General features: G+C 41.0%; 50 protein-coding genes and 1 tRNA gene (1 of these 51 only partly in view). 23 read left to right on the top strand and 28 right to left on the bottom strand.

What is annotated here, in order from left to right:
- Both DYI81_RS07805 and DYI81_RS07800 read left to right on the top strand, forming a co-directional pair.
- On the top strand, window positions 1–937 hold the 3' portion of the coding sequence (locus DYI81_RS07805) for an acyl-CoA dehydrogenase C-terminal domain-containing protein (protein WP_106986271.1). Its footprint begins 866 nt before the window's first position; 937 of the gene's 1,803 nt are visible here — the last part of the coding sequence; its start codon lies beyond the left edge, outside the window; its stop codon occupies window positions 935–937.
- Between the two features lie 170 nt (window positions 938–1,107).
- Window positions 1,108–2,889 carry an acyl-CoA dehydrogenase C-terminal domain-containing protein gene (locus DYI81_RS07800; RefSeq protein ID WP_106986272.1) on the top strand — a complete coding sequence of 594 codons (1,782 nt, stop codon included), beginning with the start codon at window positions 1,108–1,110 and terminating at the stop codon, window positions 2,887–2,889.
- A gap of 47 nt (window positions 2,890–2,936) precedes the next feature.
- Here the strand turns inward: DYI81_RS07800 and DYI81_RS07795 are convergent, their stop codons facing one another.
- On the bottom strand, window positions 2,937–3,569 hold the full coding sequence (locus DYI81_RS07795) for an FMN-binding negative transcriptional regulator (protein ID WP_117007212.1): 633 nt from the start codon (window positions 3,567–3,569) through the stop codon (window positions 2,937–2,939).
- A gap of 150 nt (window positions 3,570–3,719) precedes the next feature.
- On the opposite strand from DYI81_RS07795, the gene DYI81_RS07790 reads away from it, so the two are divergent.
- On the top strand, window positions 3,720–4,217 hold the full coding sequence (locus DYI81_RS07790) for a phosphate-starvation-inducible PsiE family protein (RefSeq protein ID WP_106984644.1): 498 nt from the start codon (window positions 3,720–3,722) through the stop codon (window positions 4,215–4,217).
- 94 nt (window positions 4,218–4,311) lie between these two features.
- On the opposite strand, the gene DYI81_RS07785 is transcribed toward DYI81_RS07790, so the two are convergent.
- Window positions 4,312–4,803, bottom strand: coding sequence for an RcnB family protein (locus tag DYI81_RS07785; protein WP_227865854.1), 492 nt, complete (start codon window positions 4,801–4,803; stop codon window positions 4,312–4,314).
- Window positions 4,804–4,974: 171 nt separating this feature from the next.
- Between DYI81_RS07785 and DYI81_RS07780 the strand changes: the two genes are divergently transcribed.
- The gene (locus tag DYI81_RS07780; protein ID WP_117007211.1) at window positions 4,975–5,433 is read left to right on the top strand and encodes a hypothetical protein; all 459 of its coding nucleotides are present in this window, start codon (window positions 4,975–4,977) and stop codon (window positions 5,431–5,433) included.
- A gap of 87 nt (window positions 5,434–5,520) precedes the next feature.
- Here the strand turns inward: DYI81_RS07780 and DYI81_RS07775 are convergent, their stop codons facing one another.
- Both DYI81_RS07775 and znuD read right to left on the bottom strand, forming a co-directional pair.
- Window positions 5,521–6,987 carry a phospholipase D family protein gene (locus DYI81_RS07775; RefSeq protein ID WP_117007210.1) on the bottom strand — a complete coding sequence of 489 codons (1,467 nt, stop codon included), beginning with the start codon at window positions 6,985–6,987 and terminating at the stop codon, window positions 5,521–5,523.
- A gap of 115 nt (window positions 6,988–7,102) precedes the next feature.
- Window positions 7,103–9,214 carry a zinc piracy TonB-dependent receptor ZnuD gene (gene znuD / locus DYI81_RS07770; RefSeq protein ID WP_117007209.1) on the bottom strand — a complete coding sequence of 704 codons (2,112 nt, stop codon included), beginning with the start codon at window positions 9,212–9,214 and terminating at the stop codon, window positions 7,103–7,105.
- 145 nt (window positions 9,215–9,359) lie between these two features.
- Here znuD and DYI81_RS07765 point away from each other — a divergent pair, with 145 nt between their 5' ends.
- The 4 genes from DYI81_RS07765 to DYI81_RS07750 all read left to right on the top strand — a co-directional run bounded on the left by DYI81_RS07765 (window position 9,360) and on the right by DYI81_RS07750 (window position 13,633).
- Entirely contained in the window at window positions 9,360–10,139 is a 780-nt protein-coding gene (locus DYI81_RS07765) for a DUF4184 family protein (protein WP_106984640.1), read from the top strand.
- A gap of 160 nt (window positions 10,140–10,299) precedes the next feature.
- Window positions 10,300–12,084, top strand: coding sequence for an aspartate--tRNA ligase (gene aspS / locus DYI81_RS07760; protein ID WP_106984639.1), 1,785 nt, complete (start codon window positions 10,300–10,302; stop codon window positions 12,082–12,084).
- A 335-nt stretch (window positions 12,085–12,419) separates the two neighbouring features.
- Window positions 12,420–13,295 carry a lysophospholipid acyltransferase family protein gene (locus DYI81_RS07755; RefSeq protein WP_117007208.1) on the top strand — a complete coding sequence of 292 codons (876 nt, stop codon included), beginning with the start codon at window positions 12,420–12,422 and terminating at the stop codon, window positions 13,293–13,295.
- Between the two features lie 119 nt (window positions 13,296–13,414).
- Window positions 13,415–13,633, top strand: coding sequence for a hypothetical protein (locus tag DYI81_RS07750; protein ID WP_106984637.1), 219 nt, complete (start codon window positions 13,415–13,417; stop codon window positions 13,631–13,633).
- 150 nt (window positions 13,634–13,783) lie between these two features.
- Here the strand turns inward: DYI81_RS07750 and DYI81_RS07745 are convergent, their stop codons facing one another.
- The 4 genes from DYI81_RS07745 to DYI81_RS07730 all read right to left on the bottom strand — a co-directional run bounded on the left by DYI81_RS07745 (window position 13,784) and on the right by DYI81_RS07730 (window position 17,651).
- Window positions 13,784–14,806 carry a glycosyltransferase gene (locus DYI81_RS07745; protein WP_117007207.1) on the bottom strand — a complete coding sequence of 341 codons (1,023 nt, stop codon included), beginning with the start codon at window positions 14,804–14,806 and terminating at the stop codon, window positions 13,784–13,786.
- A 67-nt stretch (window positions 14,807–14,873) separates the two neighbouring features.
- Entirely contained in the window at window positions 14,874–15,983 is a 1,110-nt protein-coding gene (gene glf / locus DYI81_RS07740) for a UDP-galactopyranose mutase (protein ID WP_117007206.1), read from the bottom strand.
- The gene (locus DYI81_RS07735; RefSeq protein ID WP_117007205.1) at window positions 15,980–16,819 is read right to left on the bottom strand and encodes a DUF707 domain-containing protein; all 840 of its coding nucleotides are present in this window, start codon (window positions 16,817–16,819) and stop codon (window positions 15,980–15,982) included. Before DYI81_RS07735 ends, glf begins: the two co-directional genes overlap by 4 nt.
- A 70-nt stretch (window positions 16,820–16,889) precedes the next feature.
- Window positions 16,890–17,651, bottom strand: coding sequence for a glycosyltransferase family 25 protein (locus DYI81_RS07730; RefSeq protein WP_117007204.1), 762 nt, complete (start codon window positions 17,649–17,651; stop codon window positions 16,890–16,892).
- Window positions 17,652–17,730: 79 nt separating this feature from the next.
- Here DYI81_RS07730 and DYI81_RS07725 point away from each other — a divergent pair, with 79 nt between their 5' ends.
- The gene (locus tag DYI81_RS07725; protein ID WP_117007233.1) at window positions 17,731–18,615 is read left to right on the top strand and encodes a hypothetical protein; all 885 of its coding nucleotides are present in this window, start codon (window positions 17,731–17,733) and stop codon (window positions 18,613–18,615) included.
- Window positions 18,616–18,619: 4 nt separating this feature from the next.
- Here the strand turns inward: DYI81_RS07725 and DYI81_RS07720 are convergent, their stop codons facing one another.
- The 9 genes from DYI81_RS07720 to DYI81_RS07680 all read right to left on the bottom strand — a co-directional run bounded on the left by DYI81_RS07720 (window position 18,620) and on the right by DYI81_RS07680 (window position 29,239).
- Window positions 18,620–19,657: a glycosyltransferase gene (locus DYI81_RS07720; RefSeq protein WP_117007203.1), complete on the bottom strand. Its 1,038-nt coding sequence runs from the start codon at window positions 19,655–19,657 to the stop codon at window positions 18,620–18,622.
- Complete coding sequence (locus DYI81_RS07715; protein WP_106984633.1) at window positions 19,654–20,427, bottom strand: glycosyltransferase family 2 protein; 774 nt, start codon at window positions 20,425–20,427, stop codon at window positions 19,654–19,656. The genes DYI81_RS07720 and DYI81_RS07715 overlap by 4 nt, the downstream gene beginning before the upstream one ends.
- Window positions 20,424–21,179, bottom strand: coding sequence for a polysaccharide deacetylase family protein (locus tag DYI81_RS07710; RefSeq protein WP_117007202.1), 756 nt, complete (start codon window positions 21,177–21,179; stop codon window positions 20,424–20,426). The genes DYI81_RS07715 and DYI81_RS07710 overlap by 4 nt, the downstream gene beginning before the upstream one ends.
- Window positions 21,179–22,207, bottom strand: coding sequence for a glycosyltransferase (locus DYI81_RS07705; RefSeq protein WP_106984631.1), 1,029 nt, complete (start codon window positions 22,205–22,207; stop codon window positions 21,179–21,181). Before DYI81_RS07705 ends, DYI81_RS07710 begins: the two co-directional genes overlap by 1 nt.
- A gap of 158 nt (window positions 22,208–22,365) precedes the next feature.
- Window positions 22,366–23,253, bottom strand: coding sequence for an ELM1/GtrOC1 family putative glycosyltransferase (locus DYI81_RS07700; RefSeq protein WP_117007201.1), 888 nt, complete (start codon window positions 23,251–23,253; stop codon window positions 22,366–22,368).
- A gap of 41 nt (window positions 23,254–23,294) precedes the next feature.
- Window positions 23,295–24,092 (bottom strand): GT-D fold domain-containing glycosyltransferase, encoded by a 798-nt coding sequence (locus DYI81_RS07695; RefSeq protein ID WP_171356328.1) that lies wholly within the window; start codon window positions 24,090–24,092, stop codon window positions 23,295–23,297.
- Window positions 24,093–24,168: 76 nt separating this feature from the next.
- A complete protein-coding gene (locus DYI81_RS07690) occupies window positions 24,169–25,095 on the bottom strand; it encodes a branched-chain amino acid transaminase (RefSeq protein ID WP_117007199.1) in 927 nt (308 codons plus the stop codon).
- 18 nt (window positions 25,096–25,113) lie between these two features.
- The gene (glnE, locus tag DYI81_RS07685) at window positions 25,114–27,873 is read right to left on the bottom strand and encodes a bifunctional [glutamate--ammonia ligase]-adenylyl-L-tyrosine phosphorylase/[glutamate--ammonia-ligase] adenylyltransferase (protein ID WP_117007198.1); all 2,760 of its coding nucleotides are present in this window, start codon (window positions 27,871–27,873) and stop codon (window positions 25,114–25,116) included.
- A gap of 85 nt (window positions 27,874–27,958) precedes the next feature.
- A complete protein-coding gene (locus DYI81_RS07680; protein ID WP_117007197.1) occupies window positions 27,959–29,239 on the bottom strand; it encodes a HAMP domain-containing sensor histidine kinase in 1,281 nt (426 codons plus the stop codon).
- 1,045 nt (window positions 29,240–30,284) lie between these two features.
- Here DYI81_RS07680 and DYI81_RS07675 point away from each other — a divergent pair.
- Window positions 30,285–32,519, top strand: coding sequence for an NADP-dependent isocitrate dehydrogenase (locus DYI81_RS07675; RefSeq protein WP_106984627.1), 2,235 nt, complete (start codon window positions 30,285–30,287; stop codon window positions 32,517–32,519).
- Between the two features lie 81 nt (window positions 32,520–32,600).
- Here the strand turns inward: DYI81_RS07675 and DYI81_RS07670 are convergent, their stop codons facing one another.
- Together DYI81_RS07670 and DYI81_RS07665 are read right to left on the bottom strand one after the other, a co-directional pair.
- Window positions 32,601–33,068 (bottom strand): DUF3147 family protein, encoded by a 468-nt coding sequence (locus DYI81_RS07670; protein ID WP_240627373.1) that lies wholly within the window; start codon window positions 33,066–33,068, stop codon window positions 32,601–32,603.
- Between the two features lie 50 nt (window positions 33,069–33,118).
- Window positions 33,119–33,205, bottom strand: a tRNA-Leu gene (locus DYI81_RS07665).
- A gap of 173 nt (window positions 33,206–33,378) precedes the next feature.
- Between DYI81_RS07665 and queA the strand changes: the two genes are divergently transcribed.
- The 8 genes from queA (at window position 33,379) to secF (ending at window position 41,574) form a co-directional block, all read left to right on the top strand.
- Window positions 33,379–34,419, top strand: a complete 1,041-nt coding sequence (gene queA, locus DYI81_RS07660) for a tRNA preQ1(34) S-adenosylmethionine ribosyltransferase-isomerase QueA (protein WP_106984626.1) — start codon at window positions 33,379–33,381, stop codon at window positions 34,417–34,419.
- Window positions 34,420–34,430: 11 nt separating this feature from the next.
- Window positions 34,431–35,459, top strand: coding sequence for a hypothetical protein (locus DYI81_RS07655; protein WP_106984625.1), 1,029 nt, complete (start codon window positions 34,431–34,433; stop codon window positions 35,457–35,459).
- Between the two features lie 23 nt (window positions 35,460–35,482).
- Window positions 35,483–36,049 (top strand): LemA family protein, encoded by a 567-nt coding sequence (locus tag DYI81_RS07650; protein ID WP_106984624.1) that lies wholly within the window; start codon window positions 35,483–35,485, stop codon window positions 36,047–36,049.
- A 50-nt stretch (window positions 36,050–36,099) separates the two neighbouring features.
- A complete protein-coding gene (locus DYI81_RS07645) occupies window positions 36,100–36,957 on the top strand; it encodes a DUF4303 domain-containing protein (protein ID WP_117007196.1) in 858 nt (285 codons plus the stop codon).
- 117 nt (window positions 36,958–37,074) lie between these two features.
- The gene (gene tgt / locus DYI81_RS07640) at window positions 37,075–38,205 is read left to right on the top strand and encodes a tRNA guanosine(34) transglycosylase Tgt (protein WP_117007195.1); all 1,131 of its coding nucleotides are present in this window, start codon (window positions 37,075–37,077) and stop codon (window positions 38,203–38,205) included.
- Between the two features lie 104 nt (window positions 38,206–38,309).
- Window positions 38,310–38,639 (top strand): preprotein translocase subunit YajC, encoded by a 330-nt coding sequence (gene yajC, locus DYI81_RS07635; RefSeq protein WP_106984621.1) that lies wholly within the window; start codon window positions 38,310–38,312, stop codon window positions 38,637–38,639.
- A 54-nt stretch (window positions 38,640–38,693) separates the two neighbouring features.
- Entirely contained in the window at window positions 38,694–40,592 is a 1,899-nt protein-coding gene (secD, locus tag DYI81_RS07630) for a protein translocase subunit SecD (protein ID WP_106984620.1), read from the top strand.
- Window positions 40,593–40,599: 7 nt separating this feature from the next.
- Window positions 40,600–41,574: a protein translocase subunit SecF gene (secF, locus tag DYI81_RS07625; RefSeq protein WP_171356329.1), complete on the top strand. Its 975-nt coding sequence runs from the start codon at window positions 40,600–40,602 to the stop codon at window positions 41,572–41,574.
- 110 nt (window positions 41,575–41,684) lie between these two features.
- Here the strand turns inward: secF and DYI81_RS07620 are convergent, their stop codons facing one another.
- From DYI81_RS07620 to cysM, 5 genes are all read right to left on the bottom strand, one after another.
- Entirely contained in the window at window positions 41,685–42,296 is a 612-nt protein-coding gene (locus DYI81_RS07620; protein ID WP_106984618.1) for a hypothetical protein, read from the bottom strand.
- 168 nt (window positions 42,297–42,464) lie between these two features.
- Entirely contained in the window at window positions 42,465–44,771 is a 2,307-nt protein-coding gene (locus tag DYI81_RS07615; protein WP_106984617.1) for a bifunctional (p)ppGpp synthetase/guanosine-3',5'-bis(diphosphate) 3'-pyrophosphohydrolase, read from the bottom strand.
- Between the two features lie 17 nt (window positions 44,772–44,788).
- On the bottom strand, window positions 44,789–46,204 hold the full coding sequence (gene rlmD / locus DYI81_RS07610) for a 23S rRNA (uracil(1939)-C(5))-methyltransferase RlmD (protein WP_117007194.1): 1,416 nt from the start codon (window positions 46,202–46,204) through the stop codon (window positions 44,789–44,791).
- Between the two features lie 6 nt (window positions 46,205–46,210).
- Window positions 46,211–47,029, bottom strand: a complete 819-nt coding sequence (locus DYI81_RS07605; RefSeq protein WP_117007193.1) for a 3'-5' exonuclease — start codon at window positions 47,027–47,029, stop codon at window positions 46,211–46,213.
- 21 nt (window positions 47,030–47,050) lie between these two features.
- The gene (gene cysM / locus DYI81_RS07600) at window positions 47,051–47,971 is read right to left on the bottom strand and encodes a cysteine synthase CysM (RefSeq protein WP_117007192.1); all 921 of its coding nucleotides are present in this window, start codon (window positions 47,969–47,971) and stop codon (window positions 47,051–47,053) included.
- Between the two features lie 153 nt (window positions 47,972–48,124).
- On the opposite strand from cysM, the gene DYI81_RS07595 reads away from it, so the two are divergent.
- The 5 genes from DYI81_RS07595 (at window position 48,125) to rsfS (ending at window position 54,051) form a co-directional block, all read left to right on the top strand.
- On the top strand, window positions 48,125–50,938 hold the full coding sequence (locus DYI81_RS07595; RefSeq protein ID WP_106984613.1) for an ATP-binding protein: 2,814 nt from the start codon (window positions 48,125–48,127) through the stop codon (window positions 50,936–50,938).
- 104 nt (window positions 50,939–51,042) lie between these two features.
- Complete coding sequence (locus DYI81_RS07590; RefSeq protein WP_106984612.1) at window positions 51,043–51,831, top strand: crotonase/enoyl-CoA hydratase family protein; 789 nt, start codon at window positions 51,043–51,045, stop codon at window positions 51,829–51,831.
- A 34-nt stretch (window positions 51,832–51,865) separates the two neighbouring features.
- Window positions 51,866–52,735, top strand: a complete 870-nt coding sequence (locus DYI81_RS07585; RefSeq protein ID WP_117007191.1) for an NAD(P)-dependent oxidoreductase — start codon at window positions 51,866–51,868, stop codon at window positions 52,733–52,735.
- Between the two features lie 46 nt (window positions 52,736–52,781).
- Window positions 52,782–53,570 carry a TIM barrel protein gene (locus tag DYI81_RS07580; protein WP_117007190.1) on the top strand — a complete coding sequence of 263 codons (789 nt, stop codon included), beginning with the start codon at window positions 52,782–52,784 and terminating at the stop codon, window positions 53,568–53,570.
- Between the two features lie 82 nt (window positions 53,571–53,652).
- The gene (gene rsfS, locus DYI81_RS07575; RefSeq protein ID WP_106984609.1) at window positions 53,653–54,051 is read left to right on the top strand and encodes a ribosome silencing factor; all 399 of its coding nucleotides are present in this window, start codon (window positions 53,653–53,655) and stop codon (window positions 54,049–54,051) included.
- A gap of 55 nt (window positions 54,052–54,106) precedes the next feature.
- On the opposite strand, the gene DYI81_RS07570 is transcribed toward rsfS, so the two are convergent.
- From DYI81_RS07570 to DYI81_RS07555, 4 genes are all read right to left on the bottom strand, one after another.
- Window positions 54,107–54,358: a hypothetical protein gene (locus DYI81_RS07570; RefSeq protein ID WP_106984608.1), complete on the bottom strand. Its 252-nt coding sequence runs from the start codon at window positions 54,356–54,358 to the stop codon at window positions 54,107–54,109.
- Between the two features lie 284 nt (window positions 54,359–54,642).
- Window positions 54,643–56,097, bottom strand: coding sequence for an NAD(P)(+) transhydrogenase (Re/Si-specific) subunit beta (locus DYI81_RS07565; protein WP_106984607.1), 1,455 nt, complete (start codon window positions 56,095–56,097; stop codon window positions 54,643–54,645).
- Between the two features lie 3 nt (window positions 56,098–56,100).
- Window positions 56,101–56,421, bottom strand: coding sequence for a proton-translocating transhydrogenase family protein (locus tag DYI81_RS07560; RefSeq protein WP_106984606.1), 321 nt, complete (start codon window positions 56,419–56,421; stop codon window positions 56,101–56,103).
- An 11-nt stretch (window positions 56,422–56,432) separates the two neighbouring features.
- A complete protein-coding gene (locus DYI81_RS07555) occupies window positions 56,433–57,560 on the bottom strand; it encodes a Re/Si-specific NAD(P)(+) transhydrogenase subunit alpha (RefSeq protein ID WP_106984605.1) in 1,128 nt (375 codons plus the stop codon).
- Between the last annotated feature and the right edge of the window lie 111 nt (window positions 57,561–57,671).

The following is a 57,671-nucleotide window of genomic DNA, read 5'->3' as shown; positions in this document are numbered from 1 at the left end:
GTTCACATTCATGAACACTGCACGTATTGGTACTGCTGTACAAGGTTTGTCTGCTTCTGAAGGCGCTTTCCAAGGTGCTTTAACTTATGCAAAAGACCGTCTAGCAATGCGTTCTTTAACTGGCCCTAAAGCACCAGAAAAAGAAGCAGATCCAATTATCGTTCACCCTGCTGTACGCAACATGCTATTCACGCAAAAAGCATTTGCAGAAGGCGGTCGTGCACTAGTTTACTTACTTGCTCAACACGCTGACGTGGTAGAAAAAGGCGCGACTGAAGAAGAACGTAAGTTCTCTGACAACATCTTGTCTCTTCTTACACCAATCGCTAAAGCATTCTTAACTGAAACAGGTTCTGAATCTGCGAAACACGGTGTTCAAGTCTTCGGTGGTCACGGTTTCATTTCAGAACACGGTATGGAGCAAATCGTACGTGATACACGTATCTCTTGCTTATACGAAGGTACAACTGAAATCCAAGCGATTGACTTGTTAGGCCGTAAAGTATTGGGTACTCAAGGTGCAATGTTGAAAGACTTCACTAAGATCATCCACAAATTTGCAGAAGCAAACAAAGACAATGCAGCAATGGCTGAGTTTGTTGCACCGCTTGCTACCCTAAACAAAGAATGGGGTGACTTAACAATGCAAATTGGTATGAAAGCAATGCAAAACCCTGACGAAGTGGGTGGCGCAGCAGTTGATTACCTATACTTCTCTGGCTACGTAACACTTGCTTTCCTATGGGCACGTATGGCACTTGTAGCACAAGAAGCACTTGCAGCAGGTACAACTGAAGTTGACTTCTACAACGCGAAAATCACAACAGCACGTTTCTACTTCAAGAAAATCTTGCCACGTGTTCGCGCACACGTAGACGTGATTGCTGGTGGTGTAGATCCACTCATGACTTTAGATGCTGAACACTTTGCATTCTAATTTCAGTGCACACTGAACAATAAAAAGAACAAAGGACGGTCATTGATTTGGCAGTCCTTTTTCTTTATAACTAATTCAAAAATTAAGCCTTTAGTCGTCTAACACTGCAAAAAATTATCGCTTAGACTGATTAAATCGTTACGAATCAAACAATAAACAGGTGACACACGATGCCAATTTATAACGCACCTCTTGCGGACATGAAATTCATCCTAAACGATGTATTTAAAGCAGAACAATTCTGGCAAGACAATGAAAATCTTGCACATGTAGATGCAGCAACGGCTGAAGCAATTTTAGAAGAAATGGCAAAATTTGCTCAAAACGTAACGCATCCTTTAAACCGTACAGGTGATGAAGAAGGTGCAACATATAATAACGGTAGCGTAACAACACCTGCTGGCTTTAAAGAAGCATTTAAACAATATGCTGAAGGTGGCTGGATTGGTCTGGGTGCAGACGAAGAATGGGGCGGTCAAGGCATGCCAAAAATGCTGACTGTTCTGTCTGACGAAATGCTTTTTGCGACGAATCCATCTTTCATGCTCTACCCGCTTCTTTCAGTTGGTGCAGGCATGGCATTAAACAGCTATGCATCACAAGAGCAAAAAGAAACTTACCTACCAAAAATGTATACAGGTGAATGGTCAGGCACAATGTGCTTAACTGAACCACATGCAGGTACAGACTTAGGTATTATTAAAACTAAAGCTGAACGCAATGAAGACGGCACCTACAACATCACAGGTACAAAAATTTTCATTACTGGCGGTGACCACGACCTTTCTGAAAACATCATTCACTTAGTCTTGGCAAAAACACCAGATGCACCTGCAGGTTCACGCGGTATTTCACTGTTTATCGTGCCGAAGTTCATCGTGAATGCTGACGGTTCTTTAGGTGAGCGCAATGCAGCAGGCCCAGGTTCAATCGAACACAAAATGGGGATCAAAGCATCTGCAACGTGTGTAATGAACTTTGACGGCGCGAAAGGTTACCTCGTGGGTAAAGAAAACGAAGGCCTTGCTGCGATGTTCGTGATGATGAACTACGAACGTTTATCTATGGGTATTCAAGGCCTCGGCGCTTCTGAATTTGCATACCAAAATGCTGCACAATATGCGACAGACCGTCTACAAGGCCGTAGCGCATCTGGCGTGCAATCCCCTGCTAAACCAGCGGACAGCATTTTAGTTCACGGTGATGTACGTCGTATGTTATTAAATGCACGTGCGAACAATGAAGCATCTCGTGCATTTGCAGTCTATGTTGGCCAGCAACTCGACATCACTAAATTCTCTACCGATGCAGAAGCTGTGAAAAAAGCCAATGACCGTGTTGCGCTTTTAACACCAATTGCAAAAGCATACCTAACAGACACAGCATTCAACGCCACTTTAGATGCACAAATGGTGTTTGGTGGACATGGCTTTATCCGTGAATGGGGCATGGAACAATGTATCCGTGACTTACGTATTGCCCAAATTTACGAAGGTACCAACGGCGTTCAGTCTCAAGATTTAATCGGCCGTAAAACCATTAAATGTGGCGGTGCATTCATTGCTGAATACATCCAAGAAATCCGTGATTTTGCCAATGACTTAAGCGCTGACCTTAACTTCATTAAAGATGCAACTTTAGATGCAGCGGCAGAAGTTGAGTCTGTAACACAATATGTACTTGAAGCAGCAAGTGAAAACGTAGAATTCTCGAACTCTGCAGCGGTGGATTATCTACATGCTGTAGGCCTACTCAGCTTCTCTTATATGTTTGCCCGCATTGCCAATGCAGCCAAAGATAAAGACGGCGAGTTCTATCAAAACAAACTGTCTCTTGCACTGTATTTCGTTCAACGCGTTTTACCTGAACTTGCTGTACGCATTCAAAAAGTAAAAGCAGGTTCTGAAGTAATTATGAACTTCTCTGAAGATTACTTTACTAATCAGGCTTAAGCCTCTTTAAGTTTGAAATAAAAAAAGCCTGAATATTCGGGCTTTTTTTATTTCTCTGATGGATGATACTGCCGCACTGACTGCGCTATTTCAGGATTCGAATTTTCCAATGCTTTCGCTACATTTATCGCATCTACAGCGCTACGGTTTTGACTCACTTTAAACTTACCCACAATTGAGTCTATTTCGATTTCAATCGCCACAATTTTCTCTAACTGTTCAGCAATAAAATCATTCGGTGCATCACCCATTTTCCATGGCACAGGTTGCGTCGCTTCATGAGTACAAGTTAAACGAGCCAAAATTCCACGTAAATATTTTTCATCTGCAATTTTACGTATCTTGCCTTTAACATGGACTACACGATAATTCCATGTCGGCACGACGCGGTGATGTTCTTGTTTTCCTTCGTACCAATTTGGCGAAATATATGCCTGATCTGCATGAAAAATAACATAAGCTGATCGCTCATGTTCCAGTAAGTTAAACAGCGGATTTGCTTTGGCAATATGTCCACGAAGCATGCCCTTTTTGCCAGCTGAACGATCCAGTTCCAGCGGAATATGATTGGCCTCAATTTCCCCTTCATGAACCACCATCACACTGGCTAATGGATGCGCTTCAATACAGTCAAATAGCTCCGTTAAATCTTCCTGCTGAAAATGAGTCGGTAAATACATTCTATTTTTCTCAGACGAAATATTACCCGAACAACATAACATTAAAATTCAGCCGATTTATTTAAAAAAAAATCTAATTTCGCTGTTTCATGTGCATGAAACTTGCTTGTTATTTAATGAAATTTAACACTTTATATAGGAGGATAAGCCATGAGCCACCGCGACCCACGAATTATAAAACTTGAATCCCTCCTCGATCGTTTAGGCAATCTTGCCGTAGAAAGCTTTCACTACATTGCTTTATTTATTATTGGCTGTATGGTGATTTGGTCTGCTGGACATACGGTTTTTGAAATACTCACCGTAAAAAAATTCGCGACTATTGACGATATTCTCTTGCTGTTTATTTACTTAGAACTGGGTGCAATGGTGGGGATATACTTTAAAACCAATCACATGCCCGTACGTTTTCTAATTTATATTGCCATTACAGCACTGACACGATTATTAATTGCTGACATCCAACACACGCACAAAGCCAGTATGGATTTGGTGATTATTACGGGGTCTATTTTAATTTTAGCCTTTGCCATTTTGGTCGTGCGCTATGCATCTTGGACATATCCATCGGTTATTCGTGATAAACACACCGAAAAACCACTACCTGAAGGCAAAACCCCACGCCCAGAAGATGATGAACTCGCATAGACTCTGATAGTGCCCGTCCTCACCTGAGCAAGCTTTAAAGCACTGCTTTAAAAGTGACGTGAAGTGAGGGTTCGGGATATCTGATAAAACCTGATCAATTCGATGCTAAGACATAACGACCATTTTCAAAGATCCAAAACATACCTGTTGGTGGTGCAGGCAAACCTAGTCGGTGCCAATCTGAAATCACACGATAAGTGGAACTCGAAATACTGGCCGTAGCAGGATCACCATTGACCCAACTATAACTTTGCGAATTTTGAATAATTGTTGTGGGTGCTTGGTACTGGATACTAATACCATTTTGAATTGGTGGACGGTGCTGTGGCGGACGCGGTTGATTTGGGTAAATGGGCGGACGATGCTGTGAATTGTTTGGATACTGCGGATAATGCTGAACATTAGGCTGTTGTGGATAGTTAGGACGGTGCCCCTGTTGCTGATAACCATTATGCGGTGGCATAGGTCTGTTTTGCTGCGCACTCGGAACACCCTGATAGTTTGCCCATTGATTTTCAGCAAAGGTCAACGGACTCGCACTGAGTAATCCAGCTGTTAGACTTAATGCAAATAATGCTGTTCTCACAAGATGCTCCTCCTCTATATGTGCATTCATTATAAAAGCATTTTTAGGAGAAAAAATGAACACTGCAGGGATTTTTTGCAATGCCGTAGATAAGCATGAATAAGATTGAATGAGCATTCATTACAGTGGAATATGCTAATATTCTTTTTATTTCGTTGTGGATCCAAAGCTGTGTCTGAATTAAGTTTTGACCGACTTTATCAATTCTTCTGTAAAGTTCCGAGTGTGCAACAAAACCATATTGACTCTTATGGTACAGATGGTAAAAGTGCATGGTGGTTTAAATTTCAAATTAATGTCGATCATCCCTTGGCATGGCAAACCGTACAAGAGCTTGGCCATGTGTTGAACTATATTTCTAAAAATGAACGCTTACCGACTCAGTTTTTACCGGTATCACCACCACCCTATATGAATGGTGAAGCTAAACAATTTTTAGCATGGGTCATTCAATGTAATCATGACGACTTTCCACCCGATGTGGTCTGTGACTGGCTTGAGGCACGCTTGCCACAACCTGTAGAAGATGAAACCAAGTGGAAAATCAAAACTGATTTGCATGAATTGGATAATATGACGGATAAGGATTTAGATACCTTAGTACCACCAAATCCAGAACCGAAGAATTAAAACTGATTAAATCCCTCCTAACCTCCCTTTAAAAAGGGAGGAAAGTCCCTCTTTTGAAAAGAGGGATTGAAGGAGATTAATACAATTCTAAAAAGTAGATAACCCGCTCCATTCCATAAAACGGTATAAGGCATATTTCAGTTTAGATTCATCAGCATATTGACGATATGGCACACTCATTTGACGGCCATCTAAATTTGACCATGCACGATTAAAATACTGATTGGCTTGTGTAAATACCTGAGCATCACGCCCACCAATAACATTTAAATCTGTTTCCAAATTATAGTTTTTTAAATTGCGCGCAGTGAAATTTGCCGAACCTAAAATCAATTGAGTCGTATACATATCACGTTTTAACAGCATTTTACTGTGGCACTGCTCGCCTTGGGTATTGCACCAACGCACATCAATACCCGCATTGTTCAGCTCAGCCGCCACTGGCCGGTTAGGAATACCATTTTTAGTACGGCCAAACGCATCTTTATTTGGATCTAAGAGTACTCGGATTTTTACACCGCGTTGATGTGCTGCAATTAACTGCTGAATAATCTGACGCTCAGATAAATAAAACATTGCGATGTCGATTTCTACGCCAGCCTTTTGACTACTTTTAATCGAGTCAAGTACCGCCTGATAAATCGCACCTTCAGTCAGCACTTGAACTTGCGGTAATGTTTTCGCCTCTTCAAATTCGCCCGTAATCACTGCCGGCAAATTGGCTTTCGACATTGCACCAACAGCTTGTTCTGTCTGCAGCACATCCAGTGCGGTTTTGCCTTGAACTAACAATGCCACATTTGAATGGCGTGAGCTTCCATCATGTGGATTCATGGAACTAACTAAGGCTTTCCAACCATCAACCGTGTCCACCACCATAGTTTTACGATGATTGGCTTTAAAATTTAGAAGCTCAAAGTAGCTACGCAAAGTGATTTTTTCATTGCCAAATGGATTCGGCAACCAGCCTGATTCCGTGTTATTTCCCATTCCCTGACAACATAAATACCAAATGCCAGACCACGTTGGATTAGATGCACGCAATGGACTTAAATCGGTTTCAATCACATCAATCCCAACTTGGCGCAAGTCATGGTATTGCTCAGAATACACACCACCGTAAACGGTATTGATTGGATCAGTGATTAACTTAATTTCGAGATTAGGATTGTATTTACGCTTCTCAATAAGAGCATTCGTCAATTGTTGCATAAGCGCTTGATGCTGTACTTTAGAATCGCCTACTTGCTGATTAAACAAGAACATATCAATCACAATCGTGCTTTGCGCCTGCTCAATCAATTGAAGCATTTGCTTGAAAATTTGCTGATCTACATGTTGCTGACCTGTTGTATCGAGATAAGTTTGATCAACCAAAAATTCCACATTTGCATGACGTAATTTACCCGTGTAATCCAGCCCTTCTGGTAAAGGCTTATACATGTGATATACAGCGGAAGATAAATAGCCTAGCGCCAATAACCCTACAACCAGCCCCACATATCGACGTGTAGACCAATTGAGTTTACGGTGGATTCGCTCAAAAATACGCATAATAAAAAACCTAGTCCAATATACTCAGACTAGGTATTATCCATTGATTTTTCAAGCGGATTTCTGTGATTGTATGCAATCAAAGAGCTATTGCGCACTCATGATTGCAACTCATTTAAAAGCCGAACTCTACGCCTACGCTAAAGTTACGGCCAACTTGTGGAATGGTCGATAAATACGATGCATGTGAATAAACTTGATCATCTAACAGGTTATTGGCTTTAAAATACACACGATAATCGTTGTCTTTGGCATATTGTCCTGCATACGATACGCCTAGGTTCACCATATTATAGCCTTGCGTCTCTTGCTCAAAGTCTGCAAATTTATCTTGCTTAAACACATGATAATACTCTGCTAAACCTGACCACTGATCCGTGAATTTTGCATCCACTTTAGTCCCTAAACGGCCTGAAGGTACGCGCGGTGCATTGGCGCCATCAATTTTACCTCGTACATAATCACCAAATAAGCTGACTTTATACAGATCACTCAGTTGATAACCTGTTTCCGCCTCTACACCATAAAATTTCGCTTTGTCTTGGGTATAGTCCACTAAGCGGAAGTTGTCGTATGTCGCCGTTGTTGCTGCATAAATATAGCTGTCATACCAGTTGTGATATACATGTACATGGTAGTCCAACTTATCAGCTTCGTAATGTAAGCCCAATTCAACATTATTCGACTTTTCTACACCCAGATTTTCATTGCCACGTTCATAGGTATTAGTTGCAAAGTGTTTGCCATTGGCATACAGCTCTTGCGCCAAAGGCAAACGTTCTTGATGTGATGCCACAAAGGATAGTTTATAGTCTGGTGCAAATTCCCAGTTGACTGCACCTGAGTACGAAATTGCATAATCGCTAAAGTCTTTTTGTGTCGAATCAATATCAATTTTTTGCTGATCGGCACGTAAACCCAGTTCCACGTGGAAATCACCAAACTGCTTATGCTCTAAACCAAATAAGCTCCACTTTTCTGTGGTACTCGGATTCATCAAGGATTCTTCGCCTGAAATATTCAGCTTTTGGCGGTTATATTGAGTACCAATAACCCCTTCCCAATCGGCAATCGGGTTATGTACCAACTCTAAGCGTGCATCATAGCCTTTACTTTTAAAGGTGGTTAATACTTCACTTTCTTCTAACTCATCATGCTTATAGTCGGTATAACTCGCATGTGCACGAAGCTTTTGAAATCCTGCAAATGGTTCAGACAATTCCGTACGTAAATCATAACGCTCAGATTTTAAGTCAACCCAAGGCCCACCGTGCTCTTCTTCATCGTGGTCATGCGTATGACCACCTGCACCATGTGCGTCACAGTCCAACGCATCACCATGCGGATGGCAGTTTTCATATTCATGACTATGCCCAGGCAAACCATACTGATCTTCACGATTACTATAAGACAGCCCGACAAAACCGCGATCATGAATCCATGATCCGCCAATATTTACGGTTTGGCCTTCGGCAAAAGTGTTATCAACACGGCGTTCTTTTACAAACTCAGTGTGGGTTTCATGCTGACCATTGCCCAAATCATGTTCATGGCTGTGCTCATGTACATAATCTGGCGCGATATAATTATTGGCTTTACGTTTTGAGCCTTCTACACGAATCGCAAATTGATCACCCAATGCAGCAGTGACCCCAGCACTCGCCAGCTTTTCATCACTACCTGAGTTATAGCGGAGACCAACTTGACCTTCGTAGCCTTTATCAGGCATTTGCGTTGGGATTTTTTGATCAGTGACATTCACTAAACCACCCACCGTGCCTGCGCTATACAGTAAAGTTGATGGGCCTCGAATGATTTCTACTTGTTTTGCCAAAATTGGATCAACCGTGACTGCATGATCTGGTGAAAGTGCAGAAACATCTGCGGTTTCAGAAGCATGCTGTAATACTTTTACACGTGGGCCATCTTGCCCGCGAATCACTGGACGGCTAGAGCCTGAACCGTATTGGTTTGAATACACACCAAGTTCATCAGCCAAAGCATCACCAATGGTTGTACCACGTTCAGCTAATTTTTTCTGACTGACAATATGATCAGCAACTGCAAAATCGGCAGCTGATTGTTCTAGGGGATGGGCTTGTACATGAATGGTATCGAGTTGTTGTACGGCCCCCTGCTTAGATTGGGTTAAAACTTCATCTGCAAATGCAAACGGTGCCATAGAGGCAAAAATAGATACGCTGATTAATTTCTTCTTGAATAGCATGCTGGCAGCTCAGGTAGATGGCTTTGTTTTGTTATATTATAACATTTCAATATTTTTTCAATAAAAAACATTTCTAAGCTGAGCTCTCAGCTATACTTTGACGCATTAGTCTTTTGATTTATTTTAAATAATTATATTTTAAATTATGCCCTTTACCATTTCGCATGCTGTCTTAGCACCGCCCCTCTCTAAATTAAGCGGTGGTCGTTTGCCCATTGCCGCCTTAGCCATTGGCTGTATGGTGCCGGATTTATTTCGCTTATTTACCAATGCCAATTATGATGGATCACATCAATGGTCGGGGCTCATTGTGCCTAATCTTCTCTTGGGCTTAATGTTTTGCTTGCTGTGGTATGCATTTTACCGACCGATGCTGTTTGCTTTTTTTGGTCTACATAAATCTCTCAATCTACACGGCCTCAATCAATGCTGTGGTTTTATTCTAAGCCTCATCATTGCCATTATTATCGGCACATCCACACACATCCTTTGGGATGGCCTAACCCATGTCGACTTTCGCACCTTTGCCTTTAAAAATATTTTACTGCAGCCTATTCAGCTCTTTGGTCACAGCTATCCGCTACACCGTGTTTTACAAATTGGCTTGTCTATATTAGCGCTACCTGTTTTAGCATGGATGATTTACCGCCATCACCTAAACCACCGTAGTAGCGTAATCGTCAATCGATGGACTAAAGTTTATGTCTACGCTCTAGGGCTACTGTCCTTGCTTGCAGGCTTTCTCAGCTATCTATATTTTGCAGAAAGCGTCTATTCTGATGCTTTTGTTCATGATCTCTATACTTATATTGGTAAATCGATTAATTATTTTTTTCGCGCATTTTTAGCTGTGTTTACCATCGGTAGCCTTATTTTTGTCATCCTTAAATCGACAACAAATATTTTTAAGCCCTCAGTTGAATAAGCACGATTTAAAATGATCAATGCAGGGAAATTTTACGGTTTTAAAGCTAAGCCCTTGTGACAAAATGGTCAAAAAGAGGCATAATCGCTGTTTCGAATAAAAGCGGTACGCTGTTTACGTATTCGCTGACCTTAACCCATATAGTTGGATTTCTAACGCTATGATGCGAACTCATTACTGCGGTTCTTTAACCGAAGCTCAAATTGACCAAACCGTAACATTATGCGGTTGGGTTCACCGTCGCCGTGACCACGGTGGTGTAATCTTCCTTGACATGCGTGACCGTGATGGTCTTGTTCAAGTGGTTATTGACCCAGATACTCCTGAAGCATTCGCAACTGCGGACAAATCACGTTCAGAATTTGTTTTAAAAATTACAGGTCGCGTACGTCGTCGTTACGAAGGCACTGAAAACGCAAATATTACCAGCGGTCAAATCGAAGTTCTTGGTAAAGAAATCGAAGTGCTTGCTGCTTCTGAAACACCGCCATTCCCATTGAATGACGAAAATACCAATATTTCTGAAGAAGTACGTTTGAAATACCGTTTCTTGGACATCCGTCGTCCAGAAATGTTAGATCGCTTACGTTTCCGTTCTAAATTAACCAACCTCATTCGTAACTACTTCGAAGACAATGGTTTCTTAGACGTTGAAACGCCTATTTTGACTCGTGCTACTCCTGAAGGTGCACGTGACTATTTAGTACCAAGTCGTGTTTCTAACGGTAGCTTCTACGCGCTTCCACAATCTCCACAATTGTTCAAACAGTTGTTGATGGTTGGCGGTATCGATCGTTACTACCAAATTGCTAAATGTTTCCGTGATGAAGACTTACGTGCTGACCGTCAGCCTGAATTCACACAAATCGACGTTGAAACATCGTTCATGAGTGACGATGACATCATGGATTTAATGGAACGTTTAACAGTTAAGATGTTCAAAGAACTTCTAAACGTTGAATTCGACAAATTCCCTCGCATGACTTATGCAGACGCAATGCGCGACTATGCATCTGACAAACCAGATATGCGTATTCCTTTGAAATTGGTTGACGTTGCAGACATGATGCAAGACGTTGAATTCAAAGTATTCGCAGGTCCTGCTAAAGATCCTAAAGGCCGTATTGTTGCGCTTCGCGTACCAGGTGCTGGCGCGCTTCCACGTAGCCAAATCGACGAATACACTAAATTCGTGGGTATCTACGGTGCGAAAGGTTTGGCTTACATCAAAGTCAACGATCTTGAAAAAGGTATCGAAGGTCTTCAATCTCCAATCGTTAAATTTATCGAGCCAATCGTACTTGATCTATTAAAACGCGTTGGTGCTGAAAATGGCGATATCGTATTCTTTGGTGCGGACAAAGCAAAAGTTGTAAATGATGCAATGGGCGCTTTACGTATTAAAGTCGGCCACGACATGAAGATGGCAACTTGCGAGTGGGCTCCACTTTGGGTTGTTGACTTCCCTATGTTCGAAGAAACTGATGACGGCAAATGGACGTCTGTTCACCACCCATTCACGCTTCCAAAATCAAGCGTTGAAGAAGTGAAGAACAACCCAGGTGCTGCATTGTCTGTTGCTTACGATATGGTATTGAACGGTACTGAAATTGGCGGCGGTTCACTTCGTATCTTCAACCTAGAAATGCAAAAAGCGATCTTTGAAGCGCTTGGCATTGGTGAAGAAGAAGCAGAAGAGAAATTCAGCTTCTTGCTTAACGCGTTGAAATTCGGTGCGCCTCCTCACGGCGGTTTAGCATTCGGTCTTGACCGTTTAGTGATGTTGATGACTGGTGCATCTTCAATCCGTGACGTGATTGCATTCCCGAAAACTAAAACTGCGGAATGTCCTCTAACTCAAGCACCTGCGCCAGTTGAAACAAATCAACTACGCGATCTTGGTATTCGTTTACGCGAAAAACCAAAAGCAGAAGAAGCTAAATAATTTTTTAAATCCTTCTTTTTCTCCCTTTGGAAGAAATGCCAAGAAGGAATGAAGAAACCCTGCCAAGTGCAGGGTTTTTTTTATTCAATATTATAAATTTAAGATCGACTCACACATCATAAAACCGAAAATTTGGTTTACTTTGCTAATTCTAAATGTACATCTCTACGTTATGATGCCAAGCCTAATCATGCAAAATTGAAACCCTCAATTTTTCATGAATCATTTTATTTTGTTTTAAAGCTTCTGATCATTTTCATTCTTGAATACAACCAGTCCTCTCTTAGCAAAATTATTTTCATCCGCTTGCTCTACTTTTTGAGATCGACGACCTGATGTATTTCATTTTTAAAATCATCTCTGCCCTGCCTTTAGGACTACTACAAACTCTAGCCACTGTCATTGCATTATTTCTTTATTATTCCAATTCATCCATCAAACGCATTACTGCAATTAATATTCAACTGGCCTATCCCGAATTATCTCCGACATTACAACAGCAGTTGACGAAAGAAAGTGTGCAAAGCCAATGCCTGACTTATATTGAATTTATTAAGTGCTGGGGCATGCCACCAAGCTATAGTCTAGGCTTAATCAAACACATCCATGGAGAGAGCGTTTTAACCGAAGCACTGGCGACTAAAAAAGGTGTCATTGTCGTCGTTCCGCACTTTGGCTGCTGGGAATTGCTCAACGCATGGTTAAATGTACATACCAAACCGATGATTATGTATAAACCCAATAAAAATAAAGGTATAAATCGCTATCTATTAGAGGCAAGAGAAAAATTTAACGCAACTTTAGTGCCTACAGATGAAACTGGTATACGTGCTATTTTTAAACATTTAAAGCAAGGTGGATTAACTGTAATTTTACCCGATCATTTACCCAAGCCTTCTGGTGGCATTTACGCTGATTTTTTTGGACAAAAGACCTTATCCATCACGCTCGTTTCTAAGCTGGCAGCCAAAACACAATGCAAGGTTATCGGCTTAAGCTGTATTCGCAATCCCGACTTGAAAAGTTTTGATATTCACTGTCAGTACCTACCTGAAGACATCAACGCTCATGATTTACAGCACTCTGTAACGAGCCTAAATCTTGCAATGCAGGAGATGATCAATCAAGCACCAGCACAGTATATTTGGTCCTATAAACGCTTTAGAAACTGTTTGGGTGATATCAATATGTACAATAAGAAAACCATGTAAATTCGATGCAAGTTTGGCGCTATTGTTTTGGCATAGTGTGGATTAGTTTTATTCAATTGAGATCAATTTTCAACAGTGGCATAATAGCAATCTCTTAGATTGTTGCTGTGTATCTCCCTATGGCTATGCGTCCTGAAGTTCGCCGTCGTGCAATTGTGTTAATTGTATTTTCAATCGTGCAATGGATTTTCATGCGCTACATCGTGGATAACCAATTATTTAATTTAACAACCTATAACCGTATTGTGATTTTTTGTGTCAGTAGTTTGGCTGGCGCTTTTGCTATTTTTGTCGCGCTGATCTATATGGTATTAAAGGGTAATGCGGATAAAGAATAATTATTGTTTTAGCTTATGCCCATCTAAGCCTAGATCATTCACATAAGCTTTTTTAAGCATTTCTTATTGAATAAGCCTTGAACACACATTCTATACATCAGCCCCTTCTGCAATGAGCCAAAGGGGCTATTTAGCGAAAATAATAAACTGTTAAGCGGCCTGTACTTTTTGATCCGATACACTTTTATATGCATCAATATATTTTTGCGCAACGTTATTAATATCAAAACGGGCTGATTCAGCTTTCACTTTTGAAAACTTTTCATTGAATTCATCATAGTTTAAATAAACTTGATTCAATGTTTGAGTCAGCTTTTCTGCATCATCTTCAATAATAAAATCATCACCTAATACTTCACGATGATTCGCCGTATCTAATGCAAAGACCATTTTTCCATAATAAATGCCTTCAATGAGTGCTAATGAAAAGCCCTCTAATCTTGAAGGTAAAATTTGCAAATCTGAGCTACAAATATAATCCCAAGGATTATTTACAAAGCCAACTAATTTAACTTTATCTGCTACATTTAATTTCTCAATTAAGTCTTTAAGTTCTTGCTCATAAATACCTTGTCCCAAAATATATAAGCGATAATCAAAATCGACCTGACTTAAAGCTGTAATGGCCAACTGCCAATTTTTATGTTCTTCTAGTCTTCCCACGCCAACAATATTAAAAACATCATTGTTTAGAATTTTTGTAGGATTTTGAAACTTAATACCATTTTCTATCAAAATATTTTTTTTCGCATTACAAAGTTTCAGTGTTTCTGGTGAAATACCCACGCAGATATCCGCATATTTCATACGCTTCTTAACAAACCAATTATGCTTCGTAAATACCAAAGGAATTTTTTTGGAGAGAAATATCTGACAATATTTCATAATTTCAAGCATCTTTGTATTATGACAATGAATCACATCAGGATTGATATTTTTTAAAATTTTGGCAATTTTATATAAATAGAAAATATTATGACGATTTTTATTAGTTTCAATATCAATAAAATTCACAGTATTTTCAATATAATTAGTAATTTTGTTACCTTGAAAATCGTAAAGATTAGCTAATAGAAATACCTCATTATTTTGGCTCATAGTATTACACAAATCTACGCAAACCTTTTCTGTACCCGCAAATTCAGTAAAATATAGAGTATGGACAATTTTCAACTTTTCACTCCTTAACAAATTTGGGCTAATCGGGTTATAAAAAAGTAAGATATTTTTAACTTATCAATTATTTACTAAAATTATTTAATAACTCTTCTGCAATATTCATTGCCTGACGAATTGTTACATCCATATCCATATAACTATATGTCCCCAACCTTCCAGCAAAAGTTACATTTTTTTCAGCTTGGGCCATAGCCAGATATCTATCTAAAATTTCTTTATCATTCGCCAATCTTACTGGATAATAAGGAATATCATTATCTCCACATTCAGAACTGTATTCTTTAAAATAAATTGTCTGATCATGTTTTTCCCAAGGCGAAAAATGTTTATGCTCAGAAATTCTTGTAAATGGCACCGACTCATCGCCATAATTAATCACAGCATTACCTTGATAGTCACCTTCAGCATAATTTTTTTCAAATCTCAAAGTTCTGTAACTTAACTTTCCTTCAGAGTAGTTAAACCATTGATCTAATTTACCAGTCCAAATTATATGATCATATTCAACAATCATAGCGCGCTGAAACTCACAATCCAATTCAACCTCAATTTTTGTATGATTCAATATAGATTTGAAAATCTCTGTATAGCCATGCTCTGGCATACCCTGATATTTATGTGAAAAATAATTATCATCATAATTAAAACGAACAGGCAGCCTTTTTAAAATACTTGCAGGCAACTGAGTCGGATGAATCCCCCACTGTTTTAATGTGTACCCTTTAAAAAATGCATCATATAAATCTGGACCTATAAATCTTAAAGCTTGTTCTTCAAAATTTTTCGGATTTTCAATATTCGAATCGCCAATTGATTCTATAAATGCTTTCGCCTCAATTGGCGAAAACGTTTTTTTATAAAATTGATTGATTGTGTGCAGATTAATGGGCAATGAGAAAACTTGACCGCCAACAATTGATTTCACACGATTAATAAATGGCTTAAAAGATCCATGCTGATTTACATAATTCCATACTTCTTCATCATCAGTATGAAAAATATGTGGGCCATAAACATGCTCCATAATTCCTGTTTTTACGTCACGCTCTGTGTAACAATTTCCGCCAATATGTCTACGCTGATCGATAATTTTAATTTGATGACCCTGTTCTGCAAGCTTACGTCCAATTACAGCCCCAGTAAAACCACATCCGACTATTAGTATATTCATTTTTTACACTCTAAATTTTCTAAAGCAAAGTTGATCTCTAATTTTTCTAATAGTCGCAAATCACATCCAGCCAAATATAATTGTTTAAATTCTACTTGCGCCGCATCAAGATATTTCCCACTCATATCAATACCACTTAAGCATCTCTCTTTTTGAACCAAATTATATTTCTTCGAAATAATCTTTAACTCTTCCAATGGACTAAGAACAGTATTCTTAGTAAACCATGATTTTTTCGAAAGATTTTTTTTACCCATTCCTGAACCAGCAGAACCCACAGGTCGCGTGTGAAATACTGCCACTTCATCAATCACTGCTATATTTGCTTGCTCACCGAGAATTTGTGGCCATAAAAAATCTAACCCCCATCCAGATTTATTTTCTGAAAAAGTATGAAAAATCTTATTAAATGTTGCTTTGTTAAAACAAGGAATCATTACTTCTACAAAGTTAGTTTTACGGTATTTAAAATTTTTATTTTTCAACAGAATCGCCCAAGAAAAATAACTCCTTTCATCAAGCGATGGTTGTGCAATATCAAATTGATATTCATGGAACAGCTCAAAAAATTTATTTAGACTTTGAACGTCGGTATCTATATCATCATCTGGAAGCCAAATTGCATCATATTCACGCCAAAAATCATTAGTTTGAAAGAAATCGTTCAGCCCCTCCCATTTAGATCCTTTATAAGAATGAAAATGGCGTAAATTTTCTAAATCAAATTTAGGCTCATTTCCAAAATAACTGATTACTACATCGTAATTTGCCTCTGATGATATCCATTTTTCATGTAAAGAATTATCACCACAGCGAACAACAATCAAATTTTTCATACCTAAACCAAGTCCCCCTCGTTTTACCGCTTAAATCAACTGAACACTAAATAATCTGTAATTTATTAACTTATAAAGGATATTTTTTATTAAAAAATTTAGCTATATTATAACGTAAACTTGAACCGTACTTACTGACGGATACATCGCTAAAATTTCCCCGCTCAGATTCAATTGTACTAAAATCTTGAACCGCTACATTCGATTCTAATATAGGATGATCCACAATAAATGCCATATAAATGCGTGAATTCGGATATAAGTCTGGAATATAACGCCAATCATCAGCCGCACGCAGCTTTTGATGATATTCAATTAATGCCTTCGCCATTGAACGATCGACAATATAAGAAACCGTATAACAAATTCGATGATAAAAATCTGCATTGACCTGTAATACAATCGCTTTATGTAATGTAAAGGGCTTTACTTCGCCTCGTACCTTACGACATTCTTTCATTTGAATGCCCCCGATACTAAATAAAAATTGAGGTGCTAGATTCGCTTGCTTTAATTCCTGTTCCAATAAAACTACATCAAAGTCATCAGGTAAAATTGCATCATCTTCAAGAATCAACGCAAATTCATCATCCGATTGCAAAAATACCTTTAATGCCTCCAAGTGAGACAACGTACATCCGACCATGCTCGGAGAAAGTGGTCTAGATCTCCCTTTAACACCTAATTCAAAATATTTTTTTGCAGACAGCTCCGCACCTTTAATTCCAATTTTAATCCAGTCATGCGCGTCATTTTTGAAATAGGGTTGACTGAATAGCTTTTTCAGACGAGGAGAGTTTTCTTCTTCAATACTTACTATAAATTTTTTCATAAAATGAACCACTTTTTTTCATCGCGTATCATACCTAATGTAGAATTAGATAAATAGTATTATGTCTTTACACAGCTTTATGATGCGCACAATTTTAAAAAAATGGTATAAATTTCAACAGAAGCAGCATGCTAAAAATTTTGATTCTCATTGGTACATGCGATTTGGCTGGCTGAATGCCCCGCTCAAGAGCCAACAGCAATTAAATGAACTTTTTGAAATCCACTCACCGCGCAAATTTACGTTTGCTGATTGTTTTTATGCGCAACATAATGACCGTCATTTCATTTTCTTTGAAGAAGTCGACGATATCCATCCTGTCGGTTTTTTATCAGTTCTGGAAATATTTAAAGACGGCGCTTATACCGAGCCACAAACCATTCTGAAACTGGACTATCACCTGTCTTATCCATGTATTTTTAAAATTGAAAATGACTGGTATATGATTCCAGAAACCAGCGCCAATAAAACTGTTGAGCTTTGGAAATGCACAGACTTCCCTTTAAGATGGGAAAAACATAGCAATTTGCTAGAAGGTATAGAGGCTGTAGATACGACGCCATTTTTACATAATGGCATGTGGTATTTATTTACCTCAACCCGTCGAAATTGCAAAAAATTTGGAGACCGTTTAGATCTTTTTATGACTAAAGATCTTTTAAATCCAAACTGGCAAGAGCATCCACAAAACCCTGTCTGTAAAGGCCTTCAACAATTCCGCATGGCTGGAAAACCATTTAGCTATGATGGCAAACTGGTGCGCCCAAGCCAAGATTCACTAAAACGTTACGGCGGCAATATTGAGCTTAAACATATTGTAGAACTCAGCCCAACCACTTACAAAGAAGAACTCTTAGAAGTGGTTCTACCAGATTGGAATCCACAAGATGATGGCTGTCATACCATCAATGCTGAAGGCGACTTTGTAGTACTCGATGCGATTCGCTTAACAGCTAAAAAGTAAATACTTATGCTGAGTGCAGCAAATCCTTGTAAATTTTCAGGGTTTGCTGTGTCATGGCTTCAACTGTGAGTTCTGCTTTTGCCTTTGCAAATAAAGGCGAAAATTCTTGATCGGCGACATTTGACAGCGCCTGCTGAATTGAGACATTTAACTGCTCAGCATTGCCAATCTCCGCCAAATATGGCGCAGGCAACCACTCAATCACACCATTCACTTTGGTCGATGCCATCGTTTTATCCGCTTGTAGCGCTTCCACCATGACCAATGGAAAACCTTCTCGGTCTGAGGACAACACCACAGTATCCGCTAGCTGGATTAAGTCACGTGCATCTGTACGAAAGCCAAGAAAGGCAACTTGAGACTGCATATTTTGCTGCTGAACTTGCGCCTCTAAAGACGTCCGTAAAGAACCATCCCCCACAATCCATAAGTTAGCATCAATCCCCTGCATTGCCTCAATCAACAAACTGATATTTTTAACTGGCTCCAAACGTCCAATGCACATCACCAGCTTTTTGGATCTATCCATGACCGGATACGCTGCATAAATATCGGCTTTTAGCTGGTCTTTCTGTTGTTCTGATAGCGCAGGCTGTGGATATACACCGTTATACACAATATGCGCTTTATGCGCGGGGATACCTTGTGTAAGCGCTTGGCTGACTGCAATGACCGCATCACCAGCAGCATAAATGGCTTTATTTTTTTTGGTGCCATGAACTGTCGTAACAAACTTGACTGGCTTAAGCCAGCCACGAATTTTAGTCATCAGCTCAGCAGCTTTACCCGCCTGCGCATGCACAATATCCGGCTGAATTTGATTAATCAGGCTTTTGAGTTGCCACAGCAAAAATATATTCCAGCGACTGCGAGCAAAATTCACCGGATGAAAATGAACCTTTTCATTGAATTTATCGGCATAACACGGATGCGCCAAAATATGCACTTCATGCTGTAGCGACATTTCATTGACTAAGTTGAAGCTATGCTGCTCCAAACCGCCTATACCGCCACTGGTTGCTAGAACTTGTACAATTTTCACGGTTGATCCTGTTTTTTCTTGGCTGCATTTTGATGCTGCTCAAAAAGCTTTGCCTCTTTTAAAAAGGCATAAAAAGCATTAATCATGCTGTTTACGAAACCGCGCCAGCCATTCAAGCAACTACGACGGATAAAGTAGGACTTTAAGAAAGTTACCGGCATGACCAAACTTAATTTTAACAAACTCGGCTTTTTGCCCTTTTGGAATTTTTCCGCTGCTTTTAAGTTTGAGTACTGATTATTTTTTTCTACTTTGACAAAAATACTCGATTCTCCGTAGTGATAAATATCGCCTTCCGCTTTGACACTTTGACCATCCACAATTACATTTTCGTGGACTTTATTTTCCAGGTCATATTGGCCTTTGCTTTTACGGAAAAAACGTACTTTGGCATGTTTTTTCGTATGCTTGCTGTTCGGCACCCCTAAGAACACATCATTAATCGGGGTAATCAGCGCATCAATTTGATTGGCTTGAATGGTCTGTTCAATTTCGGCTTTTAATTCTTTCGATAGAACTTCATCACCATCTAAATTCAGCACCCAGTCATTTTTGCATTGCGCCAAAGCCAAGCTTTTTTGCGCAGCATAACCCTGCCAGTCTTGATGTGAAATACGCGTATTGGCAAAAGACTGCGCAATTGCATAGGTATCATCGGTACTGCCAGAGTCTAAAATAATCACTTCTGAAAAATCTTGCACGCTCTGCAAGGTGTCCTGCAGCCAAGGACCGCAGTTTAAAGTTACGATATAAACACTGCATGGAATCATAATTTATAACGTCCTTTCGCTAAGGCAATACGCATTTGTAAGACATTCATTGCGCCATGTGTACTTACGCGCGGAATATTAAATTGGTTCGCCGTGCTGATGTGTTCCACTTTTTTACGTGTAGACACCGCATTTTTAAAGCCGATTTCTTTGGCCATTTGCTGATGCTTTTCATTAAAACGGCCAAATGGATACGCAAAGCTTGGACATTTACCAACAATTGCTTCCACATCTTTTTTAGATGCGTGCATTTCTGCAAATGCCTGTTCATCTGACAGTTTCAGCAAATTTACATGGTGCTGGGTATGTGCGCCAAATTCAATCACGCCTGAATCTGACATTTCTCGGATCTGCTCAGGGCTTAACTTTTCAATACCTTCAATTTGTGTAGCCAAATAAATTGTCGCTTTGGCCTTATATTTTTTTAGTAACGGATAGGCATATTCGTAGTTATCTAAAAAGCCATCATCAAAGGACAGTGCAAACACATCTTTTTGTCCTTCATACTGATCAATTTCAGAGACAAAGCAGAATTTGGCATTCTTACTGACTAAATACTGTAGCAACTGCTCGAACTTAGCAGGAGGCATATTCATACCCGAAGCCTCTGCATTTGGCGTGACTTGATGTAGCATCACCACACGCGGAATATGTGCAGTACGTAATGGTGGCAACCAAAAAGTGTAGTTACCCAATACATAGAGTACGGTGGCCAGTAGCACTAAGCCCGCCAACACATAAAGAATCCACATTAAGCATATACCTCGTGTGACCATTCATAAGCTTCAGACAACGGCTGATCAAAAGTAACTTCAATCATAAACTGGGTAATACGTTTTGCATTAAAACTACTACGGGTTTTATTCCAGCCTGCTTCTGCAATTTTCTTCGCTTCATCAGGATGTCCGGCATAGTGCTTAATTTTTGCCGCCAAATCATGTTGGTCATCAAAATAAACCACTTCTTGCTCTGTATAGAGCTGATCGAAGCCTGGAATACGCGGGCTAAATGTTAATAAGCCATTGCCTGTGAGCTGCACAATTCGGTCTGAACTGTATAAGGTCACGTCGTTTTTACGTGAATAATTGAGACCCATACGCGATTCTGACAGCACTTTATAATAGCCTTTGCCATATACGCCCGGTTGCTCAAAACAGCCATAATACTGATATTGAATACTGTTTTGAGTTAAGGTATCTGCCAAATCTTTTAAGAATTTCTCACGGACTGGTTCTTTATACACCACGCCACAGAAGATAAATTCTTTATCAATGCGCGTAGATTCAAATTGTTTTAATACTTCAACATTGCGATGACCGACGTTCGGCATATAAGCAGTTTTTAAATGTGGTTGCTTTAATTTTTTCAGGTATTCGCCACCTGTAGTACAGAAAATGGCATCTAAATATGGCGAAAACTCACGAACAAAACCTAACTTCTGCTCTAAGTACAGTGGATCGACATACCAAAAAGCAATTTTAGTTTGAGGAAATTGCTGTTTGATATCGCGTAGCACAGTCGGACTCATCAAGTCACTGTGACCCACCAATACGAGATCGGGCTCAATATTATTCACGATCTTTAAAATTTCTTTATTGGCCCAATTCGCACCGAGTTTTTTCGTTTTAAAAATCGTGCCCATACGCGCCATATCGCGGAAACTGAAATCATAAACAAAGTGTCCGTTTTCAATTAAACCAGCGGAAATTTTACGGTCAGTGCAATAAAAATGTGCACCCTGTTTATTAAATCCAAAATTCGCGATATGTAAGATTTTCATAAATCACTCAAAAACAATCTGCTATCTGCCTATTCGGCATATTCTAATATTCAGTTTAAAAGCATAGCATAAAGCGGTTTTGACAACAGTAGCTTAGTGATTGCTTTTCTACGCTAAGCCATTGAAATTCTGTATATGAACTATTTCTCGTTATTGTCCTATGCTAAAAGCTTCTGCGCGACGATCGAAGCTTCTTCAAAAGCAACAGCCTCAGTGAGCTCTTTAAGATTAAACCGTGCAGAAACAATTTTTTTATCTAACAAGGTATCTACAGATTTCACAATTCGATCCGCTTTTAATCGATCCATCGAAATCACACCAACTTTACACCCAGCAGTTAGCGCCTCATAAATCATGGAAACGCTATCTTCTGTAACCCAAACAGCCTCAGCTTTTTGCATTTCTTCAAAAATCCAGCCTAGCGGTGTCTGCTCTACAGGAAAAATGTGCAATTTAGACGCATAATCCTGCCGTTCCAATTCAGCCAAAAACTCGGCTGGTGTACGACGTGAAGTCGTTAAAATAATCTCGGCTTGTGCATTATGAGTTACGATATTTTGAATTGCATTTAATACTTTTTCAGCATTCCACTGATGACGTTTTGATGAACCGCCCAAAGCAATCAGAATACGGTTTTGCACATGACGCTGTTCATTCACTATCGGGTTTAATGCACCTTGACTAAGTATCACGTTGCCAGTTTCTGCAACGCCATCATGTGCAGGAATAATCACATGATTAAACCAGCTGAATGGGAAATTCGGCTTCATCAAAATAGCTGTTTTAGCTTGAGAATAAACCTTGCCAAGCAGCAGCACCCTGAGCTGCGTATGGCTGCCGACACCGATAATCAATGCCGGTTCCCGGGCAACTAAAGGATGCTGTTTTTTAAATACCGCGCTGACCAGCTGAACAAACGGCAAATCATGAATAGCGATTTCCTGAAAACTCAGCGCCGCATCGGTTTGGCGCTGCAGCGCATTAAACAAACCCAGCGCCTGAGACCGGTGGCCTGCTTTGCCGTCACTGATATATACAATATGCATCTATGCCTCAACTGAAATGCAGCAGCATCTGCTGATCATCTTTATGCTCGATTTAATTCCGCAGCAGCCTCATCATAAGAGCTGGTGATATGCCCAATATCCAAGGCCTGATAGCCTAAATCCGACAGCCTTTTCGCCAAGACCGTCCCGGTAGGGCCAAGCGCAATCAGCACCAGGCTGCCCGGCGCTGCGCTCTGGCGCACTTCAGACAGCAGCCGCGGCACATCCGCATATGCATTCACCGCTTTGGAATAAATCACTTGTCTGGATCGAGCATTATCAAACAGCGCATGTTCTAAATTCAAACGTGAGCCTTCTCCAGTAATCAGCATAATCTCACGCTGATTCCAAATGGCTTTCCAAGAAAGCGCAGCCTGCTCCGGATACATAATGAAATAATCTGGCCGCGTCACCATCGAATGCCCATAAGCGCGTTCAGTATTTAATTTCGGCTGCAGGTCTTTCCAGCGCACATACCAAAATTTCAGCCACCAATTCACTTCATAATCATTGCAGGCTTTCAGCATGGTAGGCAAACAAACCGTCAGGTTTTCATCCTGATTATTTAAAATGACTTCCAGTTCCCGCGCCAACTCAGGATCTGCAGCCTGAAAATCAATGTCATCGCCATCCATTAAGGTGATTTCGCCGTCACCAAAACGGGCCAGTGATTTCCCCTGCGCAACCAGAGCCAAAGTCTCCGGCATACTGTGCAGCAGTTTGTCTTCAAATGCCTGCAGATCTTGCTTATTTTCATTAAGCCAGCGTTTTTTATCGAATTTATACATTCTTTTTTTCATACGCAATTTAAACCTGCGCATAGTCGATTCAAATGACATCCAGCACCTGCAATATTTCCAGACCATATAAAAAAGGCGGAACATCTGTTCCGCCTTTTCATCTTAACCGATCAGCTTATTTTACGTAAGTTAACCAGTGCGCATATTTAGGGTCTTTGCCCTGAACCGCATTGAAGAATGCAGTTTGAATTTGCTCTGTGATCGGACCGCGGCGGCCTTCACCGATTTGACGGTCATCGTATTCACGGATTGGCGTTACTTCCGCAGCAGTACCTGTGAAGAACGCTTCATCTGCAATGTAGAACTCGTCACGGGTAATACGGCGTTCAACCACTTCAAAACCAAGGTCTTTAGCAATGGTAATGATGGTTTGACGCGTAATACCGTCTAATGCACCACCAGCGATATCAGGAGTATGAATCACACCATCACGTACCAAGAATACGTTTTCGCCAGAACCTTGGCAAACATAGCCTTGTGGGTCAAGTAACATTGCTTCGTCATAGCCTGAATGCGCCACTTCTTGGTGTGCAAGAATAGACAATGTGTAGTTACCAGATGCTTTCGCTTTACACATCGTCACGTTAGGATGGTGGTGGGTAAATGATGAAGTTTTAACGCGGATGCCTTTCGCCATCGCTTCTTCACCAAGGTAAGCACCCCAGCTCCATGCAGCGACTACAGCATGAATTGTGTTGTCAGTTGCCGCAATACCTAGTTTTTCCGAACCAATAAAGATAATTGGACGCAAGTAGCAAGATGCCAGTTTATTTTCACGAACCACATCAATTTGCGCTTGTTCTAGTGTTGCCTGATCAAACGGAACTTTAAGTTGATAAATTTTCGCAGAATTTAGTAGACGCTTAGTGTGTTCTTTTAAACGAAAAATCGCCGTTCCATTCGGAGTTTCGTAAGCACGGACACCCTCAAACACACCCATACTGTAATGTAATGTATGTGTTAATACGTGAGTTTTCGCCTCACGCCAATCAACTAATTGTCCATCTTGCCAAATAAAACCATCACGATCAGCCAAATTCATGACCTAAACTCCAAATTTTTATACACAGTCATTTTTATCCAAGGCAAACATTGCACTCGGATCGATTAATCTTTGCCATAACTTGCAAACGACCTCTCGGGTATCGTGCCAGTCCGTCGCATTCACTTGCATTGATTGATTTGCAAGGGCTAAACGGTGGCTCTCGGCGCGTTCGCGAAGATAAGCTTGAATCAATGCTGTCGCATCGTCGCTGGATAAGCGACTTGCTTTTGCGGCGTCTTCAAGGATTCTTACATTGTCGGAGTAGTGAGCGAGATCAGAATTCGTTCCACTCCATGCTAATACCACATACTGTGCCATAAATTCGATATCAACGATACCTCCTGCGTCTTGTTTTAAATGAAAAATTCCATCTTTTTGTTGTTCTTTAGAAGAACCTAAATGGTCTTTCATTTTTTGACGCATTTTTAAAACTTCAGCACGTACGTTTTGCTCATCACGTGGTAGGGTCAAAATCTGACAACGTAGTTGCTCAAATTTTTGACGCAATGAAGGCTCACCCGCAATCGAACGCGCACGTACCAATGCTTGATGCTCCCACACCCATGCGCTCTTAAACTGATATTGTTCAAATGCCTTTAAGCTGGTCACCAGCAAACCTGCCTCACCTGAAGGTCTTAAACGGGTATCAATTTCATAGACCCGACCATCTAAGGTTTGCGTGGTCATCAAAGACATAAACTTCTGTGCAACACGCATTGCAAACTCAAAGCCACTAATCGGTTTCAAGCCATCGGTATCAGCTTGCTCATCCATATAATGAATAAACACTAAGTCTAGGTCTGAGCCATAACCCAGCTCAATGCCACCAAGTTTGCCATAACCAGCAACAGCAAATGCAATATGGTCTAGAGCACAGCGCTGACCCTCTGCATCCACTGGATATCCATGTTTTTTAGCCACAATTTGATAAGCCAAATTCAAGGTCGCTTCGACTGAAACTTCCGCAATATCGGTTAAGGCATCAGACACTTTCATCAATGGGCTTTCTGCCAACACATCACTGGCAGCAACGGTGAGTACATTGGATTTTTTAAATAAGCGCAGTACACGCATTAAATCTTCAACATCGTCTAGTTCAATACGTAATAACTGCTGACGAAGAGAATCTTCTAAATCTTTGCGCTTCGGAAGTTCAAAGTCCATAGATAAGAACTCATCCAACAGTACTGGATAATGCGTCAATTCTTCACATATCCACGGGCTCACTGTAGCCATTTTCACCAAGCGTTGTAATGCACCCTTACTCTCAATCAACATCACCAAATACACCGTACGGCGCATAACTGATTCAACCAATGGCATCAGTCGCTGTAAAGCAACCTGCGGATTATCTGACTGAATCACCGCCTCGACCAAATGAGGCCAGAATGTTTTTAATCGTTGTACCGCTTTAGCAGGCAGTTTTTTTAAAGCATGTCCATGCCAAAACTCATGAACCAAATTTTTAGCATTATCATCCAATACATCATTCAACTGCTTTTCCAGCTGCGCAAAACTTTCAACCAATGGATCGGGTTCTTTTTCTTTAATCAAATGCTCAAATTGATAAATCACCCGCGCACGTTTGCTGTTGAGTACGCGTAAGAAGCCCTCCCAAGTTGCATAACCCAAGGTATCCAAAATACGCTGACGAGGCTCATCTTCATGTGGCAAAGACTGCGTTTGCTGATCATTTAAGGCCTGAATTGCATGTTCAATTCGGCGTAAAAAAAGATATGCATCTTCTAATTCTTGCACTGCGGTTATATCGAGTAATCCGACCTCACCTAAATGATGTAAACTCACCAAACACTGACGGTCTTGTAATTCTAATTTTGAACCACCGTAAATCAGCTGAAAAACTTGTACGATAAACTCAACTTCACGGATACCACCAGCACCCAGCTTGATATCATCTTCAATATTACGGCGTAGCACCTCGCGCTCAATCATACCTTTCATTTCACGCATGGCTTCAAAAGCGGTGTAATCCACATATTTACGGAATACAAAAGGTCGAGTCATCTCCAGTAATTCGTCACCTTCTTGCCCCCCAGTCACAATACGCGCTTTGATCCACGCATAACGCTCCCACTCGCGCCCATGCTGGCTTAAATATTTTTCTAAGGCCACATGACTAATGGCCAAGGCAGAGCCATCCCCCCAAGGACGTAAACGCATATCTACGCGAAAAACAAAACCATCTGCAGTAATTTGATCCAGCAAATAAATCAGTTTTTGTCCCCACAAAATACAAAATTGCTGTACATCAACACACTTACGACCATTGGTTTCGCCTTGCTCATCAAAAGCAAAAATGAGGTCGATATCACTGGATAAATTTAGTTCTTGAGCACCCAGCTTGCCCATAGCAATCACAATCAAATCTTGAAGCTTGCCGTTATATCCAATTGGCTCACCATGCTTTGCCACTAACGGCGCATAAGCAAATTTTTTCGCCATACAAATGGCAATATCAGCAAAGTCTGAAAGCTCTCGGGTCAGGGTAATGACATCAGTGAGTTTGTTGGCATCTTGCCAAATCCAGCGAAACATTAAACGCGCACGTAAAATACGCATTTCCCGCATCCATACTTGTTCATCTTGAATTTCGCACAGTGCAACTTCAACAAATTCTTGTATTTTTTCGGTGCTTAAAGGCAATAAAAATTGGTCAATTGCATAATCTTGTTCTATTAAATTGCGATGGATTCCCAACACTTGCTCTGCATATTGGCTAGCACGTAAGGTCTTCTGCAATTGTTCCACATTCATTTGTTAACCCATAAGCCTATTTTTTTCTAGTTATATCAGTTGCACATGGCAAATGGGGAAAAATTTAGCGTTAATTTAGCCTCAATTATAATTTTACTTCAGCAATCACTTTAGACGTATGCTCTACATTTAAAACTTGATGTGCACTGGTGGCCTTTGGCAAATTAACCACAAAAAGGGTGCCTTCTCCTTCTTTAGAATGTGCGCTGATTGAACCATGGTTTAAGTCGACAAAGCGCTTACACAAAACCAAGCCCAAACCTGTGCCTTGTTCTCCCGCTGTACCTTTAATACTCACTTTGATCTGTTGTTCAAATATATTGGCAATTTGGTTTTGAGTCATCCCTAAACCCGTGTCTTGAACGGTGAAACGAATAAATTCATCTCGCTCTTCTGCACGTAAAATCACTTTTCCAAAGCCATCAGTATTGGTGAACTTCAATGCATTCGAAACCAAGTTTTGCACAACCGAGGTAATCATATTAATGTCGGCATTCACCTTCAGCCCTATAGGGATTTCATTTAAGAGCTGAATATTTTTTTTCACAGCCAAACTATTTAAAACACTGCAGACAATTTTGGCAGACTGATTTAAATCGAAATTAATTGGGTGGTATTCAAAACGCCCACCTTCTGCCATGGCCCAATTGAGCAAACTTTCCAGCAAGTTATAGGTCGATTGGGCTGTATCACATAAATAATCAGCAATATTTTGAATACTGGATTCATCTAAGCTATCACGCTCTTGCGCCAGCACTTCAGAAAAACCTAACAATCCATGAAAGGGTGCTCGTAAATCATGCGCAATAATTTGAAAAAACTTGGTTTTACTAAAATTCAATGCTGATTGTTGCTCATACATTTCTTTTAATTCAGCGTTTTCAATTCTTAGTTTTAATACGCTCAGTAGGCTTTGCACAAATTCAGCCACGATTTCCAATTGCTTGCGGGTATATTCTATTGTGTGGTCATCAAATAATAAAACTGTACCAATGCTTTGTTGTTCATCCCTTAAATGAAAGGCAACCAGTCGCTGATGTGCAACCCCTAAGCTATGCACATATTGAGAAAACGCAGGATAGCACGCATGTTGCTGATCAATGAGACAATTTTCTTCTTCAAAAAACCGTTCTAATTGCTCATTTGAGTCCGCTAAAAAAGCTTTTACACCATCATCAGAACCATACCAAATATAGGGTTCATTTTTAAATGCCAAAATGCCGCTTTCCATGCCTAAAATACTGCGGGCAAACTTCAAAAAATCGGCAATTTTATTATCATCCGTATAAACCCCCATCAACAAAGAGAGCCTACACGCGCCCAGCTGTTCCGTCTGTGCACCTATTTCTAATAAGTTTATTGCCATAGACTTCCCTCTCTTGAATTGACTAAATCCGCAAAACCGAGCTTTATACTCTACTTAATTAGCAAGATTACACATACATAGCAATAACAAAAAACAACATTACGACCAAAGGAATGTATTTAGGCCTTAATTTAATGTTTTTAACTTTTATGATTAAAAATACATATTTGAATTTTCTAAAAATAGTTTTGAACATTTTTCAAATAATTCATCACAAGCAAAAGCCTACTGAACGCCTCCAAGGGGCTATTTAAAGTATATTCACCCCTGTATTTTACAGATTGATTACATTTAGTTTTTGTATTTTGTTATTTAAATCACAATTTTTTACCTATAGTGGGTACTTTACATTTCATCTAATATATTCATTTCACAAGCAGATAAAAAGTAAAACTCTCATCAAAATATCGATCAATCTGTATCACTTAAAATCACACTTTTTTTGCAATTGTTTACAATTTTAGCTATTCAAAACCGCGCTAACCACTATTGACTAACAACCTTCCCCAACTTCCTCTAAATCTAACACCTAAAACAATACATTCCTTTTGTGAATAGAAGGAAAGAACAAGTTCCCCCCAATGCAACGGAATGAAATCGAACAATTGCATGCCCGCAGTTTTTTTATTTGCAACTCAGCGCGAAGACCTATTTCTGTTTGAGGTTTTAAATCCATTTCAGTGAGCATGATTTAACACGATAGCCAAACTGGCTGAAGTTTTTTTTAATTTGGCGCTAGGGTCAATAGCCATTCTATATAAATAGTGGTATATCTAAATTTAGGCGTTCTTGTCCCAAACGCTTTTCAAATCTTGCCTTTTATTGGATTGTTTAATTCAATTTCAATTTCTCACAAAATATTTGTGCGAAAAATAGTCATTTTTCTGTATTATTTTTCAGCGAAATGACGTCATCACTGTATCTATCGTTGACTGAAATGCGATGAGCACCGATACTTTCATAGTTTTATTTAAGCAAATCGGTTCGAAGGGGCTAAGTCATAAGCTCGGCCCTCAAAAACACAATCTCAAGCAAGGGGCTATATATGGCTGGTGGAAAGTCAACTATCATTTACACACTGACCGACGAGGCGCCATTATTGGCGACATACTCACTGCTACCGATCATTGAGACCTTTACTAAGCCTGCCGGCGTTGAAATCGTTAAACGCGATATCTCTGTAGCATCACGTGTGCTTGCAGAATTTTCTGACTTCTTAAGCGAAGAGCAAAAGGTTCCAAATAACCTAGCAGAGCTTGGCCGTCTTACTCAAGATCCAGACACAAACATTATCAAGCTACCAAACATCAGTGCGTCTGTAGGCCAATTGACAGCTTGTATTAAAGAGCTTCAATCTAAAGGCTACGCTATTCCGAACTACCCGGAAAACCCAGCGACTGAAGAAGAGAAAGAAATTAAAGCACGTTACAGCAAATGTTTAGGTTCTGCTGTAAACCCAGTACTACGTGAGGGTAACTCTGACCGTCGTGCACCTGCTGCTGTTAAAAACTATGCGAAAAAACACCCGCACTCTATGAGCGAGTGGAAGCAATGGTCACAAACTCACGTTTCTCACATGGATGAAGGCGACTTCTACCACGGTGAAAAATCTATGACACTTGACCGTGCGCGCAATGTGAAAATGGAGCTCATCACTAAGACTGGCGAAACGATTGTTCTTAAGCAAAAAGTTGCACTTCAAGACGGCGAAATCATCGACTCTATGTTCATGAGCAAGAAAGCGCTTTGCGATTTCTACGAAAAAGAACTTGAAGACTGTCGCGAAGCTGGCATCTTGTTCTCATTGCACGTGAAAGCGACAATGATGAAAGTGTCACACCCAATCGTATTTGGTCACTGTGTTAAGATTTACTACAAAGAAGCTTTCGAAAAACACGGCAAATTGTTTGATGAACTAGGTATTAACATCAACAATGGTATGGCTGGTCTTTACGAAAAAATCGAAACTCTTCCGACTTCTGTACGTGAAGAAATCATTGCTGACCTTCATGCTTGCCAAGAGCACCGCCCTGCGCTTGCAATGGTTGACTCTGCTAAAGGCATCACAAACTTCCATTCACCTAACGACGTAATTGTAGATGCTTCTATGCCTGCAATGATCCGTGGTGGCGGTAAAATGTGGGGTGCTGACGGCAAACCTTACGACTGTAAAGCAGTAATGCCTGAATCTACATTCGCACGTATCTACCAAGAAATGATCAATTTCTGTAAGTGGAACGGTAACTTTGACCCACGTACTATGGGTACTGTGCCTAACGTAGGTTTAATGGCTCAAAAAGCTGAAGAATACGGTTCACATGACAAAACGTTTGAAGTTTCTGCTGCTGGTGTTGCAAACATCACGGATATCGAAACTGGCGAAGTGTTGATGTCTCAAAACGTGGAAGAAGGCGATATCTGGCGTATGTGTCAGGTAAAAGACGCTCCAATCCGTGACTGGGTAAAACTTGCTGTAACACGTGCACGTAACTCAGGCATGCCTGCGATCTTCTGGCTTGACCCGTACCGTCCACACGAAAACGAATTGATCAAGAAAGTTCAAACTTACTTACTTGACCATGACACTGATGGCCTAGACATCCAAATCATGTCTCAAGTACGTGCAATGCGCTACACACTTGAACGTGTTGCTCGTGGTCTAGATACAATTTCTGTAACTGGTAACATCCTACGTGACTACCTCACTGACTTGTTCCCTATTATGGAATTAGGTACATCTGCGAAGATGTTGTCTATCGTGCCATTAATGGCAGGCGGTGGTATGTACGAAACTGGTGCGGGTGGTTCTGCGCCTAAACACGTACAACAGCTTGTTGAAGAAAACCACTTACGTTGGGATTCTTTAGGTGAATTCTTAGCATTGGCTGTTTCTTTAGAAGAAATGGGCATTAAAGAAGACAACGCTCAAGCGAAACTTCTTGCGAAGACTTTAGACCAAGCAACTGGCAAACTTCTAGACAACGACAAGTCTCCATCACGTCGTACTGGTGAGCTTGATAACCGTGGTAGCCATTTCTACCTTGCAAAATTCTGGGCTGAAGCACTTGCTGCTCAAGACGAAGATGCTGCACTTAAAGCGAAATTTGCTCCACTTGCACAAGCACTTGCTGAAAATGAAGACAAGATTGTTGCTGAGCTTGCAGAAGTTCAAGGCAAATCTGTTGATATCGGCGGTTACTACGCAATTGATACAACAAAAGTAAATGACGTAATGCGTCCAAGCTCAACTTTAAATGCTGCACTTGCTGCTGCTCAATAAGTTGATGCTGAACTAACCTACGTTAGTGATGTAAAAAACCAGCGCTTCGGCGCTGGTTTTTTATTGGCCTACTCATTTTTATCACATTAAATGTATGCCAAAGCGTTGCAATACCAGTGACCACAAGAAAAATAATACTATCGTCACCAGACAACAAATTCCCAAAGTCAGCCAAAAACCACAGCGAACATATAGCATCGGAAAGAGTAAAAACATTGGCAAGGTCGGCACCACATACCAAAAGGTATACCATGCATGATTTGAAATTTTCTGTGGATCTTGATGTTCCAATTGCATCCAAATGAGCACAAGAATGGTGATCATCGGAAGTGCTGCTATCAACCCTCCCATACGATCGCTACGCTTTGCCACCTCTGAAATCAACACGATGACTGCTGCTGTCATGGCATATTTTGCAACCAACCAAAGCATTTTAGGATCCTTTTTCAACAATGAATGACAGGCCTTTGTCATTATTTTAAACCCGATACATTCAATATGATTTCTTTTTTCATTTAAATGCACAACAGCATCTTTTTTAATTTTCATACAGCCAATAAAAAACCCCAAGACTTTAAGTCTTGGGGTTTTTTGAATCTTGGTCCCGGGGGTCGGACTCGAACCGACACATCATCTCTGATAGTGGATTTTGAATCCACCGCGTCTACCAATTTCACCACCTCGGGAATGAAGGCTATAATACGCTGTTTTCAAACACTGTCAACACCACAAAGACACAATTGATTATTTTTAACCCAATGATGATTTTTTCGTCTTAAAATTAAGCAAAATCAGCGCTAAAATCCAAAAAAGCATATAATAGCTCTTATTCAATCCCCTATTGTTTTAAGCACAAACCATGCAACTTTCAGATTTCAGTTTTGATCTCCCAGATGAGCTTATCGCTCGCTATCCATTAGAAAATCGTACCGCTTCACGCCTTTTACACCTCGACACCACGGGGCAATATCATGACCATTGCTTTACCGACATTCTCGACCTACTCAATGAAGGCGACTTATTGGTTTTAAATGACACCAAAGTGATGAAAGCACGCTTAAAAGGTAAACGTGCAACAGGTGGCGCAATTGAAGTATTGGTTGAACGTATTTTAGATCCACAAACTGCTCACTGTCATATTAAAGCCAGCAACACCCCAAAAGAAGGTGCTGAACTTTTTATTGGCCCAGATGAAGTAAAAGTGACTGTTAAAGGTCGCCATGAGAATCTATTTGTAGTTGAGTTTTCACAACCTATTTTACAAGTATTAGATTTATACGGCGCATTGCCAATTCCGCCTTACTTTAACCGTGAAGCAGAAGCCATTGATACCGAACGCTACCAAACTGTATTTAACGACCCAACTAAACTTGCGTCTGTTGCCGCTCCAACGGCGAGCTTACACTTTGATGAAGCACTGTTAGCCAAACTCAAAGCCAAAGGCGTACAAACAACATTTGTGACTTTGCACGTGGGCGCAGGTACATTCTTACCAGTACGTACAACAGATATTGAAAATCATATTATGCATAGCGAATGGTGTGACGTATCTGATGAATCAATGGCTTTAATACGCGAAACCAAAGCCCGTGGTAATAAAGTGATTGCTGTAGGTACAACTGCAACTCGCGCAACAGAAAGTGCAGCTCAAGCCAATGGTGGCGAGCTCAAAGGCTGGACAGGTGATACACAAATCTTTATCTATCCAGGCTACGAGTTCAAAGTAGTTGACCGACTTATCACCAACTTCCATTTACCTGAATCTACCCTACTCATGTTGGTATCAGCATTGTCTAACCGCGACAATATTCTTAATGCCTATAACCACGCTGTAGCAAGCAAGTATCGTTTCTTTAGCTATGGCGATGCCATGCTGATTGACAACATCAACCTAAAATAAAAAGAGCAGCTATGCCGATCGATTCTGTTAAACACTCCTTTCATATTCGTCGTAAAAAAAACGACGTCGTTTTTCGGAATATCGCTCGGCTTTGGGAGTTGGGGCGTAGTGCCCATGATCATCAAGCCCTCCTCGATGGCTTGCATCCATGGAATGCCCCAATTAACCTAAAATTTGAAAATGTCTTAGCCTGGTTTCAAGGCTGTATCGGGCTCATTTTTTTACTGCCAGTATGGATTACACCTGCCAATATCTGGGCACAACTGAGCTTCATTCTCGGCTTAGTGATTATGGCATGGGCCTATTTTAGCTATGAACAAGATGATCCGATTGAGGAAGTCATCGATTTTTTAGAACAACAAAGTATTGCTAAAAAATATCAATTGGCTTTCGATCGCCAACCTCACCATATTAGTGTTCCATTTAATTCCATACATTTTATTGCGCATTTAAAACAGCTTTTCCCTGTATTTGAACAAGGTAGTGTTTCCAATAAAATCACTCGTTATGCCAGCACAGTTTGGCAAGACGAAAATGATCAAGCACATCAAGTCATGCTATTTCAGTACCATTATGTTAATGAAATTAGGGTACGCGATAAAAATGGCGATGAGCATCAAGTTAAAGAAATTCATAAAGATCTATGGGGCGTATTTGTTTTTGACATCAACACCCAAGGACTTGCTGTCAGCACCTCAAATAAAAAATTTTATTATCCTTATAGCTACCCTTGGCACAGTAGTGATATCCAAATCAATCAACGCCTTAAATTCTATGGCAGTGATGAAATGGAAACTGCTAAATTAATGACCCCCGCATTTGTACTTCGCTTAGCTGATTTTTTTAAAAACCGAGAAGGTGATTTGCTTTTTCATCCAGAAAGTAAAATGCTGTGCTATATTGGTCCACATGATTTATTTAAAATTAGTAGTAAAACAAATGTGATTCAGGACATTTCAGCATTGCGTGGACACCTAAGAACATTTAAATTAATAGAATTAGAAAACTTACAACGTGATTTATTACTTTTTTTAAAGTAAAGGACTTATGGGGGCTTAAGTCGATGGGTTTACTGATTTTTCTGCTTTTAATCGTCGCTGTGGTGATTGCCTGTATTGCGATTCGCAATAACATTGTGCGTCATCACAATGCAACGGTGCGTGCTTGGGCAGATGTAGCAACCTATGAACGCCAAAAAATTAAAATCTTAGATGGCTTACAAACGTTGGTTGAGCAATACTCAAGTTTTGAAAAAGGAACTTTAGAAAAAGTCACCGAGCTAAGACAAAACATTCTAAATCTTAATTTAAAAAATACCGATGTTTCGCAATTGCAACGCATTGAGTCTTTAAATAAAGAATTAATGCACAGCTTAAATGTTGTGGTAGAAAATTACCCAGAATTAAAAGCAAATGAAATTTATCTTAAAATGATGAATGAAATTGAAGAGCAAAATGAAAATGTGGGGGCAGCCATTAGTATTTTTAACCGTAATGTCGAGCTGTTTAATAATCACATTCAAATTTTCCCAAACAACATTGTTAACACAATGACATTGAGCAAAAAAGCGATTCGTCCTTTTCGCGATGCTCAAGCAACACAAAGCTTCGACTACAAACCTAATTTCTAAAATAAAACGGTATTCCTTGGAATACCCTCTAAAAAAAGAATATAAACCTCATGATAGAACATATTGATATTTTAAAAACGGCACTCATTCAAGAGTTTTATCAACTCTATGATTATTATTATGAAGACGAAATTTACGCCTGCACCTTGGTATTCAACAAATATTTATCAATCGACTATTTAGCTGTATCCACCAAGCGCAGTATGTTTTCAGAAGACGAAGACAGTAAGCAATATTTATCACCAAGTGATCAATGGAATGTTCCAAAGTGGCGTTATCGCTCTAGTCCTGCTGTCGACTCAGGACTAACCAAATTTAAATTTATTTTAGCGGATTATTTCAACTCGCAGCATAGTTTCGGTAATCCCCTATTGGACAACCCACAACCTGATGCAAGCAATAATCTCGACATCCTACTCAATGCCTTTAAACAAGCCAAAGAAGCTTTAGTTGATTCTTACGGCTTAGACATCGATCAAATTTTATTTTTTATCAGTATTCCAACGCAGCCCGAAATTGAATTGCAATCTGCACGCTATCTCAATCCTGAAAACCGTTTGTTACTGAATTTTCTCAAAATCAAAGAACCTAAAAAGAAAGTTGATCAGCCCAATAATAAGCGTTTTAAGCTCACCCAAGCCGATAAAGACATGCTGATTGATATTGCACAGCTGGTCGAAGTTGAACCTTATGACTATCTACAAGTTGCACAAGCGGCCTACATGCTGACGCTTGAGCCTCACTTCATCGACACCAATATTTATATACAGAAGTTGGTGCAAACCATTGCCGCTATGCCATCTGGTGAACGCGGGAGCTGTGAAATGCCCAAAAAAGAGATTTTGGCACGCCTGAGCCAGTTTTATCATTTGTCAAACTTTGCTCAACATCCAGCAGATTCACTCTAAGAAAATTACATCGACTACACGATGCAAAGCTGGTGTTTAGTTGCAGAATCAAGGAAAATAGCGCGTTTTAGCATTAACAATCAGCGAACTGTTTTTTCGCCTTGATTTGGAACACCTATGAAGTTTGAAAAATTAGCGCAGTCGGGCCGTGCCCGTCGTGGTCGCTTAACCCTAGAACATGGCGTCGTTGAAACGCCAATGTTCATGCCTGTAGGTACTTACGGTACAGTTAAAGGCGTGTTACCACGTGATATTAAAGAAATTAAGTCACAAGTTATTTTGGGTAATACCTTCCATTTATATTTACGCCCTGGCTTAGAAGTGATTAAGCAACATGGTGGCTTACATCAGTTTATGAAATGGGATAAACCTATTTTAACTGACTCAGGTGGCTTCCAAGTCTTTAGCCTTGGCGCAATGCGTAAGATTAAAGAAGACGGCGTAACCTTCCGTTCTCCAATTGACGGATCTAAAGTATTTTTATCACCAGAAATCTCAATGGACATTCAACATACGTTGAACTCTGACATTGTGATGATTTTTGATGAATGCACGCCATATCCAGCAACACATGAAGAAGCGCAAAAATCTTTGCAGCTTTCACTTCGCTGGGCGAAACGCTGTAAAACGCAACATCACGAAGTCCTCAAAAACCGTAATGCCCTATTTGGTATTATCCAAGGCGGTATGTATGAAGACCTACGTGATGAATCTTTAAAAGGTTTACTCGACATTGATTTTGACGGCTATGCGATTGGCGGTCTTTCAGTGGGTGAACCTAAAGAAGAAATGATCAAAGTATTGGATTATCTTCCTGAGAAAATGCCAGCAGACAAACCACGTTACCTGATGGGTGTGGGTAAGCCTGAAGATATTGTGGAAGCTGTACGTCGTGGTGTCGATATGTTCGACTGCGTAATGCCAACTCGAAATGCACGTAATGGTCATTATTTTGTGACCGATGGTTTGGTGCGTATTCGTAACAGCCAATATCGCCATGACCAAGGTCCACTTGACCCACATTGCGATTGCTACACATGTACCAACTTCACTCGCTCGTATTTATTCCATTTAGAGAAATGCGGTGAAATGTTGGGTTCAATGCTCGGCACCATTCATAACTTACGCTATTACCTGCGTTTAACTGAAATGATGCGCGACGCACTCGACAACGGTACATTTGATGAATTTGTGCAAGACTTTTATGCCCGCCGTGGCCTAGAAGTACCGCCTTGTCCTGAAGATTAATCCTTCAGCATTTGCGCTAATGAAAAAGACAAGGTAAATTGCAGAACAAGCCAATTTATTGTCATGTAATTGATATACAATTTTATTCGTTTTAGGAAATACAAATGAGCCTTTTTATTTCTACCGCTCACGCAGCTGGTGAAGCAGCACAACAACCAAGCATGATGGCAAACTTGCTCATGATCGCTGTGTTTGTTGCTATTTTTTACTTCTTGATCTGGCGTCCTCAGTCTAAACGTGCGAAAGAGCACCGTGCACTAGTTGATAGCTTAGGTCTAGGCAGTGAAGTTGTTTTTGCTGGTGGCCTCATGGGCAAAATCGTTAAAATTGAAGGTGATTTTGCAGTGGTTGAATTGAGTCGCGGTGTCGAAGTGAAAATCCAACGTGCAAGCGTGATTTCAGTTCTACCTGAAGGCACTTTAAACAACCTTTAATCAAAAAAACAGTCGTGCATTTGCACGGCTTTTTTCATTTTAAGAAGAAAACAGATGCGTTACCCAGCATGGAAATATCTGCTGATCATCGTTGTTCTCGTGATCAGTACATTATATGCCCTGCCAAGTTTGTATCCAGATGAACCTGCCGTTCAAATTTCGGGTGCCAAAGCCGGTACTCAGATTGACCAGAGCATCGTGCAAAAAGCAGAGCAAATATTAAAAAGTGACAATATTGCATCGCATGACAATAGTTTCACCAACAATGCTGCACTCTTACGTGTAGATTCAAGTGAAGCACAATTAAAAGCAAAAGACGCTCTACGCCGTGGTTTAGGTGATGACTATGTTGTCGCACTTAACTTGGCACCGACAACACCAGAATGGCTACAAAAAATTGGTGCTAAGCCAATGAAGTTAGGTCTGGACTTACGTGGCGGTGTTCACTTCCTGCTTGAAGTTGACATGAACAAAGCCATCTCTCAGCGTATGGAAACATCAGCTGCAGATTTGCGCCGTCAATTGCGTGACAATAAATTAAAATTCAATAGTCTGACTCTGAACAATAATTCGCTTACTTTGCAATTTGCAAACAATGACGACCGTTCAGCTGTGATGGATTTTCTACGCCGTAACGGTAACGAATATACACAACAAGCGATTGCCACTGATAATGGCTCAACTTTGCGTTTGACGTATACCGATGTGCGTAAGCAAGAAATTCAATCTTATGCAGTAAACCAAAACTTAACCACACTCCGTAATCGTATTAACGAGTTAGGTGTGGCCGAAGCATTGGTGCAAACCCAAGGTAGCAACCGTATTGTGGTTGAATTACCAGGCGTACAAGATACTGCAGAAGCTAAACGTGTTTTAGGTCGTACTGCAAACCTCGAGTTCCGTTTAGTCTCTGATCAAAATGATCAATACATTGATCCGTATACGGGTCAAGCAAAAGGCTCAGTTCCACCAGGCACAGAAGCATTTGCTTATGAGTCTTTAGATAGTGGTCGTCAATTACTACTGAACCGTAACCGTATTCTTACGGGTGAACGTGTACAAAATGCCTCTTCAGGCTTTAGCCAAGACACTGGTGGTGCTGAAGTAAACATTACCTTAGATACTGCGGGCGGTAAGCTCATGTCTGAGGCAACACGCGCTGCCGTTGGTAAACGTATGGCGGTTCTGTTTATTGAAAATAAACAAAAAATTAGCTATGTAACAGATCCTGCTACAGGTGTTCAAACAGAAGTTCGTACACCATATACTGAATCTGTTGTGATTAATGCTGCAACGATTCAAGCGGTATTAGGCTCACAATTCCGTATTACAGGTTTAGCATCACCACAAGAAGCAGCAGAGCTTGCATTAATGCTACGTGCTGGTGCTTTGGCTGCACCAATGTACTTTGTTGAAGAACGTGTTATTGGTCCAAGTCTTGGTCAAGAAAACATTGATAAAGGCGTGCTATCTACACAAATCGGCTTCTTGCTTGTTGCCATTTGGATGGTGGTCTTCTTCCGTCTATTTGGTTTAATTGCCAATTTCGCCTTGGTGGTGAACTTAGCGATGATCTTGACAGTTATGTCATGGATTGGTGCTTCCCTCACCCTCCCAGGTATTGCAGGTATTGTCATTACCATTGGTATGGCCGTCGATGCCAACGTGTTGATCTGTGAGCGAATACGAGAAGAAATGAAATGGGGTGCCTCACCCAAGCAGGCCATTATGGCCGGCTATGATCGTGCCTATAACACCATTTTCGACTCGAACCTCACCACATTCTTGGTTGCATTTATTCTTTTTGCCATCGGTACGGGCCCAATTAAAGGTTTCGCCGTAACACTGATGATTGGTATTGTTTGCTCAATGTTTACTGCTATTACAGTAACACGTGCAATCGTACAGCTCATTTATGGCAAAAAACGTAACTTAACCAAGCTGAGCATTTAGGAGATCGATCATGACTGACAATACTCAATTGGATCCTAAAAAATACGGCCGACCAGACAATGAACGTGTAATTCCGTTCATGAAGATTTCAGTGCCTGCTGCCATCATTTCAATTCTGCTCACCGTTGCCAGTGTTTTCTTTATTACGACCAAAGGTCTAAACCTCGGTTTAGACTTTACGGGTGGTGTATCTGCGGAACTCAACTATAGCAAGCCTGTGCAAGCTACGGATGTAACAGCTGCACTTGCTCAGGCTGGCTTCAAAGACTCTGTAGTACAGACATTAGGCTCAAACCGTGACCTTATGGTCCGTATGCCTGTACAAGAACATGCAGAAGCAGCTGATTTAACCAAAGAGATTACAGCAGCAGCACAGTTACCTGGTAACAAAGCTGAAGTGCATAAAGTAGATGTCGTGGGTGGCCAAGTTGGTAACGAGCTTTATCTACGTTCGGGTGGTGCTGTTGCACTTGCTCTGTTGTTAATGCTGGTTTACGTCACGATTCGTTTCGAATTCAAACTTGCAATGGGCGCAGTGCTCTCTTTGTTTCACGATATTATCGTGACACTGGGTATTTTTGCCCTCATGCAGTGGCCATTCGACTTAACAGTATTGGCGGCAATTTTGGCCATTATCGGTTTCTCTCTTAACGATAACATCGTGGTATCAGACCGTATCCGTGAAAACTTCCGTAAGATTCGCGGTGCTGAGCCTGTTGAGATCATCAACATTGCCTTAACTGAAACTTTACGTCGTACAGTTCATACCTCAATGACATTATTATTGGTTGTTTTAGCCATGATGTTCTTGGGTGGTGATGGCCTTAAATGGTTCTCTGTTGCGATGTTTGTTGGTGTATTTGTGGGTACTTACTCATCTATTTACATTGGTACGGCTTTCGCTTTATGGCGTGGTCTCAACCGTCAAGACTTTATCGTACAAGTTAAACCTGAATTTGATGAAGAAGAAATTCCTCACTAATTGAGCTAACCACATAAAAAGCCCATCTTCGGATGGGTTTTTTATTGCGTTATTGCAATCCTATCAAATATTTTACAGCCCTAAAAATGGCCAATATTACTATGCCAATTTCAATCAGAACGTGTATAAATCATAACGATTGGATCGATATGTCGCACATCAGCACAGGCAAAACTCACCGCTTTTTTCTGGTCTAAACTTTGAAAATAATGCTCTGTCGTGGTCGTTCGTACAAACTGTAAAAATAAACATAACTCATTGACCAATTTTACACAGACCCAATCCTGTGCCTGCGCGTCTAAAGCCCGATTACACAGCACCGTCCAGCCTGCATTTAACATGGGGGCATAATCCGAGCCCGTAATACCGATCTGATATAAATCCTTAGAACTTTTCCCATGTAAGTCTACATTTGCGCTGAGTACATCCGAGCTTATTTCCAAAGCGAAAACCTGCGCTTGCACACTCGCCATTGCATAATGCTCAATTTTTTGACCAATGCTTATATGATGTAAAGGTTGCGATACTTGTACCTGCTGAGTGCAGTATTGAAGCATTTCCTCTAAATCTAAAGCCCCCTCAGCCAACTGCAATTGCTGCTCAAGCAAGCGTGCTGTTTTTTGTGAAATCGGTCGGTGGCTATTTAACATTTGAGAAACTTCAGCCACACTCAAACCATAATGCTCACAAATGGCTTTTCCGGTTTGAAACTGCGTTTGCATTAAATATTCAAACCACTGATTTAGATTATCTCTGCGTCGTTCTGAAAGCGTCATAAATCGCAATATGTATTGTTTTAATGATCATTGATAATACATTACATGAAAAAACCCGCATTGACATGCGGGTTTTTTCATCAATTTATGAAGCTATTATATTAAATGAGAAGCTTAATTCCCTTGAACTAAACGTCGTGCACTAATAATGCCAGGCTGCTGCTCAAGTCGTGCGAGTAGACGTGAAAGCTGTGCCAAACCCTTAACTTCAATTAACAATTTCATGTTGGCAATACCATCAGACTCTGAAATGGTATTCACCTGACGAATGTTAATTTGGTCTGAGAAAATCACCTGCGTTAAGTCTTTCAGTAAACCACGGCGGTCGTATGCTTCCACCACAATTTGTACGCTTTGACCACGCGTTGGTTGCATTTCCCAATCTGCTTCTACTGCACGTTCAGGCTCTTGCTGAATCATACGCATGTAGTCAGGGCATGCAACTTTATGAATACTCACGCCACGATTAAGTGTGATATAGCCCCCAATCGATTCACCATGTACAGGCTGACAGCACTGAGCCACATGTAGCTCTACATTGTCTAAACCATCAATTAAAATACCATGTGCAGACAGTGTATGGCTGGCACGCGGGTTTAATGTCGGCTTCAGCACCAGTTCAGGCTCATCCTGATCTAAGTGCATGTGACGGTTCACCTGATTAATCAGCGCATGCAGGCTAATATCGCCACTCACCAATCCAATCAGAATATCTTCGCCCGTTTTGACATTGAAGTGACTGCAATAGTCATTTAGATCAATACTTTTCGGGTGAATCGCCAAACGTGCAAGTTCTTTATTTAGAATCTCACGTCCAACTTCTAAGTTCTTACTTCGATCTTGTTGGCGGAACCAATGACGTAACTTATCACGCGCGCGGGCAGTTTTAATGTAACCCAGCGAATTGACAATCCAATCACGGTTTGGTTCACGGTCTTTCTTGGTTAAGATCTCAACTTGCTCACCTGTTTTTAAAGTGTAAGTGAGAGGAACATAACGCTGATTGACCCGTGCGGCATAACATTTATTGCCGACCTGCGTATGCACGTGATAAGCAAAGTCTAATACAGTTGCGCCACGCGGTAATTCTTTAATGTCACCATCACGACTAAACACATAAATTTTTTCAAAGCCTTCGAAGTCTTGAATTTGTTCAAAACTTTCTTCACCTTCTTCATCTTTATGTGCACTAGCATCATTACGTTCTTGATAATGTTCTAAAACCGAACGTAAAGAATGTAAACGATGGTTAAAAGAATGGTCGGTATTTTTCGAACCTTCTTTGTAGTTAAAGTGCGAACACACACCCAATTCAGCTTCTTGGTGCATAGTTTGGGTACGAATTTGCACTTCGAGTGATTTATTTTCAGCAATCACAGCCGTATGCAATGAACGGTAACCATTGGCTTTCGGATTGGTAATATAGTCATCAAATTGATGTGGAATATGACGCCAGATTTGATGAACAATCCCTAAGGTGTGATAACACTCTGGAACGCTCTTTACCAATACACGCACGGCACGAATGTCGTAGAGCTGATCAAAACTCAAGTTCTTGCTTTTCATTTTTCGATAAATCGAATAAATGTGCTTCACTCGGCCGTTAATTTCCGCTTCGATATCATGATCGAGCAGTTCTTGGCGCAATTTATCGGTAACGAATTGAATATATTGTTCGCGCTCTAAACGCTTTTCATTCAATAAGGACGCAATTTCTTTATAACGCTCTGGTGCCAGATAACGAAAAGCCAGATCTTCTAGCTCCCATTTGAGCTGAGCAATGCCTAAGCGATGCGCCAATGGCGAGTAAATCGTTAAAATTTCACGTGCAACACGTTCCTGACGCTCTTTTGAAGAATGCGCTAATTCACGTAAAGCATAGGTACGTTCTGCCAACTTAATTAAAACAACTCGAACATCTTCCGTCACGGAAATCAGCATTTTATAAATGCCAGTTAAGTGTTCACGTTGGTTATTATTAAAATGATCTTCCAGACGTTTATTTTGTTCAATCAGCTCTGAAAGCTTACCCATGGCCAAAGTACCTTTGACCAAGGCGAAAACTTGTTCACCGAATTTTTCATGTACTTCATCCAGCGACATAACACCTTCACGTACGCCACGGTAAAGCATCGCTGCCGACAAGGTATCTTCGTCTACATGTAAATGCGCTAAGATATCAGCCATCTCAATACCTGTATAAAAGGTATTGGAACGATGATGAATCGTCGACTCAAGCTCTTTTTGTAGCGTTAGATGTGCAACTTCTTCAAGCTGTGATAATGATTCACCATCTAGTATGCCACGCACACGATCTAGCCATTCGTCTAGATCATGTAGTGCTTGATCGGCATGTTCTACAGTCGTTTCCTGAGACAACTCATTGAGACGCCCCGGGAGCTGTTCACGTACTGTGACCATACCCTACTCCTATTTTTTTACTCTTCATCACTTCTTACATCGTCAATCTGAGTGGTTGGTTCAATCTGTTCAAATAACGCGATAGACTCTACGTGCCCAGTATGCGTAAACATATCCATAACACCTGCCCGGCTCAGCTGATAACCCTGCTGTGCTAACACACCTGCATCGCGTGCGAGTGTTGCGGGATTACATGAGACATAAACTATTCTTTTTGCACCAAACTTGGGCAGATAATGCATAACCTCTTCTGCACCTGAGCGTGGAGGATCAATCAATAATGCATCAAATCCCTGATTTGCCCAAGTTTGATGCGAAAAATCTTTTGTTAAATCTTGTGAATAGAAGCTCAACCAAGAAATTGCATTGTTTTTTGCATTTTCTGTACCTCGAGCGACCATTTCTTCACTTCCCTCAACCGCTACCACTTCACCTTGTGCACCAACACAGCGCGCCAAAGGTAAAGAGAAATTACCCAAACCACAAAATAAATCCAAAACACGTTCACCTGGCTTCAATTGAAGCAAATCACATGCCAGCTTCACCATTTTCGGGTTAACACTTGAATTTACTTGAGTAAAATCTAATGGACTAAAGGCAAAAGTCGTATCAAATTCTTCTAATCTGTAATGCAAACGCATTTCAGTCCCTTGGCCGTCCTCTCGAACTAAGCTTTCAGGCCCTGCTGCTTGTAAATAAAGTTGCCACTGTTTCTGTAACGTAAATTTTCGTAATTCGTTGACATCGGTGTCACATAATTTATCGGTATGACGAATCAGCAAAGCAACTTCAACATCTCCCATGGCCAATTCTACATGACCAATGTCAGCTTTGCCTTTTAGACTTTGGAGTAATTGCTTCAAGCGTGTAATTGAACCAAATTGCTGATCTAAGACCATGCAGCGGTCAATCGAAGTCAATTTATTACTAGCATTTTCACGAAAACCCACCACCAATTTATCTTTATGAGGCAAATAGCGCACACCAATACGTGCTTTACGGCGATAGTCCTCACGACCTGAGCGTAAAGGCGAAAGCCATTCTTTCGGGCTTAATCCTGCAAAATGGGTTAAATGTGATTTTAGTACATCTTGCTTTAAACGAATTTGTTCGTCTGGGTGAATGTGTTGCATATTACAACCACCACAAATCCCAAAGTGCGGACACGGCGCAGGCACACGCATTGTAGAGGCTACACTCAGAAGCTCTAGACTATCCGCTTCTTCTAAACGCTTTGCGGTATGAGTAATCACTGCGCGTACAGTTTCACCAGGTAAAGCATAACGAATAAAAACTTTTTTACCCTGTTTTTCAATCGGATGCTCAGGGTGTGAACCATAATGAGCAATGCCACGCCCCTCATGTGACAGCGACTCAACTTGAAAAATATAGCTTAGTGCTGGTGCTTTTGGGGACTTGGCTTTGTGTTTCATGTGAACCTAATGTGTGGAAGATGGGAAATCAAATTGGGTAAAATCGGTTTGTTTCGAATTTTCTCGCCAAACCGCTAAAAATTCAGCCTGTTGTGGCTGTGTCGCTAAATACTGAATGGTCGATTGCACCAAGTGTTGATGATCGGAGGCTAAAATTTGCCCCTTCAACAATTGCCAGCGCAAATAAATCAACCATGTATTGAGCACATCGCCTTCGCAATAGCTGGTCAGCTGTTGCCACTGTTCAGTACGGACATATTCAGGCACATGATATGCCCCATCACCACGCTTACCAGGAAAACCCAATAAATGTGCAATGTCATCCAGCTTTTGAAAATGACGACCATTAAACATGGCCATGACATCCATTAAATCGACATGACGGTGGTGATAGCGATTTTGGTAGTTATTATAACGCTTTTGTGAATCAATCTCGCCCTGATCAAATAAACTTGGCGCAGATAGACCATGATACATCGCACGAAATAAAATCACGGGGACATCAAATTGCGAGCCATTCCAACTTACCAATGTCGGTTGGCGTTTATCAAAAATAGATAAAAAGCGCTTTAAAATTTCAGCTTCACTATAATTTTCACGGCTAAATGAAAACAGTTTCATGCCATTTTCATCTAACCAAAAACCTGAAATACAGACAATTTCATGCAAAGCCAAACGCTGAAAGTCTGTACCACTTTCTTGGCGTCTTAACTTTGCCAAAGCCGCGCCTAAATCGGCTTCGGGTAAATCGAGTCCGTATAAATGCGCACCTGATTTTAAATCAGTCAAAGTTTCAATATCGAAAGTTAAAATAGGTAAACGCATAAAGACTCTTCAACCCCGAAATTATTCAGCATCAACCACAGAGAATAAACCTGTAGATAAATAGCGATCGCCACGGTCACAGATAATGCAAACAATGACTGCATCTGGGTTTTCTTCAGCCAATTTTACTGATGCCCATACCGCGCCACCTGAAGATGTACCCGCACTAATACCTTCAACGCGCGCCATTTTACGCGCAGTTTTTTCAGCTTCAATTTGCGGAATATCCATAATACGGTCAACACGACTCGCATCAAAAATCGTCGGCAAGTATTCTGTAGGCCAGCGGCGAATACCTGCAATATTTGAACCTTCAGAAGGCTGTAAGCCAACAATTTGAATCTCTGGATTTTGTTCTTTGAGGTATTTTGAAATCCCCATGATGGTGCCTGTGGTGCCCATCGCGCTCACAAAGTGAGTAATTTTACCGCCTGTTTGCTCCCAGATTTCTGGGCCAGTGGTCAGGTAATGTGCTTCTGAATTATCTGGGTTACCAAATTGATTAAGAACCAAGCCCACGCCGTCTGCTTGCATTTGCGCTGCCATATCACGCGCTTCTTCCATACTTGCAGATTCAATTAATTCTGCACCGTAGGCACGCATCGCGTCTTTTCGTTCTTGGCTTGAATTCGCTGGCATAATCAGCTTCATCTTATAACCACGCATGGCAGCGACCATTGCCAATGCAATACCTGTATTTCCACTTGTCGCTTCAATTAACGTATCGCCCGGCTTGATCTGTCCACGCTTTTCGGCTTGCATAATCATGTTATATGCTGGACGGTCTTTGACTGAACCTGCTGGGTTATTGCCTTCTAACTTGGCCAATACAGTTGCTTGAGTGTGACATGCCAGACGCTGTAAACGCACCAACGGAGTCTTTCCGACATAATGGTCTAACAAAAAATCGTCTGCTTGAAAATCAGGGGTTATATTACTCATTATTTGTACCTTTATCGAGGTGCGCTTATTGTATGAAAAAATGACTGCGCCTGCACCCATTTACGGGGCTTTTTCGTGAAAGTGATTAAAGCGCAATCAGTTTCAAATAAAGCATGCTAATATGCAGTGCATAAGGAATAAACTGCTTGAATCATGTCAAATATCAACAAAAAGCTTTTTAAACGCCTACACTTAAATCATGCCTATGGACAGCTCATTGCGTTAATTTTTGTGCCCATTACAATTTTGGCATGTGTGGGTGCAACCTTGGTCATTAGCGAAACTTCCAATGCCGCCAAAGCACAACAACGCCAAATGGCGATTGCGATTTTGACGCGTTTTCAGCCTGCATCCGAAGATGCGCTCAACTTATTGGCACAATATCCATGGCAATTCGATCAAGCACGAAATGCCATGCAAAATATGTTTAGCGAAAAACATTTGATTCGTGCTGCAATCTTAGACAGCCAAGAAAAAAATAGAATTAGTTTTGGCTTCCAAGATGATGCGCCATGGCCAAAGCTTGCAGAGAACAAAAAATCAGAGTTTATTGGGCCTATTCGTTTAAATCACAGTAATGTGTATGCCACACAAATTCATGATGAAATGAATACGCCTTACTGGCTGGTGATTGAGCTCGACAACCAACCTCTAGAAATTGCACACTATCGCGTGCTGATGGTGTTGGTCGCAACAGGTTTACTGACCCTACTTTTATTATTGTTATGCCTCAATTTCTATTCGCGTCGCTGGATTGCACCGATGTACGAAATTCGTATGCAATTACAACGCCTCAATGCTGACACCTTAGATCAGCACATGATTATTAACAGTACAGGTGAGCTTCGCCTTTTACAGCGTGACATTGCCAACGTGGTCAATCGTCTGCATTTTAGTTTTTTAGAATTACGCGAACATACAGAACAAACCGAAGACGATTTACGCCGTACGCTCGATACTTTAGAAGTGCAAAATATCACTTACCGTCAAGCACGCGACCAAGCGATTCATGCCAATCAATCTAAATCGGTTTTTTTAGCCAATATTTCCCATGAACTCAGAACACCCTTAAACAGTATTGATGGCTTTATTCATCTGTTACTGCGCCAAGGTAATTTGAGCAATGAACAAAACTTATATTTACAAACCATTCGCAAATCTTCTGCACATTTGCTGGCACTCATTAACGATGTATTAGATTTTTCTAAAATTGATGCAGGCAAGCTTGAGCTTGAAACAGCGCCTTTTGACCTAGAAGAAGCTGTTTTTGATGTGATGGACATGCTTTCGCCATTGGCTGCGCAAAAGCATATTGATATGACTTTCTACTATGCTGACAACGTGCCCGTGCATGTAATTGGCGATGCACTGCGCTTTAAGCAGATTTTGACCAATTTAATTTCCAATGCCATTAAGTTCACCCCTGATGGTGAAATTATTGTTCGTGTGCGAATGGAACATGATGATATTGGCCAGTGCCTACTTCATTTTAGCGTACAAGACAGTGGTATTGGCCTAAGTGGCACAGACCGTAAAAAGCTGTTTGAATCCTTCTCACAAGGTGATGCCTCCGTTACACGTCAATTTGGCGGTACAGGTCTTGGTTTGGCAATTTCTAAACAATTGGTCAACCTCATGCATGGTCAAATTGGCTTTGAAGACAACCAAGAACGTGCACCGACCGAAAAAGGGTCAACCTTTTGGTTTACCGCAATGTTTAGCGTGAATGAAGATGAAGAAGTCATCCATCCACAATTTGAACATTTAACTGTGGTATCATATTTAGCACATCCTGCTACAGCCAATGTACTACGCCACTACCTTGAAGATTATGCTGTACAACACGTCGAAGCACAGTCGATTTTAGATTTATTTAGCCGTCTAAATCAGTTTGAACATGCTGAAAATACTTGGCTCATTTTAGACCATAGTGGCGATACCGAAGCCATGCTCAAAGAAATTCGCTCACGTTATCACGGCAATTTGGCGATTTATGGCTATCAAATGCTACTCGATCCAAGCATGCTAAATGAATACCGTGCTCGTCCATTACATCAACCGCTGAGTCGTAGTGCATTGGCACAATTGTTGGGTAATGAGCCCTTGTTTGAACATGACGCCATGGATAACTTTGATGGCCAAGGCTTACATATCTTAGCGGTCGATGACCATCTACCCAACTTGATTGTATTAGAGGCGCTCTTATCTGAACTTAACGTGACCACCACCAAAGCACTCAGCGGTCAAGAAGCCTTAGATATTATTCAATCTCGCCATGCGCAAGGGCTCAAAGATTTTGATTTGGTCTTCATGGATATTCAAATGCCCGTAATGTCTGGCATTGATACCACGCGTGCGCTGCGTTCATTAGAATCCACCAAAGAAGAACAAAAACGTCTGCCGATTATTGCGCTCACGGCACATGCACTTTCGGATGAAAAGCAAAAGCTGTTGCAAAGTGGTATGGATGATTACGTGACTAAACCGATCCAAATGGAACAGATTATTCAAATCTTGACCCATTGGACCGCTGAAAACTTTAAAAAGCCTGTTGCTGTAGAACGTACTGCTGTTATTGATTCACTCGACAGCAATATTTTAGATTGGCAACAATGTCTTATGCTAGCGGCCAATAAAGAGGACTTGGCGGTCGATTTGCTCAAAATGCTTACTGACAGTTTCGAAATAGAAGTGAATGAAATTGAACAGCTGATTGAGCTTGAAGATTTCCCACAACTCGAACATGTGCTCCATCGTTTATACGGTGCAACTCGCTATGTCGGCACACCCAATTTGCAAAATGTTACGGGTAGCTTTGAGCAATTTGTTTCAACCTTACGTAAAGAACGTCGCAGAGCCGATGATGCCTTCATTCAAGAAGTCCACAAACGCTTTGATGAAATGAAAGCCATCATTGCGCAAGTTGAACTGGCAGCCCAACATATTTTAAGTCAGCACAATACTTAAACAGGTCGTCATGCCCGATTTAAATAGAAGGATGACTGAGCTGTCATGCATGCAAGATAAGCTCATGCTATGCTCGTCGCAAAGAAACAAAAAGAGTGTACAACATGGCTTTGGTCAAATTTGAAAATAACAACGGCATTGCAACCGTTAGCCTAAATCGCCCAGATAAACGCAATGCCATGAGTTTTGCCCTGCTCAAAGAGCTGGTAAACATTGCCAATCGTATTAAAAAAGACCGTACGATTCGCTGTGTGATTTTAACTGGCGAAGCACAAGTATTTAGTGCAGGCATTGATTTAAGTGATTTAAACAACCCGAAAAACACCGCTTATGCTGCATGGGAACTGATCCGCCCTGGTCAAAGTCTGTTTCAAAAAGCATTTTTGATTTGGCAAGAACTGCCTGTTCCAGTGATTGCCGCCATTGAAGGCTATTGCTTTGGTGCAGGTATGCAACTTGCTCTGGCTGCCGATATTCGTATTGCACATCCAGAAACGCAAATGTCGATTATGGAAAGTCGCTGGGGTTTGGTTCCAGATATGGGGCTCAGCCGTTCGCTTAAAGGCATTATTGGCTTAGATTTGGCGAAAGAATTGACACTTACTGCCCGTATTTTTGACGCCAACTATGCCAAAGATATTGGTTTGGTCACGCATCTCAATGCAACACCGCTTCAACAAGCTCAAACACTCGCTGAAGAGATGCTTGGCCGCTCACCTGATGCCTTAACCGCAGCCAAACGTGTACTAGATGCTATGGAACATCAACCAAGTAAATCTTTACGTTTAGAAAAAATTTGGCAACTTAAATTATTGCTCGGCAAAAACAGCAAACTGGCACGTAAAAAAGACAAGAACCCTGAAGTTCAATTTTTACCGCGCCAATTCCGCTAAGCTTAAAACAGTATGATCATCTAATGGAACACGCATGAACTTCGACCTTCAAACTAAAATTGCATTTTTGGGCATGGGGCTCATGGGAAGCCGTATGGCAACTCGTCTCTTGCAAGCTGGCTTTGCAGTCGCAGTTTGGAATCGTAGTCCGAGCGCTTGTGATGCCCTGATTGAACAAGGCGCGACTGCACTCGACTTGAACCAACTTAGCCAATATCCTGTGGTTTTAATGTGTTTGGCCGATGATCATGCTGTGCAAAATGTCTTTAGCTTAATTCGACCACACTTAAGCAAAGGGCAAATTATTGCAGATTTTTCAAGTCTATCCGTAGAATGTACAAAGCAACTTGCTCAAGTAGCACAGCAACAAGGCGTCAATTGGATTGACTGCCCTGTCTCTGGTGGAACAGCTGGTGCCGAACTTGGCACTCTGGTTATTTTTGCAGGTGGTGATGCACCAAGCATTCAACGCCTAGAACTGATTTATAATGTGTTATCACAGCGTGTTACCCGCATGGGAGAAACAGGCGCAGGCCAAGCCACAAAAATTTGTAATCAGCTCATCGTCGCTGCCAACAGCACGCTCATTGCAGAAGCTGTTGCACTGGCCGAACACGCTGGTGTCGACACAACACTTCTCGCACCTGCTTTGGCAGGCGGGTTTGCTGACTCAAAACCTTTTCAGATCCTCACACCTCGTATGGCGAGCCAAAGCTTTGAACCCGTGCAATGGAAAGTACAAACTTTATCTAAAGACCTAAACAATGCCTTAAAGCTGGCAGCTTCATATCAATTGCATGTTCCCGTTGCCACACAAGCCCTTGATCAATTACAACAACATCAAGCCAATGGTTATGCCGAGGCAGACTTATCTACCATATGTTTACAGGTCAAATCTAACTAACCGTGTGCTGTCATCATTTTTCGCTTAATTTCAGAGGGTGCCAACCATGATTAAATTGGCCGTTAATCTGTCCATGATTTTTACCGAAGTGCCCTTGCTTGAGCGCTTTGCGCTGGCACGTGCTCATGGTTTCGATCATATTGAAATCCAATTTCCATACGAGCTAAGTATTGAGCAAATTCAAACCCAACTCACCATACATGACTTAAGCCTATGTTTGATTAATGCGCCTGCAGGTGACTTGATGACTGGTGGCAATGGCCTTGCTGGTATTCCGGGTCAAGAAATTGAATTTCATCATGGTTTAGAAAAAGCCATTCTCTATGCCAAAGCATTACAAGTACCTAGCATTAATATCCTTGCGGGTAAACAACCCCTAGATGCAGATTTACTGCCCTGCTTAAAAACCTTGGCCACCAATTTAAAACTGGCATGCCACATGTGTAGTGATCACGGTATTCAACCAGTATTTGAAATGATCAACGGCACCGATATGCCCCGCTTTTTAGTGCAAAACATTGCTCAAGCACAGGAAATGCTTGAGGCTGTACGTCACCCTGCCTTAAAAATGCAATTTGACTGCTACCACATGGCCATGATGGGCGAAAATTTATTGGAAAGCCTACAAGAAAATATCGATGCGATTGGTCATATTCAATTTGCAGACAATCCAGGTCGACATGAACCTGACACAGGAAACATTGATTATGCAGTCATTTTTGATTGGCTCAAACACAGCCAATATACAGGTTTCAGTGCTGCCGAATATCGCCCACAAAATTTGTCACAAAATTCTTTTGCGTGGAAAGACAAATACTTCTCATCAATAAACTGAAGAGATCAAGGTGCTGATTTGAAATTCAGCACCAAAACCGCTATATTAGATGATGAATAATTGTCTGGAAACCATACCCTCCATGAATTTAGAACCATCGCCCGGCGCTTCAAACTTTCAAGAACCTGCATTAAGTTCAAAAAAAGACGTACAAGCTTGCTTAGAAGTGGTACGTGAAGCTCTCGAAGATGTAAAAGCGAAAGAAATCGTCGAAATTGATGTTAGCGCGATCAGCAACGTTGCAGATGCAATCGTGATTGCATGCGGTACATCAACACGTCATCTCAAATCCCTTGCAAACAACGTTGCTGAAGAAGCACGTAAAGCTGGCTTCCGCCCGATTGGTGTTGAAGGCGAGCGTGATGCAGAGTGGATCTTGATTGACCTCGGCTTTGTCGTTGTTCATGTTATGCTTCCTACAGCACGCAAATTCTATGATTTAGAAAGCTTATGGCGCACAGCACCTGAGTCTGTGGCATAACATCTTTATCAATAAAAAAGCGGTCAATAGACCGCTTTTTTATTGCCTATAATATTTACCACTCACGCTGTTCTAAACTGGTCAAAGCCCGCAACATTTGACGCATAATATGGCGACGGCAGTGCTTCAAATCATCTGTTTCACAAACATCATTTAAAAAATGATTCAATGCATATACCGGCTGATTGCTATAACGTTGCTCCCAAAGACTTAATGCTTCTTCTAAAGCTACACTACTGATATAAGGCTCTAAGCTGCTGGCAATTGCAGATCTGCGGTTCTCAATATTTAATCGTTCTGTACTCATAGCGTCCCCCTGCTCAAATCAATAAACATGCCTTTCACTACGGTTATAAACTGCTTATTACTTATAGTTTTGCAAGAAAAATGCCAACAATATAAAACATAGCAATCATCAGGCTTTGCTTATAACACTCCCCCATTTGCCTACAAAAAATTGTCAGCTTGCGACCAGTTTTAGAGAATAATCTCTCAATATGTAGCAATTTTTGCGCATTACAGCATAGCTATCTTTTTTCATTTTCCATAAAAAAACCGCCCGAAGGCGGTTTCTCATCAAAAGTTTGAGTCTTAGTGACCGCCGCCATTGATTGCTTTTGTCATATCTTCTACAACTTTCTTCGCATCACCAAAGATCATCATTGTCTTGTCGTTATAGAACAAGTCGTTATCTAGGCCTGCATAACCTGTTGCCATAGAACGTTTGATCACCATGATGGTACGTGCTTTATGTGCTTCAAGAATTGGCATACCGTAAATTGGCGATGTTGGATCATCTTTGGCTGCAGGGTTTACAACGTCATTCGCACCAATCACAAGTACAACGTCTGTTGCTGGGAAGTCTGAGTTGATTTCGTCCATCTCTAAGATGTCTTCATACGCAACGTCCGCTTCAGCTAAAAGTACGTTCATGTGACCTGGCATACGACCCGCAACTGGGTGAATCGCAAAACGAACCGTTACACCTTGTTCTTTTAAGATTTCACACAATTCTTTCACTGCGTTTTGAGCACGACCTTGCGCCATACCATAACCTGGTACGATCACAACGCTATCCGCATTTGACATTAAGAAGCCAGCATCGTCTGCCGAACCTGAACGGTAATTACGTTGAACTTGCTCACCTTTGTCTGCAGATGCAACTGCTGCACCACCCATTGCACCACCAAACAAAACGTTGATGATTGAACGGTTCATAGCTTTACACATAATGTAAGACAGAATCGCACCAGATGAACCTACAAGTGAACCCGCAACAATCAGCATGTTGTTTTCAAGTGTGAAACCAATACCTGCTGCAGCCCAACCTGAGAAAGAGTTCAGTAGTGAAACGACCACTGGCATGTCACCGCCACCCACTGGCGCAATCCATACCCAGCCAAACGCAAGTGCAAGTGCAGTCATTGCCCAGAATGCATTCATGTTACCCGTCGTAAAGAAGTAAACACCACATGCCAACATTGCAATAAACAGCAATGCTTGTACTGGTTTTACCCAACCGCCTGAAATGGTTTTTGCCCATTTTTTGGCAGCCAATTTACCATAAGCAAATACAGATGCAGTAAAGGTAATCGCGCCTACAAAACAGCCCACAAACAATTCAAATAAATGAACGCTGCTCATGTGCGCATGCTGTACGCCAGCAGCTGTTAAAGCCGCTTCGTTTTCTGCAAATAAAGCAGTTAACTGGTTGTTATGCAAAATTGCTGCTATCGCAATCAATACCGCAGCTAAACCCACCAATGAGTGCATCAATGCAACAGTTTCAGGCATTTGCGTCATTGGAACTGTACGTGCACGTGCAATACCCACGACTGCACCCAAAACCATCGCGCCACCAATCATCCAAACTACAGGATGATCTGCTACAAAGAATGTGGTAATCACGGCAATCGCCATAGCGATCATACCGTAGCGGTTACCTGCGATTGCAGTTTTCGGGCCAGATAGACCGCGTAAAGTGAGAATGAAAAGGACCGCACCAACAAGGTAGAACCAATCCGCATATTCTTTAATGAATTCCATGGATTAGCCCTCTTTTTTCTTTTGTTTTGGCTTAAACATTTCGAGCATACGTGCAGTTACTGCGAAGCCACCAAAAATGTTAATACTTGCCAAAAATACTGCTACTGCACCCAATACGCTCACTACGTTCACGCTTTGGAATTGTACGCTTGCTTCTAATACCCCAGGAATACCTACGGTTTGTAGCATTGCACCTACAATAATAATTGAAGACAACGCATTGGTTACTGCCATTAAAGGCGTATGTAAAGCCGGCGTTACACCCCAAACAACGTAGTAACCTACGAAGATAGCGAGGACAAAAATCGTAATCGTTTCAACCATGACAAGTCTCCTTAGCCGCGCTTCAACAGCACTTGACCGCTGTGAGTGACCAATAGGGCTTTTTGAATTTCTTCTTCTGGATTAATCGCGAAGTTTTTCTCAGCATCAAATAATGTGTCTAAGAAATTCAAAACGTTGCGTGCATACAGTGCCGAAGCTTCAGTCGAAACTGTAGAAGGAATATTTGGAATGCCTAAGATTTTTACACCGTTAGCAGTCATCACATTTTCACCACACACAGAACCTTCAACGTTACCGCCAGTTTCAACCGCCATATCTAAAATGATTGAGCCTGGTTTCATTTTGGCAACTGTTTCTGCTTTGATTAAACGTGGTGCATCACGGCCTGGTAATAAGGCAGTCGTAATCACGATGTCCGCATTTGATACAGCTTTATCAACAATAATCGCTTGATCACGGATGTATTCTTCACCCGGCATCCAACCATAACCATTCTTCGCAGCATCTGCCGCTTTTTGCTGTTCTTCTGGTGACATTGGTACGTCTAACCATTTACCGCCAAGTGATTCAACTTGATCACGTGCCGTTGGACGTAAATCTGTTGCTTCTACAACTGCACCTAAACGTTTTGCTGTTGCAATCGCTTGCAAGCCGGCAACACCCACACCCATAATCACTACACGTGCTGGTTTTACTGTACCCGCTGCAGTCATGAGCATAGGGAACATACGTTGATATTCAGCAGCAGCTAACAATACAGATTTATAACCTGACAAGTTGGCTTGAGATGAAAGTACGTCCATGTTTTGCGCACGAGATAAAGTACGTGGCAATAGCTCCAACGCAAATGCAGACACTTGCTGTGCAGCAAATTGGTCCAACTCCGGATTACGGTATGGGTCAAACATTGCAATGACTGCGGTATTTGGCGCAAGCTTTTGAATTTCGTCACCCTTCGGCGCACGTACTTTCAAAATAATTTGACTGCCGGTATAGGCATCATCTGTAATTTTGGCACCAACCTGTTCATAAGCACTATCGATATAAGCAGCGTTTACACCTGCTCCACGTTCAATAACGACATTATGACCAGCGCTGATCAACTTCTTTACTGTCTCTGGCGTCGCAGCGACGCGATGTTCACCGACAACAGTTTCGGCTGGAATTCCGATCTGCATGAGCGTTCCTCAAGCTAATTTTTCTTAAGTAAACATCGTAAAAACGATGCTTCCCCTCAGGATGTTCTTTTGTTGAATTTTTGGATTCTAATGGAACTTTTTTAAATTACC

The organism is Acinetobacter sp. SWAC5 (assembly GCF_003419885.1).
Classification (GTDB): Bacteria; Pseudomonadota; Gammaproteobacteria; order Pseudomonadales; family Moraxellaceae; genus Acinetobacter; species Acinetobacter cumulans.
Note: the sequence above shows the minus strand (reverse complement) of the source record. Positions and strands in the feature narration are given on the sequence as shown.

Bases quoted from the DNA above. Each gene is read 5' to 3' on its own strand.
- DYI81_RS07800 (WP_106986272.1), top strand. From the start codon at position 1,108: ATGCCAATTTATAACGCACCTCTTGCGGACATGAAATTCATCCTAAAC.
- DYI81_RS07795 (WP_117007212.1), bottom strand. From the start codon at position 3,569: ATGTATTTACCGACTCATTTTCAGCAGGAAGATTTAACGGAGCTATTT.
- DYI81_RS07790 (WP_106984644.1), top strand. From the start codon at position 3,720: ATGAGCCACCGCGACCCACGAATTATAAAACTTGAATCCCTCCTCGAT.
- DYI81_RS07775 (WP_117007210.1), bottom strand. From the start codon at position 6,987: ATGCGTATTTTTGAGCGAATCCACCGTAAACTCAATTGGTCTACACGT.
- znuD (WP_117007209.1), bottom strand. From the start codon at position 9,214: ATGCTATTCAAGAAGAAATTAATCAGCGTATCTATTTTTGCCTCTATG.
- DYI81_RS07765 (WP_106984640.1), top strand. From the start codon at position 9,360: ATGCCCTTTACCATTTCGCATGCTGTCTTAGCACCGCCCCTCTCTAAA.
- aspS (WP_106984639.1), top strand. From the start codon at position 10,300: ATGATGCGAACTCATTACTGCGGTTCTTTAACCGAAGCTCAAATTGAC.
- DYI81_RS07755 (WP_117007208.1), top strand. From the start codon at position 12,420: ATGTATTTCATTTTTAAAATCATCTCTGCCCTGCCTTTAGGACTACTA.
- DYI81_RS07750 (WP_106984637.1), top strand. From the start codon at position 13,415: ATGGCTATGCGTCCTGAAGTTCGCCGTCGTGCAATTGTGTTAATTGTA.
- glf (WP_117007206.1), bottom strand. From the start codon at position 15,983: ATGAATATACTAATAGTCGGATGTGGTTTTACTGGGGCTGTAATTGGA.
- DYI81_RS07735 (WP_117007205.1), bottom strand. From the start codon at position 16,819: ATGAAAAATTTGATTGTTGTTCGCTGTGGTGATAATTCTTTACATGAA.
- DYI81_RS07730 (WP_117007204.1), bottom strand. From the start codon at position 17,651: ATGAAAAAATTTATAGTAAGTATTGAAGAAGAAAACTCTCCTCGTCTG.
- DYI81_RS07725 (WP_117007233.1), top strand. From the start codon at position 17,731: ATGATGCGCACAATTTTAAAAAAATGGTATAAATTTCAACAGAAGCAG.
- DYI81_RS07715 (WP_106984633.1), bottom strand. From the start codon at position 20,427: ATGATTCCATGCAGTGTTTATATCGTAACTTTAAACTGCGGTCCTTGG.
- DYI81_RS07710 (WP_117007202.1), bottom strand. From the start codon at position 21,179: ATGTGGATTCTTTATGTGTTGGCGGGCTTAGTGCTACTGGCCACCGTA.
- DYI81_RS07705 (WP_106984631.1), bottom strand. From the start codon at position 22,207: ATGAAAATCTTACATATCGCGAATTTTGGATTTAATAAACAGGGTGCA.
- DYI81_RS07700 (WP_117007201.1), bottom strand. From the start codon at position 23,253: ATGCATATTGTATATATCAGTGACGGCAAAGCAGGCCACCGGTCTCAG.
- DYI81_RS07695 (WP_171356328.1), bottom strand. From the start codon at position 24,092: ATGTCATTTGAATCGACTATGCGCAGGTTTAAATTGCGTATGAAAAAA.
- DYI81_RS07690 (WP_117007199.1), bottom strand. From the start codon at position 25,095: ATGAATTTGGCTGATCGTGATGGTTTTATTTGGCAAGATGGACAATTA.
- glnE (WP_117007198.1), bottom strand. From the start codon at position 27,873: ATGAATGTGGAACAATTGCAGAAGACCTTACGTGCTAGCCAATATGCA.
- DYI81_RS07680 (WP_117007197.1), bottom strand. From the start codon at position 29,239: ATGGCAATAAACTTATTAGAAATAGGTGCACAGACGGAACAGCTGGGC.
- DYI81_RS07675 (WP_106984627.1), top strand. From the start codon at position 30,285: ATGGCTGGTGGAAAGTCAACTATCATTTACACACTGACCGACGAGGCG.
- DYI81_RS07670 (WP_240627373.1), bottom strand. From the start codon at position 33,068: ATGAAAATTAAAAAAGATGCTGTTGTGCATTTAAATGAAAAAAGAAAT.
- queA (WP_106984626.1), top strand. From the start codon at position 33,379: ATGCAACTTTCAGATTTCAGTTTTGATCTCCCAGATGAGCTTATCGCT.
- DYI81_RS07655 (WP_106984625.1), top strand. From the start codon at position 34,431: ATGCCGATCGATTCTGTTAAACACTCCTTTCATATTCGTCGTAAAAAA.
- DYI81_RS07650 (WP_106984624.1), top strand. From the start codon at position 35,483: ATGGGTTTACTGATTTTTCTGCTTTTAATCGTCGCTGTGGTGATTGCC.
- DYI81_RS07645 (WP_117007196.1), top strand. From the start codon at position 36,100: ATGATAGAACATATTGATATTTTAAAAACGGCACTCATTCAAGAGTTT.
- tgt (WP_117007195.1), top strand. From the start codon at position 37,075: ATGAAGTTTGAAAAATTAGCGCAGTCGGGCCGTGCCCGTCGTGGTCGC.
- yajC (WP_106984621.1), top strand. From the start codon at position 38,310: ATGAGCCTTTTTATTTCTACCGCTCACGCAGCTGGTGAAGCAGCACAA.
- secD (WP_106984620.1), top strand. From the start codon at position 38,694: ATGCGTTACCCAGCATGGAAATATCTGCTGATCATCGTTGTTCTCGTG.
- DYI81_RS07620 (WP_106984618.1), bottom strand. From the start codon at position 42,296: ATGCAAACGCAGTTTCAAACCGGAAAAGCCATTTGTGAGCATTATGGT.
- DYI81_RS07615 (WP_106984617.1), bottom strand. From the start codon at position 44,771: ATGGTCACAGTACGTGAACAGCTCCCGGGGCGTCTCAATGAGTTGTCT.
- rlmD (WP_117007194.1), bottom strand. From the start codon at position 46,204: ATGAAACACAAAGCCAAGTCCCCAAAAGCACCAGCACTAAGCTATATT.
- DYI81_RS07605 (WP_117007193.1), bottom strand. From the start codon at position 47,029: ATGCGTTTACCTATTTTAACTTTCGATATTGAAACTTTGACTGATTTA.
- cysM (WP_117007192.1), bottom strand. From the start codon at position 47,971: ATGAGTAATATAACCCCTGATTTTCAAGCAGACGATTTTTTGTTAGAC.
- DYI81_RS07595 (WP_106984613.1), top strand. From the start codon at position 48,125: ATGTCAAATATCAACAAAAAGCTTTTTAAACGCCTACACTTAAATCAT.
- DYI81_RS07590 (WP_106984612.1), top strand. From the start codon at position 51,043: ATGGCTTTGGTCAAATTTGAAAATAACAACGGCATTGCAACCGTTAGC.
- DYI81_RS07585 (WP_117007191.1), top strand. From the start codon at position 51,866: ATGAACTTCGACCTTCAAACTAAAATTGCATTTTTGGGCATGGGGCTC.
- DYI81_RS07580 (WP_117007190.1), top strand. From the start codon at position 52,782: ATGATTAAATTGGCCGTTAATCTGTCCATGATTTTTACCGAAGTGCCC.
- rsfS (WP_106984609.1), top strand. From the start codon at position 53,653: ATGAATTTAGAACCATCGCCCGGCGCTTCAAACTTTCAAGAACCTGCA.
- DYI81_RS07570 (WP_106984608.1), bottom strand. From the start codon at position 54,358: ATGAGTACAGAACGATTAAATATTGAGAACCGCAGATCTGCAATTGCC.
- DYI81_RS07565 (WP_106984607.1), bottom strand. From the start codon at position 56,097: ATGGAATTCATTAAAGAATATGCGGATTGGTTCTACCTTGTTGGTGCG.
- DYI81_RS07560 (WP_106984606.1), bottom strand. From the start codon at position 56,421: ATGGTTGAAACGATTACGATTTTTGTCCTCGCTATCTTCGTAGGTTAC.
- DYI81_RS07555 (WP_106984605.1), bottom strand. From the start codon at position 57,560: ATGCAGATCGGAATTCCAGCCGAAACTGTTGTCGGTGAACATCGCGTC.